At 64.7% G+C, this 56,305-nt stretch carries 52 protein-coding genes and 2 pseudogenes (2 of these 54 cut by a window edge); 11 read left to right on the top strand and 43 right to left on the bottom strand.

Features of this window, described 5'->3' with window-relative positions; genetic code table 11:
• The 5 genes from IB229_RS11890 to IB229_RS11870 form a co-directional block, all read right to left on the bottom strand.
• Positions 1 to 741 carry the 5' portion of an energy transducer TonB gene (locus tag IB229_RS11890; RefSeq protein WP_192329388.1) on the bottom strand. 33 nt of this gene lie to the left of the window's left edge, so only the first 741 of its 774 coding nucleotides appear in the window; its start codon is at positions 739 to 741; its stop codon lies beyond the left edge, outside the window.
• Between the two features lie 11 nt (positions 742 to 752).
• Positions 753 to 1,196, bottom strand: coding sequence for a protein TolR (gene tolR, locus IB229_RS11885; protein ID WP_192328864.1), 444 nt, complete (start codon positions 1,194 to 1,196; stop codon positions 753 to 755).
• 10 nt (positions 1,197 to 1,206) lie between these two features.
• Complete coding sequence (gene tolQ / locus IB229_RS11880) at positions 1,207 to 1,914, bottom strand: protein TolQ (protein WP_192328861.1); 708 nt, start codon at positions 1,912 to 1,914, stop codon at positions 1,207 to 1,209.
• A 166-nt stretch (positions 1,915 to 2,080) separates the two neighbouring features.
• On the bottom strand, positions 2,081 to 4,021 hold the full coding sequence (locus tag IB229_RS11875) for a phytase (protein ID WP_192328858.1): 1,941 nt from the start codon (positions 4,019 to 4,021) through the stop codon (positions 2,081 to 2,083).
• A 228-nt stretch (positions 4,022 to 4,249) separates the two neighbouring features.
• The gene (locus tag IB229_RS11870; RefSeq protein ID WP_192328855.1) at positions 4,250 to 6,766 is read right to left on the bottom strand and encodes a TonB-dependent receptor; all 2,517 of its coding nucleotides are present in this window, start codon (positions 6,764 to 6,766) and stop codon (positions 4,250 to 4,252) included.
• Between the two features lie 402 nt (positions 6,767 to 7,168).
• On the opposite strand from IB229_RS11870, the gene IB229_RS11865 reads away from it, so the two are divergent.
• Positions 7,169 to 8,086, top strand: a complete 918-nt coding sequence (locus IB229_RS11865; RefSeq protein ID WP_192328852.1) for a GGDEF domain-containing protein — start codon at positions 7,169 to 7,171, stop codon at positions 8,084 to 8,086.
• A 10-nt stretch (positions 8,087 to 8,096) separates the two neighbouring features.
• Positions 8,097 to 9,134, top strand: coding sequence for an AraC family transcriptional regulator (locus IB229_RS11860; protein WP_192328849.1), 1,038 nt, complete (start codon positions 8,097 to 8,099; stop codon positions 9,132 to 9,134).
• Positions 9,135 to 9,206: 72 nt separating this feature from the next.
• On the opposite strand, the gene IB229_RS11855 is transcribed toward IB229_RS11860, so the two are convergent.
• The 4 genes from IB229_RS11855 to IB229_RS11840 are packed head-to-tail and all read right to left on the bottom strand — an operon-like array spanning position 9,207 to position 12,036.
• Positions 9,207 to 9,914 (bottom strand): type 1 glutamine amidotransferase, encoded by a 708-nt coding sequence (locus IB229_RS11855; protein ID WP_192328846.1) that lies wholly within the window; start codon positions 9,912 to 9,914, stop codon positions 9,207 to 9,209.
• Positions 9,914 to 11,110, bottom strand: a complete 1,197-nt coding sequence (locus tag IB229_RS11850; protein ID WP_192328843.1) for an aspartate aminotransferase family protein — start codon at positions 11,108 to 11,110, stop codon at positions 9,914 to 9,916. Before IB229_RS11850 ends, IB229_RS11855 begins: the two co-directional genes overlap by 1 nt.
• The gene (locus IB229_RS11845; RefSeq protein WP_192328840.1) at positions 11,111 to 11,341 is read right to left on the bottom strand and encodes a hypothetical protein; all 231 of its coding nucleotides are present in this window, start codon (positions 11,339 to 11,341) and stop codon (positions 11,111 to 11,113) included. It lies immediately after the preceding gene.
• Positions 11,338 to 12,036 carry an MOSC domain-containing protein gene (locus IB229_RS11840; RefSeq protein WP_192328838.1) on the bottom strand — a complete coding sequence of 233 codons (699 nt, stop codon included), beginning with the start codon at positions 12,034 to 12,036 and terminating at the stop codon, positions 11,338 to 11,340. Before IB229_RS11840 ends, IB229_RS11845 begins: the two co-directional genes overlap by 4 nt.
• Positions 12,037 to 12,169: 133 nt before the next feature.
• Between IB229_RS11840 and IB229_RS11835 the strand changes: the two genes are divergently transcribed.
• The gene (locus IB229_RS11835; RefSeq protein ID WP_192328836.1) at positions 12,170 to 13,060 is read left to right on the top strand and encodes a LysR family transcriptional regulator; all 891 of its coding nucleotides are present in this window, start codon (positions 12,170 to 12,172) and stop codon (positions 13,058 to 13,060) included.
• Between the two features lie 327 nt (positions 13,061 to 13,387).
• A complete protein-coding gene (locus IB229_RS11830; RefSeq protein ID WP_192328834.1) occupies positions 13,388 to 13,792 on the top strand; it encodes a YkgJ family cysteine cluster protein in 405 nt (134 codons plus the stop codon).
• A gap of 141 nt (positions 13,793 to 13,933) precedes the next feature.
• Here IB229_RS11830 and IB229_RS11825 read toward each other — a convergent pair whose 3' ends face one another.
• The 14 genes and pseudogenes from IB229_RS11825 to thiI form a co-directional block, all read right to left on the bottom strand.
• Positions 13,934 to 15,829, bottom strand: coding sequence for an autotransporter domain-containing SGNH/GDSL hydrolase family protein (locus IB229_RS11825; RefSeq protein ID WP_192328832.1), 1,896 nt, complete (start codon positions 15,827 to 15,829; stop codon positions 13,934 to 13,936).
• A 164-nt stretch (positions 15,830 to 15,993) separates the two neighbouring features.
• The gene (cptA, locus tag IB229_RS11820) at positions 15,994 to 17,757 is read right to left on the bottom strand and encodes a phosphoethanolamine transferase CptA (protein WP_192328830.1); all 1,764 of its coding nucleotides are present in this window, start codon (positions 17,755 to 17,757) and stop codon (positions 15,994 to 15,996) included.
• A gap of 135 nt (positions 17,758 to 17,892) precedes the next feature.
• Positions 17,893 to 18,600, bottom strand: coding sequence for a methyl-accepting chemotaxis protein (locus IB229_RS22280; protein WP_412547795.1), 708 nt, complete (start codon positions 18,598 to 18,600; stop codon positions 17,893 to 17,895).
• 153 nt (positions 18,601 to 18,753) lie between these two features.
• Positions 18,754 to 19,056, bottom strand: a pseudogene (locus IB229_RS22275) (HAMP domain-containing protein); the annotation flags it as partial.
• Positions 19,057 to 20,242: 1,186 nt separating this feature from the next.
• A complete protein-coding gene (locus IB229_RS11810; RefSeq protein WP_192328826.1) occupies positions 20,243 to 20,737 on the bottom strand; it encodes a hypothetical protein in 495 nt (164 codons plus the stop codon).
• A gap of 163 nt (positions 20,738 to 20,900) precedes the next feature.
• A complete protein-coding gene (locus IB229_RS11805) occupies positions 20,901 to 21,068 on the bottom strand; it encodes a hypothetical protein (RefSeq protein ID WP_192328824.1) in 168 nt (55 codons plus the stop codon).
• A 10-nt stretch (positions 21,069 to 21,078) separates the two neighbouring features.
• Positions 21,079 to 21,264, bottom strand: coding sequence for a hypothetical protein (locus IB229_RS11800; protein WP_192328821.1), 186 nt, complete (start codon positions 21,262 to 21,264; stop codon positions 21,079 to 21,081).
• Positions 21,261 to 22,412: a PepSY-associated TM helix domain-containing protein gene (locus IB229_RS11795; RefSeq protein WP_192328819.1), complete on the bottom strand. Its 1,152-nt coding sequence runs from the start codon at positions 22,410 to 22,412 to the stop codon at positions 21,261 to 21,263. Before IB229_RS11795 ends, IB229_RS11800 begins: the two co-directional genes overlap by 4 nt.
• A 111-nt stretch (positions 22,413 to 22,523) precedes the next feature.
• Positions 22,524 to 24,944, bottom strand: coding sequence for a TonB-dependent receptor (locus IB229_RS11790; RefSeq protein ID WP_192328815.1), 2,421 nt, complete (start codon positions 24,942 to 24,944; stop codon positions 22,524 to 22,526).
• A gap of 148 nt (positions 24,945 to 25,092) precedes the next feature.
• The gene (locus tag IB229_RS11785) at positions 25,093 to 26,046 is read right to left on the bottom strand and encodes a FecR domain-containing protein (RefSeq protein ID WP_192328812.1); all 954 of its coding nucleotides are present in this window, start codon (positions 26,044 to 26,046) and stop codon (positions 25,093 to 25,095) included.
• Complete coding sequence (locus tag IB229_RS11780; protein ID WP_192328809.1) at positions 26,043 to 26,549, bottom strand: sigma-70 family RNA polymerase sigma factor; 507 nt, start codon at positions 26,547 to 26,549, stop codon at positions 26,043 to 26,045. Before IB229_RS11780 ends, IB229_RS11785 begins: the two co-directional genes overlap by 4 nt.
• Before the next feature lie 166 nt (positions 26,550 to 26,715).
• Positions 26,716 to 26,871: pseudogene (locus IB229_RS22270) on the bottom strand (hypothetical protein); the annotation flags it as partial.
• A gap of 206 nt (positions 26,872 to 27,077) precedes the next feature.
• The gene (gene typA, locus IB229_RS11775) at positions 27,078 to 28,898 is read right to left on the bottom strand and encodes a translational GTPase TypA (protein WP_192328806.1); all 1,821 of its coding nucleotides are present in this window, start codon (positions 28,896 to 28,898) and stop codon (positions 27,078 to 27,080) included.
• Positions 28,899 to 29,029: 131 nt separating this feature from the next.
• On the bottom strand, positions 29,030 to 30,484 hold the full coding sequence (gene thiI, locus IB229_RS11770) for a tRNA uracil 4-sulfurtransferase ThiI (protein WP_192328803.1): 1,455 nt from the start codon (positions 30,482 to 30,484) through the stop codon (positions 29,030 to 29,032).
• Between the two features lie 328 nt (positions 30,485 to 30,812).
• Here thiI and glnA point away from each other — a divergent pair, with 328 nt between their 5' ends.
• The 5 genes from glnA to ntrC all read left to right on the top strand — a co-directional run bounded on the left by glnA (position 30,813) and on the right by ntrC (position 36,277).
• Positions 30,813 to 32,219: a glutamate--ammonia ligase gene (glnA, locus tag IB229_RS11765; RefSeq protein WP_192328800.1), complete on the top strand. Its 1,407-nt coding sequence runs from the start codon at positions 30,813 to 30,815 to the stop codon at positions 32,217 to 32,219.
• A 147-nt stretch (positions 32,220 to 32,366) separates the two neighbouring features.
• Positions 32,367 to 32,918 carry a DUF4124 domain-containing protein gene (locus tag IB229_RS11760; protein WP_192328797.1) on the top strand — a complete coding sequence of 184 codons (552 nt, stop codon included), beginning with the start codon at positions 32,367 to 32,369 and terminating at the stop codon, positions 32,916 to 32,918.
• A gap of 23 nt (positions 32,919 to 32,941) precedes the next feature.
• Positions 32,942 to 33,565, top strand: a complete 624-nt coding sequence (locus tag IB229_RS11755) for a DUF4124 domain-containing protein (protein WP_192328795.1) — start codon at positions 32,942 to 32,944, stop codon at positions 33,563 to 33,565.
• Between the two features lie 193 nt (positions 33,566 to 33,758).
• Positions 33,759 to 34,844 carry a nitrogen regulation protein NR(II) gene (gene glnL, locus IB229_RS11750; protein WP_192328792.1) on the top strand — a complete coding sequence of 362 codons (1,086 nt, stop codon included), beginning with the start codon at positions 33,759 to 33,761 and terminating at the stop codon, positions 34,842 to 34,844.
• Positions 34,841 to 36,277, top strand: coding sequence for a nitrogen regulation protein NR(I) (gene ntrC, locus IB229_RS11745; protein WP_192328789.1), 1,437 nt, complete (start codon positions 34,841 to 34,843; stop codon positions 36,275 to 36,277). The genes glnL and ntrC overlap by 4 nt, the downstream gene beginning before the upstream one ends.
• Before the next feature lie 347 nt (positions 36,278 to 36,624).
• Here ntrC and IB229_RS11740 read toward each other — a convergent pair whose 3' ends face one another.
• From IB229_RS11740 to IB229_RS11660, 17 genes are all read right to left on the bottom strand, one after another.
• Complete coding sequence (locus IB229_RS11740) at positions 36,625 to 40,869, bottom strand: DUF6701 domain-containing protein (RefSeq protein WP_192328786.1); 4,245 nt, start codon at positions 40,867 to 40,869, stop codon at positions 36,625 to 36,627.
• Complete coding sequence (locus IB229_RS11735; RefSeq protein WP_225578955.1) at positions 40,866 to 41,228, bottom strand: pilus assembly protein MshP; 363 nt, start codon at positions 41,226 to 41,228, stop codon at positions 40,866 to 40,868. The genes IB229_RS11740 and IB229_RS11735 overlap by 4 nt, the downstream gene beginning before the upstream one ends.
• Before the next feature lie 34 nt (positions 41,229 to 41,262).
• Positions 41,263 to 42,144: a type II secretion system protein gene (locus tag IB229_RS11730; protein ID WP_192328779.1), complete on the bottom strand. Its 882-nt coding sequence runs from the start codon at positions 42,142 to 42,144 to the stop codon at positions 41,263 to 41,265.
• Entirely contained in the window at positions 42,144 to 42,563 is a 420-nt protein-coding gene (locus IB229_RS11725) for a prepilin-type N-terminal cleavage/methylation domain-containing protein (protein WP_225578953.1), read from the bottom strand. The genes IB229_RS11730 and IB229_RS11725 overlap by 1 nt, the downstream gene beginning before the upstream one ends.
• On the bottom strand, positions 42,560 to 43,006 hold the full coding sequence (locus tag IB229_RS11720; protein ID WP_192328776.1) for a Tfp pilus assembly protein FimT/FimU: 447 nt from the start codon (positions 43,004 to 43,006) through the stop codon (positions 42,560 to 42,562). The genes IB229_RS11725 and IB229_RS11720 overlap by 4 nt, the downstream gene beginning before the upstream one ends.
• A 6-nt stretch (positions 43,007 to 43,012) precedes the next feature.
• Entirely contained in the window at positions 43,013 to 43,462 is a 450-nt protein-coding gene (locus tag IB229_RS22105; RefSeq protein ID WP_192328773.1) for a prepilin-type N-terminal cleavage/methylation domain-containing protein, read from the bottom strand.
• A 22-nt stretch (positions 43,463 to 43,484) separates the two neighbouring features.
• Positions 43,485 to 43,970, bottom strand: coding sequence for a prepilin-type N-terminal cleavage/methylation domain-containing protein (locus IB229_RS22100; protein WP_192328770.1), 486 nt, complete (start codon positions 43,968 to 43,970; stop codon positions 43,485 to 43,487).
• A 9-nt stretch (positions 43,971 to 43,979) separates the two neighbouring features.
• Complete coding sequence (locus IB229_RS11705; RefSeq protein WP_192328767.1) at positions 43,980 to 44,507, bottom strand: hypothetical protein; 528 nt, start codon at positions 44,505 to 44,507, stop codon at positions 43,980 to 43,982.
• A complete protein-coding gene (locus tag IB229_RS11700; RefSeq protein ID WP_192328763.1) occupies positions 44,504 to 45,739 on the bottom strand; it encodes a type II secretion system F family protein in 1,236 nt (411 codons plus the stop codon). Before IB229_RS11700 ends, IB229_RS11705 begins: the two co-directional genes overlap by 4 nt.
• 67 nt (positions 45,740 to 45,806) lie before the next feature.
• The gene (locus tag IB229_RS11695) at positions 45,807 to 47,531 is read right to left on the bottom strand and encodes a GspE/PulE family protein (RefSeq protein WP_192328760.1); all 1,725 of its coding nucleotides are present in this window, start codon (positions 47,529 to 47,531) and stop codon (positions 45,807 to 45,809) included.
• Positions 47,531 to 48,889, bottom strand: coding sequence for a tetratricopeptide repeat protein (locus tag IB229_RS11690; protein WP_192328757.1), 1,359 nt, complete (start codon positions 48,887 to 48,889; stop codon positions 47,531 to 47,533). Before IB229_RS11690 ends, IB229_RS11695 begins: the two co-directional genes overlap by 1 nt.
• A complete protein-coding gene (locus IB229_RS11685; RefSeq protein WP_192328754.1) occupies positions 48,886 to 49,818 on the bottom strand; it encodes an ExeA family protein in 933 nt (310 codons plus the stop codon). The genes IB229_RS11690 and IB229_RS11685 overlap by 4 nt, the downstream gene beginning before the upstream one ends.
• 4 nt (positions 49,819 to 49,822) lie before the next feature.
• Positions 49,823 to 51,445 carry a pilus (MSHA type) biogenesis protein MshL gene (locus IB229_RS11680; protein ID WP_225578952.1) on the bottom strand — a complete coding sequence of 541 codons (1,623 nt, stop codon included), beginning with the start codon at positions 51,443 to 51,445 and terminating at the stop codon, positions 49,823 to 49,825.
• A gap of 5 nt (positions 51,446 to 51,450) precedes the next feature.
• Positions 51,451 to 51,768, bottom strand: a complete 318-nt coding sequence (locus tag IB229_RS11675) for a Type II secretory pathway component (RefSeq protein ID WP_318652098.1) — start codon at positions 51,766 to 51,768, stop codon at positions 51,451 to 51,453.
• Positions 51,761 to 52,462 (bottom strand): type II secretion system protein GspM, encoded by a 702-nt coding sequence (gspM, locus tag IB229_RS11670; protein WP_192328748.1) that lies wholly within the window; start codon positions 52,460 to 52,462, stop codon positions 51,761 to 51,763. Before gspM ends, IB229_RS11675 begins: the two co-directional genes overlap by 8 nt.
• Positions 52,459 to 53,064 carry a PilN domain-containing protein gene (locus tag IB229_RS11665; protein ID WP_192328745.1) on the bottom strand — a complete coding sequence of 202 codons (606 nt, stop codon included), beginning with the start codon at positions 53,062 to 53,064 and terminating at the stop codon, positions 52,459 to 52,461. Before IB229_RS11665 ends, gspM begins: the two co-directional genes overlap by 4 nt.
• The gene (locus IB229_RS11660) at positions 53,064 to 53,939 is read right to left on the bottom strand and encodes an MSHA biogenesis protein MshI (protein ID WP_225578951.1); all 876 of its coding nucleotides are present in this window, start codon (positions 53,937 to 53,939) and stop codon (positions 53,064 to 53,066) included. The genes IB229_RS11665 and IB229_RS11660 overlap by 1 nt, the downstream gene beginning before the upstream one ends.
• A gap of 146 nt (positions 53,940 to 54,085) precedes the next feature.
• Between IB229_RS11660 and trmL the strand changes: the two genes are divergently transcribed.
• Entirely contained in the window at positions 54,086 to 54,547 is a 462-nt protein-coding gene (gene trmL, locus IB229_RS11655; protein ID WP_192328739.1) for a tRNA (uridine(34)/cytosine(34)/5-carboxymethylaminomethyluridine(34)-2'-O)-methyltransferase TrmL, read from the top strand.
• Positions 54,548 to 54,606: 59 nt separating this feature from the next.
• On the opposite strand, the gene secB is transcribed toward trmL, so the two are convergent.
• From secB to IB229_RS11640, 3 genes are read right to left on the bottom strand one after another with little or no spacing between them, the layout of a single operon-like run.
• On the bottom strand, positions 54,607 to 55,083 hold the full coding sequence (gene secB / locus IB229_RS11650; RefSeq protein WP_192328736.1) for a protein-export chaperone SecB: 477 nt from the start codon (positions 55,081 to 55,083) through the stop codon (positions 54,607 to 54,609).
• Between the two features lie 36 nt (positions 55,084 to 55,119).
• Positions 55,120 to 55,374 carry a glutaredoxin 3 gene (grxC, locus tag IB229_RS11645; protein ID WP_192328733.1) on the bottom strand — a complete coding sequence of 85 codons (255 nt, stop codon included), beginning with the start codon at positions 55,372 to 55,374 and terminating at the stop codon, positions 55,120 to 55,122.
• Position 55,375: 1 nt separating this feature from the next.
• Positions 55,376 to 55,789, bottom strand: a complete 414-nt coding sequence (locus IB229_RS11640; protein ID WP_192328730.1) for a rhodanese-like domain-containing protein — start codon at positions 55,787 to 55,789, stop codon at positions 55,376 to 55,378.
• A gap of 140 nt (positions 55,790 to 55,929) precedes the next feature.
• Here IB229_RS11640 and gpmI point away from each other — a divergent pair, with 140 nt between their 5' ends.
• Positions 55,930 to 56,305, top strand: partial view of a 2,3-bisphosphoglycerate-independent phosphoglycerate mutase gene (gene gpmI / locus IB229_RS11635; RefSeq protein WP_192328727.1) — the 5' end (the start) only. Its footprint extends 1,160 nt past the window's final position; the window shows 376 of its 1,536 coding nt (coding positions 1-376); it begins with the start codon at positions 55,930 to 55,932; its stop codon lies beyond the right edge, outside the window.

Raw genomic sequence — 56,305 nt, 5'->3', positions numbered from 1 at the left:
GTCGGGCACGGCTACGGCCTGACCGTCGACCAGGCGCGGCTGGTAGCGGAAGGTGCGCGCCGCAGCGAGGGATGGGCGGACGAACAGCGGATGGCAGTCGCCGACCACCTGCGGGTCTTCCACGCGACCTTGCGGGCTGACCCGGTAGCGCACCGTGCAATCACCCTCGATGCCCTTGTCCAGGGCGCGATCCGGGTAGTCCGGGGCTTCCTTGGCGATGGGCTGGTAGGGGCGACTCGCGGCGGCGAGTTCGGCCTGGCGCGCACGCTCGGCAGCGGCTTCGGCCTGCTGGCGTTGCTGGGCCAGTTGCTGCGCCTGCACGCGCTGACGAGCCTGCTCCTCGGCCTGGCGGCGCTGCACTTGTTCGAGGTCACGCTGGCGCTGCTGCTCGATCTCGCGCTGCTCCACGCGTTTGCGTGCCAGGGCGGCCTGCTCCAGCTGACGCTGCTCGATGCGCGGATCGGGCGTCGGCGCGACCACGGGCGGCAGCGGCTCAACCGGGACCGGTGGCGGCGCGCTCACCTCGGGCTGCGGCGGTGCGGGAGGCGCTGGCGGGGCCAGGGCAATCAGCTGCGTGGTCAGCGTGCGCACCTGCGGCGCTGGCGGCGCATGCACCGACCACTGCGCCAGCAACAGACCGAGGACGATGGCGTGCAGCGCCAGTGCCACGCCCGCCGCACCGGCGTTGCGCAGCCAGGCGGCGGACGGCAATTGCAGGTCGAAGGGCGCGCTCTGCGGCATCACGGCGCTGCTCACTGCGGCGCCTCGGTGATCAGCCCCAGGTTGCTCACCCCGCCGCGCTGCAAGGCGGCCATGCCGGCGATCACCGTGGCGTAGTCGGCGGCGCCATCGGCGCGGATGTACACCTGGGTATCGCCGCGCGCGGCGATCAGCGCGCCGACCTTGGCGCTCATCTCCTCCAGGTTCACCGCGCTGTCGGTGCGGCCCTGGGTGTCCAGCTCGCTGCCGAGGTTCCAGTAGTAGCCGCCATCGGCCTGCACCGAGAGGGTCAGCACCTGTTGCTGGCTGTCGCTGGGCAACGCCTCGGCGGCCACCTTGGGCAGCTCGATCTTCACGCCCTGGGTGAGCATCGGCGCGGTGACCATGAAGATCACCAGCAGCACCAGCATCACGTCGATGTAGGGCACCACATTCATTTCGGCCTTGGGCGCGTGGGTCTTGTGCGGCTTGCGCATGCGCGTGTCCTCAGGCGGCCTGGGCCAGGTTCGGGGTCATCTGCAGGCGCCGTTGCAGGCGACCCTGCAGCTCGTTGCCGAAGGCGTAGAAGCGCGTGCTGAGGGTGGCCACGCGGGCGGCAAAGCGGTTGTAGGCGATCACCGCGGGGATCGCCGCGAACAGGCCGATGGCGGTGGCGATCAGCGCCTCGGCGATGCCCGGCGCCACGGTGGAGAGCGTCGCCTGCTGCACCTGGGACAGGCCGATGAAGGAGTTCATGATCCCCCACACGGTGCCGAACAGGCCGATGTAGGGGCTCACCGAACCGACCGTGGCGAGAAACGGCAGGCCCTTTTCCAGGCGCTCTTCCTGCTCGGAGATGGCCACCAGCAGGCTGCGCTCGACGCCGTCGATCACCGCTTCAGGCGAAGCGCCCGGCTGGCGCTGCAGCTGCGCGTACTCGTCGAAGCCGGCACGGAAGATACGCTCCAGCGCGGCGTCACCATCGGCCTCGGCACGGCCCTCGCGGTACAGCTGGGTGAGGTCGCCCCCCTGGCGGAAGCGGCGCAGGAAATCCTTGGCCAGACGCTCGCTGCGGCCGAGCAGCAGGCTGCGCTGGATGATCAGGTACCAGCTGGCGAGCGAGGCGCCGAGCAGGATCAACATGACCAGTTTGACCAGCAGGCTGGCGTCGTTGACCAGGCTCCAAACAGTCATCTGTTCGAGGGTGGCGTGCATGGTGGGGCTCCTTGGCATGGCAGGGTGAGCCGCGCGGTGCGCTTCCCTCACCCCAGCCCTCTCCCGCAGGAGAAGGGGTTAAGTGCTATTCGATTACGTCGCGGTTACCGGCTGATGACAGCGCCCCCGGCACGGACCGCCGAGTGCGCAATACCGGCAGGGCGCCTCACTCCAGCTTCAGCGCCTGGGCCACATCGCTCCAGGGCACGAACTTGAAGTTCTGCGTCTGCTCGGGCATGCGCTTGCGGCCGTCCTGCACCACCAGCATGCCGTCGCTCCAGGCGCCACCGAGGTTGGCCGAGGTCACTTCCAGTCCGTCGGTTTCCGAGGCGCCGTCGATGCCCAGCGCGCCGTTGAGGCCGACGCGCAAGGCGCCCTTGAGCGCATAGGGCGGCTCGGCGTCGAGCACCACATAGCTGTCGTTGCCCTGGCTGGAGATCACCAGGTAGTCCTGGTGGGCGGACTGGTACAGGCCCAGGCCCTCGACATCGGCCTTGAGCACATCGCCGACCTTCATCACCGCGTGCAGCTCGGTCGGGCCATCGGCGCGGGCATCCACGGCCCACACGCCGGCGTCCTCCTCGCCGAGGAACAGGCGCTGGCGCTGGTCGTCGGCCACACAGCCCTCGGGTTGGCTCTGCACCTCGAAGCGGCGCACCAGCTCACCCTGCACCTTGCCGTCCGGCGCGCTCAGGCGGTACTGCAGGAAGCTGCCGTCCTTGCCATTGGCGAAGGCGTACAGCTCGCCGCTGGCCGGCTGGAACAGGCAGATGCCGTAGATCTCCTTGAGCGGCGTGCGGATCTCGCCGGCCTCGCGCAGCTCGCCGCTGGCGCGGTCGATGGCGAACAGGCTGATGCTGTTGTGATCGCGGTTGCTGGCCACGGCCAGGTCGACGAGCTGCTCGCCCATGCGAAAGTTGGGGCGCACGTCGACGTTGTTCAGGCGGCCGACAGGCAATTCCTGCAGCAGCGTGCCGTCGAGGTCGTAAGCCAGCAGGCCCTGTTTCTTGTTGGTGCCGAGCACGCGGGACAACTGCGGCTGCGCGGGGTGAATCCAGATCGCCGGGTCATCGGCGGCATCGCCGTGGCGACCGACCGGCTCGCTCTGGCGCAATGCAGCGACGCTAGGCAGCACGGGCGGCAGCGCCACCGGCTGCGGTGCCCAGTTCAGTTCGCCTTGGTAGACACGCCCGCTGGCATCGTCCTGCACCAGCACGTCCAGGCCTTTTGCAGTAACGCGTACGTCGAGACGCTCCGGTTCTTCCAGGCCCGGCAGCGGCAGGCTGGCCACCGCGCGCCAGGTATCTTCCTGTTGCTGGTAGAGGTGCAGTTCGGCGCTGCCGGGGTCCAGTGCCAGCAGGCCGCCGGGCAGCGCGGCCATGGCGCCGGCGCTGGCCTTGAGGCTGCCGAACGGCTGCTGCATGTCTACCGGACGGCGGGCCACATCGGCTTCCGGGTGCGCGGCAAACGCCCACAGGCCGACGCTTTCCTCGTTGACGAAGAGCAGGCTGGCGGCATCGTCGACCTGGCAGTACTCGGCCTCGGGCGGCAGCGGCAGGCCGCGCACGCGACGCGCCTCGGTATTCAGCTGCTCGCCGGCACCCACCAGCCACTGCTCGCCGTGGCCGTCTTCACCGATGACGAACAGGTAGAGGTTCCGAGCGTCGTCGCGGTACAGGCACAGCCCGGCCAGAGCGAAGTCGCGCGCCGGTAACTGTTGCGGCTGGCCCCACTGGCGCGATGCCGGGTCGAGGGTGACCAGGGTGGCTTGCTGGGTGGCGTTGTCCAGGCTGGCGACCAACAGTTGTTGACCGACAAGGCGGCTGTCGAGGCCGCTGTAGCTGCCCGGCAGTTGCGCCAGCTGCTTGCCGTCGGCATCCAGCAGCAACAGGCCATTGCGCTCGCTGGCCGCCAGGCGCAGCTCGTTCGGGGCGCCAGCCGGCAGGAAGCGCAGGTCTTCGGCCTTGGCCTTCGCCGAACCGCCCCAGGGACTCAGCGTCAGGCTCGGCTTGGCCGCGGCGGCAGCCGGGCTGGCCAGCTCCTCGCAACCGCTCAGGGCCAGGAGCAGCGCGGTGAACAGCAGGCTGCGGGGAAAGAATGAATTCATTGCGTGGGTAATCCTTGTGAACACAGTGGTAAGCCACGGCCTGCCGGCCCTATCGCGTGGGTGCGCCTACAAAAGCTTTCGAGCACTTCCAGGCAGCACAAATGCGCGGGCACTGCGAGCTAGAGCCAGGCAAGGCGAGATAGGCCGAGGGAGCGGAATTTACGAGCTGTAAATGAGCATCCCGAGGCCTGTCTCAACGCCGCCTGGCCGACGCGCAGCAGGCCGCATCTAGAAATGCGTGAAGGTCAGGCCGAGCTTGTAGGTCGGGCCGTACTCTTCGTACTGGGCGTTGTAGGCGCGGCTGCCGGTGTAGACGTAGTAGCTCTCGTCGGTGAGGTTCTGCGCCTCGAACCTGAGCTGCAGGTTCTTGGTCAGGAAGTAGCCGGCGGCGAAGTCGACGAACACCTGGTCGTCGACGTGCAGGTCGTGCGCCTTGTCGTCGAGGCCGGCGACCTCGTAGAGGTAGTCGGACTTGTAGTTGGCCGACAGGCGCAGGCTGAGTTTGTCGTTCTCCCAGCCGAGCATCAGGTTGCCGACGCTGTCGGACTGGAACGGCAGGTCGATATCGCGTTCCAGGTTGCGCCCGCTGTCGACGTCGAAACCGGAGATGCTCGCGTCGGAGCGGCTGAAGGTGGCGTTGGCGCCCAGCAGCAGGCCGTTCCACGGCGCCGGCAGCCAGTCGAATTTCTGCGAGTAGGCCAGCTCCAGGCCGTAGAGCTTGGCGCTGTCGCCGTTGGCGAAGGTGTTGGCCTCGGCGAAGGTGGCCCATTCGCCGGTACCGGCAAGGTCGGCGTTGTAGATGAAGTGCTCGATGTCCTTGTAGAACACGAAGGCGGAGACCACGCCGGCGCGGCCCAGGTAGTGCTCGATGCCGAGGTCGAAGTTGCTCGATTCCAGCGGGTCGAGGGTCGGGTTGCCGAAGCTGGCTTCGTCGCCGTCGATGACGAAGCCCGGCGCCAGCTGGCCGAAGGTTGGGCGCACCACCGCGTTGGTCCAGGCGAAACGCAGCTGGGTGTCCTTGTTCAGGCTGTAGCGCACGTGCAGGCCGGGCAGCCAGTGGTGGTAGTCGCTGTCGGCTTCGATGGCTTCGTAGTCGCCATCGCGCAGGCCGGTGCCCTTGGCTTCGAACTCGGTGCCCTCGTAACGCACGCCGGCGATGATGCGCCAGTCGTCGATGTCCAGGGTGTTCATCAGGTAGGCGGCGTTGATGTCTTCGCTCATGTCGAAGTCGTTCACCCGCGACTCTTCCTCGTTGTAGTAGTCGCTGCGGTCGAGGCCGCCGATGAGGTTCTCCACCGCCCCGGCCGACAGGCCCGGACCGAAGTTGCCGAGGGCGTAGTCGACGCGCCCCTTGGTGAACCGGTCCATACCCAGCTGGGCATCGCTGAAGACCGTATCGAGGTCCTCGTAGGTCCAGATGTCGGTGTCGTTGTCCTTCTCGCGGCGGCTGAGCTTGCCGCCGAACTTCGCCTGGGCTGCGTAACCGCTCAGCTCGTAGTCACGGGCCAGGTCGAGCTTGATGTTCTTCTCGGTGTCGTTGGTGTTCTCCTCGGCCCACTCGACTTCGGTGAGGCTGAAGTTGGCCGGGTCGTAGAAGTCGCTGCCGGCGATCAGGCGCGGCTTGCGGCTGTTGCCGAAACCAATGCCGCTGAAATCGTCGTTGCCCTCGAATACCGCGCCGCCGATGTGCCCCGGCGTGTCCTGGCTGGACTTGCTGTAGCCGACCTGGCCATTGAGCGTCCACTGGCCGAACAGGCGTTCGCCGCCGAGCACGTAGGACTGGATCTCCTGGGTTTCCTCGCGGTCCTTCAGCTCGCGGAAGCCTTCGGCATCGCCGGTCTCGCCCGGCAGCTGCGCGTCGGCGAATTCGACGCCGGCGGCATTGCGTGTCTCGGTGTCCTTGAAGCGGCTGTAGAGGGTGCGCAGGTAGTAGCTGGAGAGGTCATCCGGCTGGTAGTCGAAGTTGAGGCCGAAACCGCTGCGCTCACGGGTGATGGCGTAGTCGCGCTGCTCCAGCGACTGCAGGCGGGCGCCGTCCTCGAAATCCCAGTCACCGCCGGTCTCGACGTTGTCCGAGCCGAAGTCGCGTTCCTGCCAGCTCAGCGCGGCGGCCACGCCGAAGTTGTCGGTGCCGTCGCCGAGGCTGAAGCGGTCGCTGATCGCGCCGGAGAATTTCGGGCTGGTCTGCTCGGTGTTCTCGTCGTAGCTGCCTTCGACCGAGCCGGTGTAGAACAGGCCCTTGTGGTCGAAGGCCGACAGGCTTTCCACCTCGATGGTGCCACCGAGGGAGTTGGCGTCCATGTCCGGGGTCAGGGTCTTGACCACGGTCAGCGACTGCACCAGTTCGGCCGGCAGCACGTCGAGGGCGACGGCACGGCGGTCGCTTTCCGGCGAGGGCACCAGCGTGCCGTTGATGGTCACGGCGTTGAGGTCCGGGCCCAGGCCACGCACGCTGACGAAGCGGCCTTCACCCTGGTCGCGCTCGACGCTGACACCCGGCAGGCGCTGCACCGCTTCGGCGGCATTCTGGTCGGGCAGCTGGGCCACGCCGTCGGCATGCACCACGCTTTCCACGCTGTCGGAACGGCGCTGCTCCTTGAGCGCTTCGTCGATGCTCGCGGCCTGGCCGACCACGTTGACGTGCTCGGTGGCTTCCTGCGCCCACAGCGGTGTGGCGACGATGGCCAGCGTCAGGGCGCTGATGGTGAAGCCCGCACGGCGGGCGGTAAGACGACGAGTGTGCATGCTGATCTCCCCAGACAAGCGTTCCGGCCGGGCCAGTACCCGGCGACTTGGAGCGCAAGCTAGGAGTGAGCGATGACGGTTCTGTGACAGGCCACCGGCACGGGCCCCGATTTACGGGCTTTTGCCGGGTTTCAGGGGCACGTTTGAGCTGAATCGACCCGCGTAGGGTGCGCCATGCGCACCGGAAGACTCATACCGGCGCCCCGGTGCGCACGGCGCACCCTACGGCAGAGCGACGCTCGACGCAGCGTCATTGAGCCAACCCGGCTCCGGCCGTCATAGCTGAACGCAAAATAATCGCGCAACCGACGTGAGCCGATTCGACCTCCCCCACTGCAACCATTCCGTCACACGGCTCTGCTCTGCTGGCGCCCACACCCCGTTCGTGGAGCCCGCGCGGCCATGCCATCCCTGCTCAGACTGCACCGCCTGAAACTCACCGCGCTGTTCCTCGCCGCCAACCTCGGCCTGCTTCTGCACCTGGCCGTGGGCGACCTGAAGAGCACCCAGGAATGGGTCTGGCTGGACGTGTTCGGCGAGGGCGGTTCGGCCGTGCTGTGCCTGGTCTGGCTCGGCCTGGTGCTGAAGAGCCGACCGGCCGGGCGGGTGACCAACCTGCTGGCCCTGGGCCTGTCGCTGGTGTTCTTCTCCTGGTGGATCGACTGCCTCGACGAATTCATCCGCATGCCCGAGCACATCACCTGGGACCACTGGCTGGAGTCGGGGCCGATGCCGGTCGGCCTGATTCTGCTGACCCTCGGCCTCTATCACTGGCACCACGAGCAGCTGGCGATCAGCGCGCAGATGGAAAAGCGCGAGCGGGTGTTCCGCGAGCACCGCCTGTTCGACAAACTGACCCCGCTGGGCGCCGCCGACTACCTGCGCCTGCAGCTGGAACAGAGTCTGGCGCGGGCGCGCAGCGAACAGCAGGCGCTGTCGCTGGTGATCATCGACCTCGACGATTTCAGCAGCATCAACCGCGTCTACGGCAACGCCGAGGGCGACCGCGTGCTGCAGGCGCTGACCCAGTTGCTGCTGCTCAACCTGCGCCGCCAGGATCTGCTCTGCCGCCTGGCCGGCGACCGCTTCGTGGTGCTCCTGCCGAACACCGGCGAGCGCTTGGCGCGCCAGCTCGCCGATGAGCTGCAGCAGGCCGTGGCGCACTTCGCGCACAAGACCGGCGAGCACGGCGAACGCCTGCAACTGCGCGCCAGCGTGGCCTCGGTGATGGCCCTGCAGGACGATGCGCAGAGTCTGCTGCAACGCCTCAACCTGGCGCTTGCCAAGGCCAAGCAGCCGCTCCACATCCGCAGCGCCTGAGGCCGCCGGCATGACGCTCAAGGCCGATTGGTACGAATGCGATCAGCGCTTTATCCCCGGTCACTACCAGCCGGCGGTGCTGCTCGACCTAGCCCTTTCGCGCGGGATCGACAGCCATCGCCTGCTGCGCGGCAGCGGCCTGTTCCACGAGGACATCCTCAGCGGCCAGGCGCTGCTCAGCCCGCAGCAGTTCCTCTGCCTGATCGACAACGCCCAGCGCCTGCTCGGCGCCGACGACAGCAGTTTCCTCTTCGGCCAGCGCCTGCTGCCCGGCCACTACGGCGCCGCCAGCCACGCCCTGCAGCAGGCCGCCGACCTGCACCAGGCGCTGGACATCCTGCGCCGACAGAGCGCTCTGCTCAGCCCGCTGCTCGGCCCGCGCCTGGTGCTCGACGAGCAGCACGCCCACGTCTACTGGCTGGACAGCTGCGGCGCCGGTGCGCAGCGGCGCTTCCTCCTCGAAGCGGGCATGACCACCCTGGTCGGCATGAGCCAGTGGCTGGCCGGCGAACGCCTGCCCTGGCAGTGCAGCTTCAGCCACGCACAACCGCGCTACATCGAACAGTACTGGGTACACCTGGGCGAGACGGTGCGCTTCGACGCGCCGCTGGATGTGCTGAGCATTCCGCGCGAGTACCTGCACCGGCCCTGGCCAGGGGCCTCGCTGACTGCCGGGCGCGTGGCGCAGCAAGACAGCCAGCGCCAGCTGGAGGCCCTCGGCGTGCGCCGCAGCCTGCTGGAAAGCCTGCACGGCCACCTGCTCGCACACATCCGCGAACCGTTGCAGCTGGAGGGCGTGGCCCAGGCCTTCGGCATGAGCCCGTCGACCCTCAAGCGCAAGCTGCAGAAACACGGCACGCACTTCCAGGAACAGCTCGACCTGGCGCGCAAGCACGTCGCGCTCTACCTCTACCGGGTCAAGGGCTACAGCAACGACGACGTCGCCGCCTACCTGCAGTTTCACGACAGCACCAACTTCCGCCGCTCGTTTAAACGTTGGACCGGCCTGGTGCCGAGCGACCTGCGCCGTTACTGGCAGGCGGGCTGACGGCTCAACGCCGGTGCGAAATGCCCCGTAGGGTGCGTCAGCAGATTGAGCGGGCGCGCCTCTCCGGCAGGATCAGGTCAATTCAGCGTGCGGACCGCTCAGGTAATCGAGCAGGCGATACAGAGTAGGCGCCACCGAGCTGCATTCGTTGAGGCCGTCGCGGATAGCCGCCGCGTCCTGCACCGCACCCGCACGAGCGAGGTCCTCGGGGCAGGCATCAAGCAGCGCGTTGACGCTCTCGGGCGTGCTCTCCAGGTGGCACTGCAGGGCAACCACACGCTCCTGCCAGACGAAGCCCTGGTTGGCGCACACCGCCGAGCGATACAGCGGCAGCGCTTCCTGCGGCAGGTCGAAGGTCTCGCCATGCCAGTGCAGCGCCATCAACTGCTGCGGCAGCATGCGCCCGAGCGGCGACTGGCTGGCCTGCGGCCATTTCTCCATCGGCCACCAGCCGATCTCCGCCTGCTCGCCAACACGCACGCTGGCGCCCAGGCTCTCGGCGAGCAGTTGGCCACCGAGGCACACGCCAAGCAGGCGCTTGCCGGCAGCAATCGCGGCGCCGAGCAGCTGCTTTTCCGCGGCCAGCCAGGGCAGCTCGCCAGCATCGTGCACGCTCATCGGCCCGCCCATGATCACCAGCAGATCGAAGTCGTCCGGCTGCGGCAAGGCATCGCCGGCGTAGGGATGGAACGTCCGCGCCGCGAACTGCCGTTGCCTCAGCCACTCGCCGATCAGGCCGGGGCCCTCGAACGGTACATGCTGGATGATTGCGACGCGCATCAGGCCACCTCCGATTTCTTGCGCCGCGCGCGGGTCATGGCCCGGCCGAGGCGAATGAGCATTTCATCGATATTGCCGTGGCTGACGGTCAGCGCTGGCGACAAGCGCAGGCAGTTGTGCTGCGGCGCGTTGATCAGCAGGCCCTCGGCCAGTGCCTCGCGCACCACAGCTGGCGCCGAGATACCCTGCAATGGCAGGCCGAAAAGCAGGCCGTGACCACGCAACGCACCCTGCTGGTGACGGGCCGAGAGGCGCAGCAGACCGTCGCGCAGGTGCTCGCCGACTTCGCGCACGTGTTCGAGGAAGCCCGGCTCCAGCACGGTGTCGAGCACCGCCAGGCCGGCGACGGTCATCAGCGCGTTGCCGTGGTAGGTGCCGCCCTGCTCGCCCGGCTCGAAGCAGCAGGCATTGCCGCGCGCCAGCAGCGCAGCCAGTGGCACGCCGCCGCCGAGGCCCTTGCCCAGGGTGACGATGTCGGCGCGCACGCCATACAGCTCCTCGGCGAGCAAGCTGCCGCAGCGGCCCATGCCAGTCTGTACTTCATCGAGGATCAGCAGCGCACCGCGCTCACGGCACAGGCGCTCAGCACCCTGCAGGTATTCCAGGGTCGCCGGCAGTACACCGGCCTCGCCCTGCACCGGCTCCAGCATCACCGCCACGCAGAGGCCGTCGAGTGCATCATCGAGGGCCTGCAGGTCATTGAACGGCAGCTTGTGAAAGCCCGGCACCTTGGGCTCGAACAGGTTCTGGAAAGCCGGCTTGCCGGAGGCCGACATGGCACCGAAGGTACGCCCGTGAAAGCTGTTGCTGGCGGTGATGATGCGGAACGCGCCGCTGCGGTAGCGCTGGCCCCATTTGCGCGCCAGCTTGATCGCACCCTCGTTGGCCTCGGCGCCGCTGTTGAGGAAGTACGCCTGATCGCTGCCGGTGGCCTGACACAGGCGCGAGGCCAGCTCCAGCATGCCGCGGTTGTAGTAGGCCGGACCGGGGTTGATCAGCTGCTCGGCCTGGCGCTTGAGCGCCTCGACCAGCACCACCGGGCTGTGGCCCAGGCTGTTGACCGCCCAGCCCTGGGTGAAGTCCAGGTAGGAGCGGCCGTCGCTGTCCCACAGCCAGGAACCCTGGCCACGCACGAACGTCTGCTGCGGGCGTTCGACGGTCTTCATCAGGCGGTCGCTGGCCCATTCCTCACGCATTTACTGGCACTCCTCATACTCGTATTCGATACCCAGCAGGCGCAGGCCCTGCGGCCCCTGCTCGACCACGCGGCGGCGCTCGCGGCGGATCTGGATGTGCAGGCTGAAGCCCTCTGCCGCCGGGAAACGCTGCAGCAACTCCTCGTGCAATTCGATGAACCGCGCGGCAGCCACGGTCATCTCGGCCAGCAGGCGCTCGTCGCGCAGCAACTGGATGCGGTAATCGTTCATGCGCTCAATCTCGTCTGGGCCGGGCCGAACAGGCGGTTTTCCCACTCTTCCAGCTGGTTGCTCTGCAGGCGCCGGGCGACCGTCTGCCGCCAGCGTTCGGACAACGCCTCGCATGCCAGCAGCTGCTGCAGGCCGGCGCGTTCCAGCGGGTAGTTGAAGTAGCTGCGCAGGGCCTGGGCCACGCTCAAACCGGGGTAGCTGCGCTGGACCAGTTCAAGCGGCTGGTCGATTCCGACCAGGCCCGGACGCAGCACGCGGTAGAACCAGCCGCAGCGGCTGTTCTCCTGCATGTCCAGCGGCAGTTGTGGCACGCCCCAGCGCAGGCCCAGACGGTAGCAGGGCGAGCGCGGTTGGCTGATCTGGAGGATCGCGCCGCCCCAGCGGAACAGGTCGCCGATGCACACCTGGCTCTCGCTCAGGCCGCGGGTCGACAGGTTCTCGCCGAACGCCGGCTGCTGCCAGTCGCGCTCGGGGTAGCGCTGTGCCCAGTACGCGTAATGCTCGGCGGGGTAATGGTGCACGGCGCGCTCGCTGCCGCCGTGAAAGCGCAGGTCGCCCTGTTCATCGCCGGCCAGGCCGAGGCTGTCGAGCCACACGGGCTCGGTGTGCAGGCGCTTGTTCAACGCACTGCTCAGTCCTCGCGCCGTTTGTTCGACTTTACCTATGAATAGCCCTTCGATGACTGGCCTGACCATATGCCCTCCGGCTACAGCTGCCTGGCTGATGTGGCGTAGGTTATGGCTCTAAGGCGTTTCAGACCATTTCGATTTACCAGCTTCATTGATAATCTAAACTTATCGATAAGCGATTTTCAGCAGGTAGGACGGTATGGATATTCGACAGCTGCGCTATTTCGTCGCCGTCTACGAGGAAGGCCATGTCGGTCGTGCCGCCGAGCGCCTCAACCTGTCGCAGCCGGCGCTCTCGCAGCAGATCCGCCAGCTCGAGCAGAACCTCGAGGTCGCGCTGTTTCAGCGCACCGGCAAACGCCTGGTGCCGACCCTCGCCGCGCAGACGCTGTACAACCACGCACTGCCGCTGATCGACGGCCTGGAAAAGGCCCGCGATGCCCTGCGCCATTTCCGCGGTCGGGCGCCGCGCAGCTTGGCCATCGGCGTGCTGCAGACGGTCAACGCCAGCCTGGTGCCACTGTTGCTGGAACGCCTGCGCGAGGCGCAACCGCACCTGGTGGTGCAGATCTACGAGCTGTCCGGGCTGGACATCGAGCGGCGTCTGCTCAGCGGCAGCCTGGACGTCGGCATCGGCTTCCTGCCGCCGCGCCAGCCCGGTCTGCACAGCCTGGAGCTGTATGAGGACGAGCTGCAGCTGGTGGTCTCGCCGCAGCACCCGCTGCGCGACTTCCGCAAGGTCTCGCTGGCGCAGGCCGCCGAACAGCCGATGCTGCTGCTCGGCGAGGAGTTCCGCGTGCGGCAGATCTGGCAGGAGCAGTTGGCCCTGCTCGGCCGCCGCCCGCAGGTGCAGGCCGAGCTCAACCACATGAGCGGCATCCTCGACAGCCTGCCGCACACCGCCACGCTGGCCACCGTGCTGCCGGGCCGCGCGCGCCAGCTGCATGCCAATCAGGGGTTGCTGTGGAAGCCGATCAGCGAGCCGCGCGTACCGTTGCAGGTCGGCCTGGTATTTCGCGATGCACAGCGCCAGCAGCCGACGCTGCAGCTGTTGCGCAATCTTCTCGAAGGGGTGCTGGAGCCGCGCTGAAAGGCGCTGCTCGCGGAAAAAGCGAACGGCAGAAAAAGAAAAACCCCGCTAGCGCGGGGTTCTGCAGACTGGTTCCTGACATCCTGGTCGGCGCGCCATCCTGGCGGGCGATTCCTCGATATCCCTGTTCTTTTCGGTGCGCTTCCTGCGCTTCGTCCATGGGGTGGCAGAGTAAACAGCTGCCCGGGGTTGAGCTAGCCGCGAATCGCCAGCACGCCATGTAAGCATTTACTTACATGGCCGCCGAGCAGGAAGGGCTACACAAATCCGCTGCGCCCGTTATCATCGCGCGCCCATTCTGATGCGCCGCCGCGCACGGTCCTGACCATGAAACCCCAACTGATCGCCGCCGCGGAAATCGACCGCATCGAAACCTGGAGCCGGTACAACAAGGACATGTGCAGCAGCTGCCATTCCACCTGTTGCACCATGCCGGTGGAAGTGCGCATCAGCGACCTGATCCGCATTGGCGTGGTCGACGATTTCGAGCGCAGCGAACCGCCGAAGAACATCGCCAAGCGCCTGCAGAAGGAAGGCCTGATCGAGCGCTTCAACGCCAAGTCGGGGATCTTCACCCTCACCCGCTTGAGCAACGACGACTGCATGTACTTGGATCGCAAGACCCGCCTGTGCAGCATCTACGACAAGCGCCCGGACACCTGCCGCAACCACCCGCGCATCGGCCCACGCCCCGGCTACTGCGCCTGGAAACCCAAGGTGCAGAGCCGCTGAGAGCGGCTTAGCCCGTGCTGTAGGGTCTGCCATGCGCAGGCAGATCTGCCAAGGGATGTTGAGTAGGCCGCGAATGCGGTTGCATGGCCCACTCGACGCCCCCGCCACACAACGCCGCCGCTACTCGTGCGGCGCACGCCTCTACCAGTCCATCACCACGCTCACGCCGACGCTGTGCTGGCGATCATCGGCAACGCGCCGGTGGTCGTAGCCCACCTGTAGCGCCACCCCCGGCGCGAGGCGTTGACGCAGGCCCAGGCTGGCGCGTGTCTGGTAGCGTTCAGGCGTGAGGCTCTGCAACTCGAAGTCGACCCCGGACACACTGTTCAGCGCCATGCCCACTTCGACCTGGTCATCCTCGAACTCACGCTCGCGGGCGATCTCGCCGAACAGTTCGGCGTCCTCGGCCAACTGGAAACGGCTCTGCAGACCGAGGCCCAGGCGTTGCGATTCGCGGCGCTGGTCGTCGTAGGAGAGCGCAGTGGAGGTGGCGCCGTCCTCGCCATAACCATCCACCTCGATGCGCGCGTAGCCGGCGCTGACGAAGGGCGCGATGCGCAGGCGCGGATCGCCGACCGTCAGCTCCACGCCCAGGCGCCCGTCGAGCGCCAGCAACCAGCCATCGGTTTCACCGCGCTCAGTGCGGGTGGTCTGCCCCAGGGCAAAACGGCGCTGCAGGTCGTGATAATCGAGGTAGCCCAGGTGGGCGCTCAGGTCGCCCCACAGCAGGCCGTCGTGGTACTGGGCGAACACGCCGCCCAGGTAGCTGCGCAGGTCGTAGTCGGACTCACGGGCGCCGAGTTCCAGGCTCTGCTCCTGCACGTTGAGGGTCGCGCCGATACGCCAGTCGTCCGCCAGGCGGTAGCTGGCGCCGATGCCCAGGCCCTTGCCGCGGCCATCGCCGGATGCGGCGGTCGCGGAGCCGTCGTAGTCCGCCTGGCTGGCACCGCCAGCGACGAAGCCACGCCATTGTCCCTGCGCCTGCCAGGCGCTCCAGTCACCGCGCCACTGCTGGCGTAACCCGTCGCGGGCGGCGCTCAGCGCGGAGTCGGCAGCCTGTGGCAGCAGGCCAATTTCCCAGGGCGCGGCGAGGATCGACAGCCCCTGATCCGCGAGGATGCGTTGCATCGCCGCCGTCGGGTGAACCAGGTCCGCGTATATCAGCTTGCTCGGATCGGGCGTGGCGCTCAGCGCGCCCCAGGTGGCGTTCTGGCAGCCAGTGGCGCCCGTGATCGAGACGGCGTAGAAGCACGTCCCCTGCAGGTTCTGGCTGGCGTCGAAACCGAACGTGCCGGGATTGGCCAGCACCTCGCGATAGAGCAGCGGTACGTTGAGCGGGATCACCTCGGCGTCGACGCTCGCCATCTGGCGAATCAGCTCGGCATTGAAGGCCTGCGCCAACGCGTATTGGGCCGGGTTGAACAGACCGCCAGTGCTTGGGCTGGGTACGTCGACCAGCAGCGGGGTCATGAAGTAACGCCCGCCGGCGGCCTGCAGTGCGCGCAACGAATCACCGAGGCGCACCGCAGCGGCCTGGGCGGTCGGCACGCTGACCACCAGCCCCTGAAGGAAGTCGTTACCGCCACCGTTGACGTAGAACAGCGTGTCGCGGTCGATCACCCGACCGCCGACCAGATAGCCGTTGCGGCTGCGCAGCGGCACGCCACCGGAGCTGACGACCGAGGTCTGGGTGATCGACTGGTAGATCTGCGCGGTGGTGTAACCGCCGACCGCCCAGTTGTCACCGTCAGCCTGTCCCAGTGCCTGGCGCAGCGGGCTGGTCGATGCGGTCTGGCTGCCGAGCCCCAGGCCTTCGCCGATCAGCATCGGTGAGGTGCTACCGAAGGTCTCGGCGGAAAAATAGCTGTAACCCGGCCCCACCTGCGTGGTGAAGCGGATCGGATTGAGTCCGTTGGAGAACTGGCCGGCGTCGCTCAGGCTATCGCCGAACACCACCATGCCGCTGTAGGCCGCATGGGTGGTCAGTGGTCCTGCGAAAAGGCAGGCGAACGCCAACGGCGTCAGTACTCGTTTCATGGTCCATGTCCCTTTTTATTGTTGTGTTGGCCAAGCGGCGGGGACTTTAGGGACTATGCAACAGGAACACACGATCGCTCGCGCAATTTCCCTATTCCGATTGAGGCGCCAGACACCGGGTTAATCCTCCGGTCCTGGCGCTCACTCTTTGGCGGGAGAGCGGCTCAGAGCGCTTGGGCGGCGCCCTTCTTCGGCTCCGTTTCGGCCAGTTTGGCCGCTTCCCGGGCCGGCCTGATCAGGCTGAAATCGATCAGGCTTTTTGGCTGCGCCGGGTTGCCGATCAGCAGGGCGTGCGGTTTGAAGGTCGCGCTGACCAGGCTCTTGCTCGGCTCGAACTCGTCGGCGCGCAGCCCGGCCATGTCCGCCCAGGTGTGGATGAAGTGCGAGCTGCTGTAGGGTCGCTGCAGTGCCTGGCGGACGTCGCGCGGTGAGCCGGCCTGCCACTTCGGCGAATTCCAGACGATGAACGGGATGGTGTACATCGGGCTGGTTGGCGCGCCTTCGTTGCGCCCGAGCACCGTCGGCTTAGGCGCATCGAATACTGCCTCGCCGTGGTCGGAGAAGTAGACCAGGAAGCCGTTGGGGTCGGTGGCGGAGAAGCGCTTGATCAGGCTCGACACCACGAAGTCGTTGTACAGCACGGCGTTGTCGTAGCTGTTGTAGGTCGGCAGCTGGTCGGCGGTGACCGTGGCCGGCGCGCCTTGCGCATCGGTGAAACGCTCGAACTCCTTCGGGTAGCGGTACTGGTAGCTCATGTGGGTGCCGAGCAGGTGGACCACGATGAACTTGCGCGGCGCCGGATCGGCCAGCACCTTGGCGAACGGCGCCAACACGTCGCCGTCGTACTGGCGGGCGTTCTGCTCACGGTTGTTGTTCAGGTAGAACTGCTCGTCGGCCTGCCTGGAGAAGGTGGTGAGCATGGTGTTGCGCTTGGTGATGGTCTGCTGGTTGGTGATCCAGTAGGTCTTGTAACCGGCCTGCTCCATCACGCTGACCAGTGACGGCGTGGTCAGGTAGCGCTCGGGGTGTTCCTGGTCGGCGAAGGTCAGCACCTGCTGCAGCGCCTCGATGGTGTAGGGCCGCGGCGTGACCACGTTGTCGAACACCTGCAGCTGGCTGCGCAACTTGTCCAGCTCCGGGGTGGTCTGCCGCGGGTAGCCGTAGAGGCTCATGCGCTGGCGGTTGGTCGATTCGCCGATGACCAGCACCAGCGTCGACGGCTGCCCGGCGTGGGCGTCGCTGAGGTTGCGCAGCGGCGCGATGCTCGAACTCTCCGACAGCAGCGCCTGCATGTTGCCGAGCTGCTGGCGGTACTGCCCGTAGCCGACCACCAGTTGCCAGGGTGTCGCCGGCTCGATGCGCTCGGCGAAGTTCTCCAGGGCGGCCTGCGGGTCCTCGTGCTTGAGGTACTGGCGCAGCGCCGGGTAGCCGAGGGTGGCGGCGAATAACAGCACGCTGGCGCAGATCGCCCCCGGGCGCGACAGGTACACCGGGCGCACCTTGCGCCACAGCAGCCAGGCCCCCAGACCGTAGGCGAAGAAGGCCGGCACCATCCACCAGGCGAAATACTGCGCCATGTACTCGCTGCCTTCCGACACGTTCGACTCGAACATGATGAAGATGACGCTTTGCGAGAACTCCTGCCCGTAGATCAGGAAGTAGCCGAAGCTGGCCAGCGAGCACAGCCACAGTGGAATGCCGATCAGCGCCGCCAGGCGCCGCGCCTGTGCGGGGAACAGCAGCAGCGGGATCAGCCACAACGCGCTGAGGAGGAAGGCCTGGCGGAAACCGGCGAAACCGGCGGTGCCGGTGAGCTGGATCAGCAGCTGGGTGACGCCGGAGAAATACCAGAAGAACAGGAACATCCAGCCCAACCCGGCCCAGTCGATACCCCTGCCCGCCCCTGCCCCACGCGCCGCTACTGCCATGACAGCCCCACACCTGATGTTCAATGGGGCGGGACTATCGAGCGATACGGGTGAAAACTTCGTCAAACGGTCAGGAACACCCTGCGAAAAGGCAACACTGCGGTACGGCCTGCCGGGCCGTGCCGCGCGCCGCCGTCACACCAGCTGAAAGCGCGCGGTGTTCTGCGCCAGGCTGCGGCTGCCCTGGCTCAGGCTGTCGGCGGCGCCATGCACCGCCTGGGCGCCGTCGAGCAACTGCGCGGCGGCCTGGTCGACCTGCTGGATGTTGCCGCTGACCTCGTCGGCCGTGGCGGCCTGTTGCTCAACCGCGGTGGCGATCTGCGCGATCATGTCGCTGACCCGCTGCACCGAGCCGGCGATATCACCAAGGTGCACGCCGAGTTCGGTGACCGCGCCGGCGTCCACCTCGGCCTGGCCGCAGGCAGCCTGCATCAGGTCGACCGATTGCTGTGCCACGCGCTGCAGGCCTTCGACCGTGGCGCTGATCTCGCGGGTCGAGTCCTGGGTACGTTGCGACAGGCTGCGCACCTCGTCGGCGACCACGGCGAAGCCACGGCCCTGCTCGCCGGCACGCGCCGCTTCGATGGCCGCGTTGAGCGCCAGCAGGTTGGTCTGCTCGGCGATGCCCTTGATCACGTCCACCACCCGGTTGATCTGCTGCGCCTGCTCGCGCAGCTGGCCGAGCGCATTCGCCGCCTCGCCCAGCTGCTGGGTCAACTGGCGCATGCTGGCGGTGGTCTGCACGCTGCGCTGGTTGCTGGCTTCGGCGACGTGGCGGGTCTGCGTGGCGTCCTGTGCGGCCATCTCGCAGTTCTCCGCCACGCTCTGCGCGGTGGCGGCCATCTGCGTGGCGGCCGCAGCGATCTGGCTGACCTGCTGCTGTTGCTGCTCGACGGCGTGCAGGGCCTGCTCGGCCTGCGCGCTGAGGGTGAGTACGGTGGCGCCGAGGTCGTCGGTCTCCTGGTTGACGCCCTGCAGGGAGCCGCGCAGCTGGGCCACGGCGGCATTCAGTGCAGTGCCGATCAGCGCCAGCTCGTCGCGCCCGTGCACCGTGACATGGCTGCGCAGGTCGCCATCGCGCAGCGACTGTGCCAGCGAGGTGATACGCGCGGCACTGGCGCGGATCGACACCTGCAGGCAGACCAGCACATACAGCGCCAGCAGTGCCAGCACGGCGAAGAAGCTGAAGGTCAGGACCAGCGCGCGTAGGGCCTTGTCGCGGTACTCGCCGAGGCGCTGGTCGAGGCCGCCGAGGGTGGCCTGCTGCAGCGCGCGGATCTGCTCGCGGGTCGCGTCCATGCCCTGCTCGAAGGCCGCCACATCCAGGCTGATACCGCCTTCGCCGTACATCTTCTGGTCGAGCTGGGCGAGCCAGGCGTCGAGCTGCGTCAGGCTCTGCGCGTAGGTCTCGTTCCACGCAGCCAGCGAGGCCGGCAGCTTGCCGTCGAGGTTCTTGCCGATCTTGCCCAGCTGCTGGCGCGACTCGCCGGTGGCGTTGCGGATCTCGCGCAATTGCAGGCGGCTCTGCAGGCTGAACTGCCCCGCCGCCACCGCGCCCTGGCCGACGCTGGCGAGCACGCCGAGCTGCTGTTGCAGGCGCGGCGTGCCCTGGGTGGCCACCTGCATGAGCAGGTAGGTTTCCAGCTTGGAGTCGAGGATCAACCCGCTTTCGATGGCGATCTGCTCGCGCAGGGCCACCAGCTGCTGCAGCGCCTGGGTGAAGCGCTCGTAGGCATCCGGCCACCAGCCGACGCTGCCCAGGGCCTGGCTACTGAGGCCGGCGCGCTGCGCACTCAGCGCCTGTAGTGCGTCCTGCGCACCGGCGCTCGCACCCTCCTCGCTCAGCACCTGCTGCAGCTGCGCCAGGGCCTCGTCGAGGCTCGCCTCGCTCTGCTGCAGGCGGGCCACGGCGGCCTGGGTTTCGGCACTCGCCTCGCGGTTGCGTTCGGTGGACTTCCAGCGCGCGGTGAGGTTGCGCTGGCTGACCAGCACCTGCTCGACCTGATCCAGCGCCTGCAACTGGCGCACGCCGGAGCGCTCGCTGTCGACGATCGCCAGGCGCTGCATGTAGGTGGTGCCGATCGACCAGGCGCCATAGCCCAGCGGCAACACGAACATCAGCGCCAGCAGCTGGAATTTCTGGGCAAAACGGAAACGCTCGAGCGCACGTACGCCGGGCATCAGCAACGCGTTCATGCCGTACTCCTCAATCAGATGAACTGCTTGAACTAGCAAATGGCACGCCACGCCACGCGGATTTCGGCACTCAGCCGATGGGCGACCTGCCCAAGACGGCACCGGAAAAAGGCAATACAGGCATTGCGCCATTAGCCTACAGAAAAGCGTCATCGCCCCCGCCCGTCCAGGCGCGGAGACAAGCGTCTTCCTCAACGCACGAACGACGATGGCGCAGGCGGTGCTCCTTTTTGGAACAGCGCTGCCGCCACCGGCAACAGCGGCTGCTACCGGCTGGGTACGGCGGCCTTCATCGCCTCGATGCGCTGCCGCGGCTGTGTGCGCTCGGCCGCGGGTTTGCCCAGCCACCACTGGCGTACCGCGCTGTTGTCGTAGGGCGCCAGCCACTGCCCGTGGCGGGCGTACTGAGCCTGCGGAAAACCATTGGCGCGTCCGCGCAGGTAGTGATCGAAGAAGGCCAGCACCAGCTCGTTCGGCACACCTGCGTCGGCGCGGTGCCGAACAATCCATCGCGCAGGGGGCGACGCATGAACAGCGGCGTGTCGGTAAGCCCGGAGTGCAGCGAGTCGCGCAGCACCATGCGGTGGATGTCGGCGCGCTGGCCGGCGTGTTCGAGGCGCTCGTAGGAGAAGTCGTTGAAGCTGCGCAGCGGGCCGCTGGGGTCCGCACCGAGCATGCGGTAGAAGCCGCGCAGGTCGGCGTGCAGCATCAACAAGGGCACCGGCAGGTCGGCGTCGAAGGAGATGCCCATCTCGCCGGTGCGACCAAGGTCGCTGGCAGCCACCAGACCAGAACAAACAGCCCCAGGGCGGCGAGCAGCAGGAGGTCGCTGGCGTCGACAGGGCGCAGCGGCCACAGCACGCAGAGCCCCAGCAGGATGGCAACCAGCACGCAGGGCGCGCCGGGGTGCAGCTCGTAAACCAGGGTGCCCGCCAGCGGCCCGACGATCATGCCCACGCATCGGCGGCGCCGAGGGCACCCGCCTGCCGCGCGCGGGCAATGGGCTGAACCAGCACGCCGAAGGACATCATCGCCAGTGCGCCGGCGAAGGTCTCGAACACCCGCGGGAGCATGTTCAGACCTGGCGCCTTGCCGGTAGCCGCTGCCTCGTCCACGTCGCGTATCTCAACGCCCCTGGGGTCGGCGCAGGCGCCAGCAGATCCAGCCGACCAGCATCAGCGGCACGCCCAGGGTGAGCCAGGAGAACAGGTCGAAGAGGTCGTCGCCGATCAGTGCCGAGACCAGGCCCAGGCTGCTGAGCACGGCCAGCAGCAGGGGCCAGCGGAAGATCATCCACAGACCGCGCTTCATGCTCCGCCCTCCGTGGTCAGGCCGCCGGCATCCAGCTCGGCCAGGCGTTTCTCCAGTGGCGCCTTGCGTCGCCCCAGCCACAGGTACAGGCCGCTGCCGAGGATGACGATGGAGATCAGATCGAGCACGGTCCAGATGATCTTCAGCGGCAGGCCACCGTAGTCACCGAAGTGCAGCGGCTGCGAGAGGAACAACGTCTTCACGTACCAGGGCATCTCGCGCATGTCGGTCAGTTCGCCGGTCTGCGCATCCACCAGCGCCGGCTTGAGCAGGCGCTCGGTCACCGGCGTGGCGCCGCGCATGAACACCGCGTAATGGTGCTGGCTGCTGAAATCGGTGCCGGGGAAGGCGACAAACGCCGGCTCCATTTCCGGCGCTGCCGCACGGGCGGTTTCCAGCGCCTTGTGCAGAGAACCTGGCGAGGTCAGTGGCGGCGCGTCCTTGTATGGCGCAGTCATCTCGGCCAGTTGGCCGTTTTGCCACAGGCCGAGGATCGGCAGGGCCAGGGTATTGATCACCCCGGTGACGCCGACCACCAGCACCCAGGCAAGGGTGACGATGCCGAGCACGTTGTGCAGGTCCAGCCACTTCAGCCGCGAACTGCGCGTGGTGCGCACGGTGGCGAAATCCAGCTTGCGCATGAACGGCGTGTAGACCACCACGCCGGAGACCAGGGAGGCCACCAGCAGCAGGCCCATGAAGCCGAGAAACAGATAGCCGGGCAGGCCGAGGAACATGTCGGTATGCAGGCGCAGCATCAGGTTCATGAAGCCATCGTCCGGCGGCTCCGGCGGAAACAGCTTGCCGGTGCGCGTATCGAACGGCTGGGCATGGGCGTCCAGCGGCGGAGGCACCAGGGTCGGCGCGGTAAACACGGCACCAAGCGGGTCTTCCGTATCGAAGCCGACGAAGCGCACCACCTCGCCGGGCCGTGCTGCCAGCGCTCCGGCGATGACCTGGTCGTAGTCGATGCGTGGCGCATCGGCAGGTAATGGACCCAGTTCCGGGTGCGGCTCGAAGTAATGCTCGATCTCCTCATGGAAGATCAGCGGCAAGCCGGTCAGGCACAGCATCAGCAGAAAGACCGTGGAGATCAGACTGGTCCACTTGTGCACCAGATACCAGTTGCGCAGGGCTCGGGTGGTCATGTTGTTCTTCTCATCAGGCTTGGTTCTCATGACCGGCCCACGCGCTTGCGCCCGTCAGCCTTGAACGCAGGCCTGGGGCAGAAGAGCGTGGAGCCGGCTCTTGCGGGTAAATCAGAAATCCACGCTGGCCGACAACTGCAGGGTACGGCCGGCGCCGAGGTACAGGTAGCCGGCGGTCGACGTGCCCCAGTAGTCCTCGTCGAACAGGTTATCCAGGTTGGCGCGCACCACCACCGGCTTGCCCAGCGACTCGAAGCTGTAGCGGGCACCGACATCCACACGCACCCAGTCCGGCAGGGTCAGGTTGTTGGCCTGATCGGCGTACTGCTCGCCTGTGTAGATGGTCCGCGCGGTCAGGCTCAGGCCAGGCAACGCGCCGAGATCCCACTCGCCGCCGAGGTTGAACTGCTGGCGCGGCACACCGATGGCATCGCTGCCGTCGTTGGCGCCGTTCTGTGTCTTGGTCAGTTTGGCCTGGGTGTAGGTGCCGCCGCCGAGCACACGCACGCCCTCGGTAACTTCACCGAACAGGCTCAGCTCCAGCCCGCGGTTGCGCTGTTCGCCACCATCGGTGAACTGGCCGTTCTCGACCACGCTGCTGGGGCGCTCGATCTGGAACGCAGCCAGGGTGGCGCCGAAGCCGCTCCATTCGCCCTTGATGCCCACTTCCCTCTGCTTGGAGACATAGGGTGCGAGCATCTCGCCGGGGTTGCTGACGCCGGTGAGCGGTGCGGTTTCGCCCTGGCTCAGGCCTTCGATGTAGTTGGCGTATAGGGAGATGTTTTCCCACGGCTTGAACACCACGCCGACCAACGGGGTTAGCTCGCTCTCGTCATACCCCCCATCGACCGGGGTGCCGACGTTCATGTTGTAGTTCTGCGCCTCGACCTGCTGCTGGCGAACGCCGAGCGTCACCTCGAAGCGACCGTCGTCGAACGACAGGGTATCGGCCAGGGCATAGCTGGTGAGGGTGGCCGCCGTGTACTTCTCGGCGTGCTTGTCGATGCCGTCAGTGCTCGGCGTGCTGCTGTCGACCGGGTTGTACAGGTTGGAAAAGCGCAGCCCGCCAAACGAGGAAAAGTCGAAGAAGATGTCCGCGTGTTGCACCACGCGCGTCGCCCCGAAGCTCAGGCTGTGCTGCACGGCCCCCGTGCTGAATGCGCTGCGCAGGCCGGCTTCGGCGGAGTGCGAGGACACGTCGAAGACCTGCCAGGCCGGGCTCGAGGCGAAGTCGCCGGCGTTGTTCAGCAGCGTGACGTTACCGGCCAGTGCGTCCATCTCGCTGCGGCGGTCGCCGTAGCCGGCGTAGGCGGTCAGCCAGTCGTTGAGGTCGTATTCGCCGCGGACGATGAGGATGCGGTCCTGCATTTCCGACTGGCCATACCCGGGGTAGTTGAGGTCGTTGTCCGGAGCCTCGGGAATATTGGTGACGGCTGCCGCCAGGCCGAACTGGCGAACCACGTTGTCGATGTCCTCGCGCTGGTAGATGTAGTCGGCGGACAGGCGCAGGCGCTCGCCGGCGTAGTCCAGGCCGAGGGAAGCGAGACGACCTTCCTGCGACTGATCGTCGACCGCGGTGTCGCCATCACGGTAGGCGCCGTTGAAGCGCACGCCGAATTCATTGCTTTCACCGAAACGCCGGCCGAGGTCGACTTCGCTGCCCAGCACCGAGTCGGACAGGTAGCTGACCCCGACACGTGCCAGCGGCTCGACGTCGGCGCGCTTGGTCACCAGGTTGACCGCCCCGCCGATGGCGCCGCTCGGTGCCATGCCGTTAAGCATCGCGCTCGGCCCCTTGACCACCTCGATGCGCTCGGCCATTTCCACCGGCACGCGGAAGTGCGGCGCCAGGCCGTACATGCCATTGATCGCCACGTCGGCGCTGGCCACCGGGAAGCCGCGCAGGGAGAAGTCCTCGTTGAGGTTGGTGCGCGCGCTGCCGATCTGCGCCGACGGCTCGTTGGCCAGCACATCGGCGATGCTGCGTGCCTGCTGGTCGCGGATGGTCTGGGCGGTGTAGCTGGTGATGCTGAACGGTGCATCCATGATGTCGGTGTTGCCAAGCAGACCGAGGCGGCCACCGCGCGCCACCTGGCCACCGGCGAATTCTTGCGGCAGATCGCCGACCGCGGCACTGCTGCTCACCAGCGACGATGGCACCTCCAGCGCGCCAGCCCCATCGGCCAGCGGCACCAGGGTGTAGCTGCCGTCCCCGCGCAACTGCAATTGCAGGCGGTTGCCACCGAGCAGGCGGTTGAGCCCGTCGACCGACGAGTAGCGCCCCTGCAAACCGGGGCTCTGCAGGCCATCGGTGAGCGCCGGGTCGAACGACAGCGACACGCCGGCCTCGCTGGCGAAAGTGGCCAGGCTGCGCCCCAGCGGGCCGGGAGCGATGCTGTAGTTGCGCTGCTCGCTGCTGGCCCCGGTTTCGGCAGCGAACAACGGCTGGGCGGCACCACCCAGCGCCAGCGAGAAGATGGCGGCACGCACGGCCAGCGACAGGGTACGGCGGGAAGCGAGCGGACGAGACATCGAAGCAGGGATCATTGCGGCGGGTTCCTTGCGGCTCTGTGGCCAGGTGATTGGCAGATTCACCTTGATTGCCAGCCGAAACGGAAAAAGGTCTCACCTCGCCCGAGGTTTTTTTGCGGCCCGCCGCTGCAACGCACGTGGCACACGCTCAGGCGGCCGCGCTGAGGGTGATCCAGTAGCCGGTCAGGGCACTCACGCGTACCGGGTAGGTCGCCTGCAGCATGGCCAGGGTGCGCTCGCGATTCAGCAGCGGGTAGGCACCGGAAATCAGCAGCCCGGCCACCTGCGGATCGCAGCGCACGATGCCCCGACGATAACGCGCCAGCTCGGCGGCGAACTCGGCCAGCGGCATGCGATCGGCCATCAGCATGCCGCGCGTCCAGGCCACCGCGCCGGCATCGGCCAGCGTGCGCGTGGCCCGCCCGGCGGCGTCGAAGACACTGCCCTGGCCGGCCTGTACCAGTAGCGGTGCGCCCTGCAGCGGCTGCACCTGCACCGCCCCGTCGAGTACCGCGAGTCGCGTGCGTCCGTCATCCTGGCGCACGCTGAAACGCGCGGAGCGGGTGCTGAGCAGGCCCTGCTCGGTGCTCACCTGCAACAGCGGCGAAGCGGCAGTGGGCGCCTCGACGAGGATCTCGCCCTGCAGCAGCGCCACCAGGCGCTGCTCGACGCCGAAGCGGAGGTCGACCGCGCTGGCGGTATTCAGCGTCAGCCGGCTGCCGTCCGGCAGGTCCAGTACGTGCTGCTCGCCGACAGCGGTACGGCGATCGGCCAGCCACTCGCGCGACGCGCCCTGCCAGCCGGCCCAGACCACTGGCGTGGCCGCCAGCAGCAGGCCGAGTTGCTTGAGCGCACGCCGCCGGCTGGCGTCGGGCGCACGCCCCAACGCCGGGCCGGCCAGCTCGGGCGGCAGGCCACCGAGGCGCGCCAGCAGGCGCTCGGCGCGCTCCCAGGCGCGCGCATGCTCGGGGCTGCGCTGACGCCACTGGGCACAGGCGATGCGGTCGGCCTCGCTGCTTTCCCCGGAGTGCAGCTGCATCAGCCAGGCGGCGGCTTCGTCAAGAATCGCACTGCCCACGGGCACGTCGTGAACGCGGTTCATGCCATAAGCTCCAGGCACTGGCGGAACGCCTGCTGCATGTAGCGCTTCACCGAGCCCAGGGATACCCCGAGCACTTCGGCGATGGCCGGGTAGGTCAGGCCATCGATCTGCGACAACAGGAAGGCACGCCGCACCGGCTCGGGCAGATTCGCCAGCAGGGAATCGATCTCGTGCAGGGTTTCCAGAATGATCAGGCGCTGCTCCAGCGACGGCGCCAGCTCTTCCGGCAGGTCGGCCAGGGCGTCGAGGTAGGCTCGCTCGAGGGATTGCCGGCGGTACCAGTTGATCAGCAGGCCCTTGGCCACGGTGGTCAGGTAGGCGCGCGGCTCGCGGGCTTCCAGCACCCGCCGCGAGGCGAGGATACGGGCGAAGGTGTCCTGCGCCAGGTCCGCGGCGTTGTCGGCACAGCCGAGGCGCTTGCGCAGCCAGCCGTACAGCCAGGCGTGGTTGCTCTGGTAAAGCTGGTGCACGGCATCGTGCAGGGACGTATCGGCTGATGACATGGGCGTCTGCCTACGGAGGTGGCGCCCGGCGCCAAGAAACAATTGAGAATCGATCTCATTGTATCTGCTTCCGCCAACAGGCCACAAGCACCCCACGCACCAAGGAAAACGCCCCGGCCCTTGCGGGCCGGGGCGCTGGGTGCAGCTCAGCGTGGCAGGCTAGCGCTTACTTCGTCCTGCCGCGCTGGCGGTCGACTTCGCTGAGGAACTTCCTGCGCAGACGGATCGACTTCGGCGTGACTTCGACCAGCTCGTCGTCATCGATGAATTCCAGAGCCTGCTCAAGGGTGAACGTGATCGGCGGGACCAGCAGGCTTGCCTCTGAGTATGGGCGCCCCCGGGCGGGCCGATATAGCACAGGTGGCGCGTGGGCAGGGCTGGAACTCAGGATACGCTCGCCCCAGATTGCGGCCTACCAGCACGGCACCAGCAGGATCGCCCGCAAACAGTTTCCTGCAAGAAACGAAAAGCCCCGCCAGATCACTCTGGCGGGGCTTTCATTTACAGCCTGAAACTAGCGGCGGGTCATCAGACCTTGGCTTTCTTGGCTGCGCGGGTGCGTTCGCCTTCGTCGAGGATCTTCTTGCGCAGACGGATCGACTTCGGCGTCACTTCGCAGAGCTCGTCGTCCTGGATGAACTCCAGAGCCTGTTCCAGGGTGAAGCGAACCGGCGGAACCAGGGCGATGGTTTCGTCTTTACCCGAAGCGCGCATGTTGTCGAGCTTCTTGCCTTTGGTCGGGTTGACGCCCAGGTCGTTGTCGCGGCTGTTCAGACCGACGATCTGACCGTTGTAGATTTCCTGGCCGTGCTCGACGAACAGCTTGCCGCGCGCCTGCAGAGTTTCCAGGGAGTAGGTCAGCGCCTTGCCGGTGTCGATCGATACCAGTACGCCATTCTGACGGCCCGACATGGTGCCGGCCTTCACAGTGTCGTAACGGTCGAAGATCGAGGTCAGGATGCCAGCGCCGTTGGTCAGGGTCAGGAACTGGTTACGGAAACCGATCAGACCACGCGCCGGGATGTTGTATTCCAGACGCACGCGGCCTTTACCGTCCGGCGACATGTTGGTCAGGTCGCCCTTGCGCAGGCCCATCTCTTCCATGACCTTGCCCTGGGATTCTTCAGGAATGTCGATGGTGACGTTCTCGAACGGCTCCTGCTTGACGCCGTCAACTTCACGGATGATCACTTCCGGACGGCCAACACCCATTTCGAAGCCTTCGCGACGCATGGTTTCGATCAGTACCGAGAGGTGCAGCTCACCACGGCCGGAGACCTTGAACTTGTCGGCGCTTTCGCCTTCTTCAACGCGCAGGGCCACGTTGTACAGCAGCTCCTTGTCCAGACGCTCCTTGATGTTGCGGCTGGTGACGAACTTGCCTTCTTTACCGCAGAACGGCGAATCGTTGACCTGGAAGGTCATCGATACGGTCGGCTCGTCGACGGTCAGCGGCTTCATGGCTTCGACGTTGTTGATGTCGCACAGGGTGTCGGAGATGAACAGCTGATCCATACCGCTGACGCAGACGATGTCACCCGCGGTGGCTTCTTCAACGTCGACGCGGTGCAGGCCGTGGTGGCCCATCAGCTTGAGGATACGGCCGTTACGCTTCTTGCCATCGACGTCGATGGCCACCACCGGGGTGTTCGGCTTGATCTTGCCGCGGGCGATACGGCCCACGCCGATGATGCCGAGGAAGCTGTTGTAGTCCAGTGCGGAAATCTGCATCTGGAACGGGCCGTCGAGATCGACGTTCGGCGCCGGTACGTGGTCGACGATGGCCTGGTACAGCGGGGTCAGGTCTTCAGCCATGTTCTCGTGATCAAGGCCGGCGATGCCGTTCAGGGCGCTGGCGTAGACGACCTGGAAGTCGAGCTGCTCATCGGTAGCACCGAGGTTGTCGAACAGGTCGAAGATCTGGTCCATGACCCAGTCCGGGCGCGCGCCCGGACGGTCGATCTTGTTGATCACCACGATCGGACGCAGGCCGGCTTCGAAGGCCTTCTTGGTCACGAAACGGGTTTGCGGCATCGGGCCGTCCTGGGCGTCGACCACCAGCAGTACGGAGTCGACCATCGACATCACGCGCTCAACTTCGCCACCGAAGTCGGCGTGGCCGGGGGTGTCGACGATGTTGATGCGGTAGTCGCTCCACTTGATAGCGGTGTTCTTCGCCAGAATGGTGATGCCGCGCTCTTTTTCCTGGTCGTTGGAGTCCATCACGCGCTCGTCGTTGAGCTCGTTACGTTCCAGGGTGCCGGACTGACGCAGCAAGGCGTCGACGAGGGTGGTTTTGCCATGGTCAACGTGGGCGATGATGGCGATGTTACGGAGATTTTCGATCACGGATGTCGTCTCGATTGATGATTCTGAAACCTGTGGCTGCGCAGTCTACGCAACCTGGATGAATAGCCTGTTAACGCGAGATGCGGTCTGGAGGTCGCTTGCGGCGCACCTCGGCCAGCAGCCGCGTGGACCTAGCCCGGACGGTAGACGCGCACATTGGCATGCCCCTCGCTGAGCAGATGGTGAGCATGTAGGCGACTCATCACGCCTCGGTCGCAATACAGCAGGTACTGGCGGTTGGCATCCAGCTCCTTGAAGCGACTGTTGATCGCGTAGAACGGCAGAGTCTGGACCTCGATGCCCGCCAGTGCCAGCGGCGCGTCTTCGCTGTCGTCGGGGTGACGAATATCGATGACGATCTGCCCCGGCATCGCTTCGGCAACGATCTCGACCGGAAGGTCCTCACCGAGTTCGTCGATCACTCGATCAACGGTCATCCGCGTGGCGCGCTCCAGGGCGCGGTCGAGGATGGCCATGTCGAAGCGGGTCTCTTCATGCTCGATGCGCGGTTTCTTGGCCTTCGTGGTCGGGTTCACCGAAATCACGCCGCAGTATTCGGGCATGTGCTTGGCGAACTCGGCGGTGCCGATTTCGTAGGCGGTGTCGATGATGTCCTGCTTGTGGCTGGCGATCAGCGGACGCAGCACCAGCATGTCGGTGGCCGAATCGATCACCGAGAGGTTCGGCAGGGTCTGGCTGGACACCTGGGAGATCGCCTCGCCGGTGACCAGGGCATCGATGCGCAGGTCCTCGGCGATGCGGGTCGCGGCACGCAGCATCATGCGCTTGAGCACCACGCCCATCTGGCTGTTGTCGACCTTGCCGAGGATTTCGCCGACCACTTCCTCGAACGGCACGCTGATGAACAGCACGCGGTGCGAGCTGCCGTATTTCTTCCACAGGTAGTGGGCGACTTCCATCACGCCCAGCTCATGCGCTCGCCCGCCCAGGTTGAAGAAGCAGAAGTGGGTGAGCAGGCCGCGGCGCATCATCTGATAGGCAGCGACGGTGGAGTCGAAACCGCCGGACATCAGCACCAGGGTCTGCTCCAGCGAGCCCAGCGGATAGCCGCCGATGGCGTCGTGCTGGTGGTGAATGACGAACAGGCGCTGATCGCGAATCTCGATGCGCACTTCCACATCGGGGTTCTTCAGGGCGATGCCGGCGGCGCCACACTGCTGGCGCAGCTGGCTGCCGACGTAGCGTTCGACGTCCATCGAACTGAAGCTGTGCTTGCCGGCGCGCTTGCAGCGTACGGAGAAGATCTTGCCCGGCAGCTGGTCGGCGTAGTGACGCTTGCACTTCTCCAGCACGTCGTCGAAATCACCCAGCGGGTATTCGTTGATTTCCAGGAAGTGCGCGATGCCGGGCGTGCAGGTCAGCCGCGCGATCATCTCCTGCAGCACTCTGGGTTCGCTGAGCGCGGTCTCCACCTCGAGGTTGTCCCACACACCGTCCACCCGCAGGTCGGGATCCAGATCACGCAGCACGGTGCGGATGTTCTTCCCCAGCTGGCGGATGAAATGCTTGCGCACCGGCCGGCTCTTGATGGTGATTTCAGGGAAGACTTTGACGATGAGTTTCATGGAGACAGCAGTGCACGAGGCGGCCGAAAAAAGAAGGGCGCGGATTATAGCGGAAATTGCTCAAGCTTTAACCAAAAACTATACAAAGCACAGGCGACGCACCGAATAAGTGCGAGCGCGCATTTATCCGCACCATTAGTGCGCAGTAAAAGCACGCGAGATTTGCCGCAGCCCCCGCAGCCCCTGACTTTCAGGGCTTACACCCATTCCGGGGCACTGGCATGCAATTTGCTCCCTTGTGAGGCAGGTCGCCCTGGCAGACTATGCCGCCGGGCTTCACCGAACTTTTGAGGGCTCACCTTCGAGCCTTATCCATCTGGAGGACAACATGTCTAAAGCTGTTCAACTGATCAAAGAACACGACGTGAAGTGGGTAGACCTGCGCTTCACCGACACCAAGGGCAAGCAGCACCACGTGACCATGCCGGCACGTGACGCCCTGGACGACGAATTCTTCGAAGTCGGCAAGATGTTCGACGGCTCCTCCATCCACGGCTGGAAAGGCATCGAAGCCTCCGACATGATCCTGCTGCCGGTCGACGACACCGCCGTGCTGGACCCGTTCACCGAAGAGCCGACCCTGATCCTGGTCTGCGACATCATCGAGCCGAGCACCATGCAAGGCTACGACCGCGACCCGCGCTCCATCGCCAAGCGCGCTGAGGAATACCTGAAGACCACCGGTATCGGTGACACCGTATTCGTAGGCCCGGAGCCTGAGTTCTTCATCTTCGACGAAGTAAAGTTCAAGTCCGACATCTCCGGTTCCATGTTCAAGATCTACTCCGAACAAGGCTCCTGGAACACCGACGCCGACATCGAAGGCGGCAACAAGGGCCACCGCCCAGCCGTCAAAGGTGGCTACTTCCCGGTTCCGCCGTGCGACCACGACCACGAAATCCGTACTGCCATGTGTAATGCCATGGAAGAAATGGGCCTGGTCATCGAAGTTCACCACCACGAAGTGGCGACTGCCGGGCAGAACGAAATTGGCGTGAAGTTCAACACCCTGGTCAACAAGGCTGACGAAGTTCAGACCCTGAAGTACTGCGTGCACAACGTGGCTGACGCCTACGGCAAAACCGCTACCTTTATGCCGAAGCCGCTGTACGGCGACAACGGTTCGGGTATGCACGTGCACCTGTCGATCGGTAAAGACGGCAAGAACACCTTCGCAGGTGAAGGCTATGCCGGCCTGTCCGACACCGCCCTGTACTTCATCGGCGGCATCATCAAGCACGGTAAGGCCCTGAACGGCTTCACCAACCCGTCGACCAACTCCTACAAGCGTCTGGTCCCGGGCTTCGAAGCGCCGGTCATGCTGGCCTACTCGGCTCGTAACCGTTCCGCTTCCATCCGTATTCCTTACGTGTCGAGCCCGAAAGCCCGCCGTATCGAAGCGCGCTTCCCGGATCCGGCTGCCAACCCGTACCTGGCCTTCGCCGCCCTGCTGATGGCCGGTCTGGACGGTATCCAGAACAAGATCCACCCTGGCGACGCAGCGGACAAGAACCTGTACGACCTGCCGCCGGAAGAAGGCAAGCTGATCCCGCAAGTGTGCGGCAGCCTGAAAGAAGCCCTGGAAGAACTGGACAAGGGTCGCGCGTTCCTGACCAAGGGCGGCGTGTTCTCCGACGACTTCATCGATGCCTACATCGAGCTGAAATCCGAAGAAGAAATCAAAGTACGTACCTTCGTACACCCGCTGGAATACGACCTGTACTACAGCGTCTAAGCCAGTAGCGCCTGCTCCGGCAGCGCATTGAAAAAGGCCTCCTTCGGGAGGCCTTTTTTTGCGCCGTCACACGGCGTGAAAGTCGCGCGCTTGCCAGCGACGCCAACAGATGCAAGGCTTAGCCCGATATCTTCTGGGAGTACGCCAATGCGTCTGCTCACCGCCTGCCTGCTCTGCGCCCTGGCCCTGCCAGCTGCTGCGCAGATCTACAAATATACCGACGCCAACGGCAACACGGTGTTTACCAATCAGCCACCGGAAGGCCAGGACGTTGAAAGCGTCGAGCTGCCACCGACCAATACCGTGGCCCCACAGACACCAGTCTCCACCCAAGCCACACCGACAGCCAGCCAGAACACCACGACCTATGGCGTACTGGAACTGACCAATCTGCCCAGCGATGAAGCCCTGCGCGCCAACAACGGCACCTTTACCGTCGGCGTGAAAATAACGCCACGCCTGCTCCCCGGCCATCGCCTGCGCCTGCTGCTCGATGGCCAGCCTTACGGCCAGCCGGTCAACGTCACCAGCCTGCAGGTAGTTGCTGCCGACCGCGGCGAACACAGCCTGGCCGTCGAGGTGCTCAATGGCACCCAGGTCATCCAGCAAAGCGCCACCGTCACCTTCACCGTGCAGCGCGTGAACACCAGCAGCCCCGCACTACGACCGCCACCACCCAAACCCAAGCCCGCCCCGTAATCCTCACGAGTAGTCCGAAGCACATGCGCCACCTGCTGTTCTGCCTGCTGCTGTCCAGCCTCAGCCTGCCTGTACTGGCCGGCGTCTATACCTATATCGACGCAGATGGGAATCGCGTTTTCACCGATCAACCGCAATCGGAAAACGCCCAGCGCGTGGAACTGGCGCCCAGCAATGAAATGCGCGGACAGAACGTCATTCCGCGCCCACCCGTATCGCTGACCATGGAGCCCAAGGCGCCTGCCTATAGCCTGCTGCGCATCCTGATTCCCGAACCAGACGCGACCATCCGCGATGCTGCCGGCAACGTCATCGTCACCGCGACCCTGGAGCCGGCCCTGCAGGACGGTCATCTGTTCCGCCTGGTGATGGATGGCAAGGTGATGAAAGAGGCGAGCCGCAGCCCGGTGTTCTCGCTGGAAAACGTCGACCGCGGCACTCACCAGATCGCTGTCGAAATCATCGACGCCACAGGCCGAACCCTGGAACGCACACCGAGCCAGCCCTTCCACATGAAACGCATCTCCCTGGCGCAGAAACGCCAGGCCAACCCTTGCAAGAAAGACGATTACGGCGTCCGCCCGGAGTGCCCGCTCAAGGACAAGCCGAAAGAGCCCCGCGACATCCCCTTCGTCCCCTTCATCTGAATCGGCAGATCGCGCACCAACATGGCGCACCGATCTGCACCGATTTCTATACTCTCCCTGTTTTGGTTCACTCGCCTTCTCGCTGCTTGCGCTGAAACACGGCCAATCACGGAGCGGCAAAAGATAACGCGCGTCTTTTCGGGGCTTTGGTTTGCTTTTTGCATTTTCCTAGCCCATTGCCGGATGCCTGCCCATGACCATAAACGACGCTCTGCATCGCCTGCTGCTGGACAACCTGACCACCGCCACGATTCTGCTCAACGACGACCTGCGTCTGGAGTACATGAATCCCGCTGCGGAGATGCTTCTGGCCGTCAGTGGCCAGCGCAGCCACGGCCAGTTCATCAGCGAGCTGTTCACCGAGTCACCGGAAGCGCTCAGCTCGCTGCGCCAGGCTGTCGAGCACGCACACCCCTTCACCAAGCGCGAGGCCATGCTCACCTCGCTGTCCGGGCAGACCATTACCGTCGACTACGCCGTCACGCCGATCCTCAATCGCGGCCAGACCCTGCTGCTGCTCGAAGTGCACCCGCGTGACCGCCTGCTGCGCATCACCAAGGAAGAGGCGCAGCTGTCCAAGCAGGAAACCACCAAGCTGCTGGTGCGCGGCCTGGCCCACGAGATCAAGAACCCGCTCGGCGGCATTCGTGGAGCCGCCCAGTTGCTGGCCCGCGAGCTGCCGGAAGAAAGCCTCAAGGATTACACCAACGTGATCATCGAGGAGGCCGACCGCCTGCGTAATCTTGTCGACCGCATGCTCGGCTCGAACAAGCTGCCCTCGCTGTCGATGACCAACATCCATGAAGTGCTCGAGCGTGTTGGCAGCCTGATCGAGGCGGAAAGCCAGGGCAGCATCACTCTGGTGCGCGACTACGACCCAAGCATTCCCGACCTGCTGATCGACCGCGAGCAGATGATCCAGGCCGTGCTCAATATCGTGCGCAACGCCCTGCAGGCGCTCTCTGGCCAGAGCGACATGCGCCTGGGCCGCATCAGCCTGCGCACCCGCACGCTGCGCCAGTTCACCATCGGCCACGTGCGCCATCGCCTGGTGGCCAAGATGGAGATCATCGACAACGGCCCGGGCATTCCGCCGGAGCTGCAGGAAACCATCTTCTACCCCATGGTCAGCGGGCGCCCTGACGGCACCGGGCTGGGCCTGGCCATCACCCAGAACATCATCAGCCAGCATCAGGGACTGATCGAGTGCGAAAGCCACCCCGGCCACACCGTGTTCTCGATTTTCCTTCCGCTGGAACAAGGAGTCTTTCAATCATGAGCCGCAGTGAAACCGTCTGGATTGTCGACGACGACCGTTCCATCCGCTGGGTCCTGGAAAAGGCCCTGCAACAGGAAGGCATGACCACCCAGAGTTTCGACAGTGCCGACGGCGTGCTCAGCCGCCTGACGCGCCAGCAGCCGGATGTGATCATCTCCGACATCCGCATGCCCGGCGCCAGCGGCCTCGACCTGCTGGCCCGCATTCGCGAGCTCTACCCGCGACTGCCGGTGATCATCATGACCGCGCACTCCGACCTGGAAAGCGCCGTGGCGTCCTACCAGGGCGGTGCCTTCGAGTACCTGCCCAAGCCGTTCGATGTCGACGAAGCCGTGTCCTTGGTCAAGCGCGCCTTCCAGCACGCCCAGGAACAGCAAGGCCTGCAGGTGCCGGTCGAACAGACCCGCACCCCGGAAATCATCGGCGAAGCGCCAGCGATGCAGGAGGTATTCCGCGCCATCGGCCGCCTGTCACACTCCAACATCACCGTGCTGATCAACGGCGAGTCCGGCACCGGCAAGGAGCTGGTCGCCCACGCCCTGCACCGCCACAGCCCGCGCGCGTCCTCACCGTTCATTGCGTTGAACATGGCGGCGATCCCCAAGGATCTGATGGAATCCGAACTGTTCGGCCACGAGAAAGGTGCCTTCACCGGTGCGGCCAACCAGCGTCGCGGCCGCTTCGAGCAGGCTGACGGCGGCACCTTGTTCCTCGACGAAATCGGCGACATGCCGGCCGACACCCAGACCCGCCTGCTGCGCGTACTGGCCGACGGCGAGTTCTACCGCGTCGGTGGCCACACGCCGGTCAAGGTCGACGTGCGCATCATCGCCGCCACGCACCAGAACCTGGAAACCCTGGTGCAGGCCGGCAAGTTCCGTGAAGACCTGTTCCACCGCCTCAACGTAATCCGCATCCACATCCCGCGCCTGTCCGACCGCCGCGAGGACATCCCCACCCTCGCCCGCCACTTCCTCGCGCGTGCGGCTCAGGAACTGGCCGTGGAGCCGAAGCTACTCAAGAGCGAGACCGAGGACTACCTCAAGCACCTGCCCTGGCCCGGCAACGTTCGCCAGCTGGAAAACACCTGCCGTTGGATCACCGTCATGGCGTCCGGGCGCGAAGTGCATGTCGACGACCTGCCGCCAGAGCTGCTCACCCAGCCTCAGGAAAGCCAGCCAGCCGCCAACTGGGAACAGGCACTGCGCCAGTGGGCCGACCAGTCCCTGGCGCGCGGCCAGTCCAGCCTGCTCGACAGCGCCGTACCGGCCTTCGAACGGATCATGATCGAGACCGCACTCAAGCACACCGCCGGCCGCCGCCGCGATGCCGCCGTGCTGCTCGGCTGGGGGCGCAACACCCTGACGCGCAAGATCAAGGAACTCGGCATGAAGGTGGACGGCGGCGATGACGACGACGGCGACGACGCCTGATCAAGACGTTCAGCTGCACAAGAAAGTGGGCCTCTGGCCCGCTTTTTAATTTCCGGGCGAGCACACTGCCATGCCCGATTGGTGCGCAAAAACCGTGCGGGTGCACTTAGCCGGTTCAAACAGCCGTCGCGCGCCGCGCACGACATAAGACACCAAACTCGGCTGAAACCCAGTATTCACAAGGCCTGCACCCATCGTAATAAAACTGGCACACACCCTGCATAGACTCAAGTACACCCAGTTTCGGGGACCTTGGTACAGGCAGGCCGGGGATTCCCCTCTTTTACACCGCCAAACAAAAAGGCCACCTTCGCAGGTGGCCTTTTTGTTTTTCGTGTCCGTTCAGCCTAACGATAAACCTCGCGGCGGAAGATCAGCGGCGGAGATCCTTGATACAACCCGAAAGTCGCCTGCTCTTTCGCCAGCGCGCCATCTGCTGATGTATACGAACAAACGCCACCAAGCCCAACCTCGGACGCAGCTGTTCGTGAACTGCAAAGCCAGACGGCAGGAACACCTGGGGCATTGATCAGATTGATCCCATGGCGAACCACTACAGAGCCATTCAGCTTGCCACCATTCCCCGCCACCGGAGAAACGGTTACCCGCTGGGTCGTGAGAGACGACTCAGACACACTATCAAGCAAAGCAGCCTGGGTCAGGTTTCCACTGTAGCTCTCCAGTGTCGAAGTGACCTGAGTGCAACCATCCACCGCCTTGACGAAAACCGCGCCAGACCATTGCTCCAGAACAACGGGCAAAACCACTCGCGGCGCGTTGCCTGATGAGTCACTGAGATCACTGGCAGCACCATTCTCCGTACGCAGTCTGCCCAGGCGCACCTTGCTACCCTCTAGCGCAGTGGCCGAGTAGTAATCCGCAGCCGTAGCGCCCTTGTCCAGGCTGTAGAAAGCACCATCCGCGCCACTGGCTTCCGTCAGTTGCGTCTTGGCAATAGACAGCTTCAACTTGGCCTCAAACTCTGCATCGCTGCTTTGCGGAGTATCCACGCGCAAATAGGCCGGCGTGTCCTTAAACACATAGCCTCTCTTCCCATCCCACGGACTGGCGTCACTGGCTTCTGCCTCGAAATCGCGAACGCCAGCTACACGGGCGGGCATGCACAGACTGGGCGCATCCGTAGCGGTGCAGCTAACCATCGGCGTTGCCTTGAGCACGCTGCGATCAAGCGCTGACTGGCCCGTTGCGGACAGGAAAGTGTGAGCCAGTGGCTGGGAGAAACGCCACAGCACGCTGGAGTCGTAATTGCGAGTAGTGCCGCCCTGGCGATTTTTCCCCACAACATACAGACGCGAGGCAGCGGTAAAGCCCATGGGCTGGTCTTGATAGGTGAACGCGGTCTGCCCGGACGGCGCGGGTGTGCAGGTAGGCGCCAGGCTGGCGTTGACCTCTACATCCAGATAAGCCGGTGCGAAGCGCCCCACTCGACCACTGTCACTGACCGCACTGATAGCATCGATACCGCTGCCGGAGCCATCCATCTTCAAGCCCTGGTAGCTGGGTGGCGTAGCAGTAATTTTGAAGACACCCACCTCGCTCATGCTCTGCGTAATGCTGACCTGGCTATTGTCATGCACATAACGGGGCGCCTTCAGATCACCATTCAATGCGCCACTACCCAACCCCTGGACGGTCGATGACAACGCAATGCCCGTTGTCTGGATGGTTGCGCTGTCGCCCTGCCGGTAGTTCGGCGTGGTGATATTGGTGCACAGGTTTTCCGCCGTTCGCGACTGTGTGTCACTGCCACCCCAGGCGACTGCTCTCACCTGTAGATCAAAATCATCGCCGGCCCGTACGCTGCCAGGAGATGCCGGCGTAAGCGCCCCGGCCGGGAACAGCGGGCACGCGGCGCCATCCGCTGTACACGCAGCGCTCGTATTCGTTTCCAGACACAGACCAAACGGGCGGCTAATGAACGTGCCGGCACCTAGTATTGAAAGGCCGGCATCACCACTGTTCGCACTGCCATCCACATAGCGGGCATTGAGCGCCATCGAACCCGCGTCGTCATAACGCACGGTGATTGGTGCCCGACCGTTCGCGTCGAAGTCCAGCGTGACATCGGTGGTCGCGGTGGTTTGCCCGCTGGTGGTTGTCGTGACCACTGACGTCGCTGCGGCATTACCCGTTACCACGACGGCCTTGGTTCCGGTATTCGGGTTGCCGTAGGCGGCATTGAAACCGACCGTACGCGTTACGTTGGCGAACCCCGGCACGCAAATGGCGGAACTGTCAGATTTGCGCACGGCCTGGATGGTGCCGTTGACCGGTTTGGCGGCGATCATGTTGGGTACATTCACGAGAAACCCGCTGTCTGCGTAGGTAATCCTGCATCCCGTCGTAGAGCACACAGGTTGACTCAACGGCTTGGTCGCGGGCGCGGACGCGGGTGCTCCGATGGTGACGACTCCAGCTCCGCTGCGTAACTGAGCGACACCAGTCCCTCCACTGAAGTTGATTACATTGCCACCACTGAGGGTTGCCGGAGGCGTTGCAGTCCATCCACTGCTCGGAGCAAGCGTCACACTGACAGGGTCGGTGAAAAGACTGCTGCAGCTGGCATTAAGGCAGGCCTTGATCGTGACTGGCTGCGGGTTGCACGTTAGCGCGTTGGCACCATAGGTGAACTCGAAATGGTCGATCTGCTGGCCGATCGGGTTCAGTTTGGTCGCACAAACCTGGAAGTCGTCCAGCTCGTGGACGTTGTTGGAGCCACCGGTGGAGCCAGTCAATGTCATGAAGAAATTGCTCGGCAACACGTCCTGCCCGCTGGCCGCCTGTGCATCGAATGACGAAATGAGGGTCGTGAATCCGGAGCCGGTATTGCGCTCCACCGACACCATCGTCTTGCCGTTGGTGGTGCTGTCCAAGGTGATTCGGTAGGTATGCCCAGGACCAGCAGTAGCGCCAGAGACATCCAGGCTGGGACTGAGGTTGGCAGATGTACCCGCCAGATAACGGTAACCGGTGGTACCTACGCCTGAGCCCCTTATCGACACGGAGTCCGCTCGCGCACCTGGGCCGCCGACGCGCGTCTCCGTCGGGTTTGAGAAGTTGCCGAACTCGTCGAGTGCAACACCCAGCCAGCCGCCGGAAAAGCCGCTGGTGCCATTCAATTGCGCATACCCAAGGGAGCCGCCATAGCCACCCGGCTGGGGAGTGACAGCGGCATCGGAGAAGATCACCGCCACGCCATCAGCCCCGTTGCCGTTGTAGGCGTAGTACTTGAACTGCACCTGCACGTAGTTCGAGGTGGCCGGAAGCAGGCGCTGGATAGTGGCGCCAGTGGCAACGTTGCCCGAGTTGTCCGTCAGGCGCAGGCGATTATTGATGATCTTCGGCACGCCAAAGCTGCCATTTCGGCTGGTTACCGCCCAGTCGGTGCTACCGAGATCGGTTCGATTGAAGTTATCGGTCAGGCAGGTCGGCACCACTACCGCCTGACACAGGTCAACTGGCGAGGTCAGGCTAGGCGTACAGGTGCCCACCACCTTGCTGCTTCCTGTGCCGGTAATGGTGACCCCCCACGTTGCCGCACTTACGTTGCCGGTTACGCTGGTACTGGCGAGGCTGATGGTATTGGTTGAGGTCAGGTTGCCGGTAATGGTGCTGGTGCTGACGACAAGGTTGTTGTTAGTGGCGGAGGCATTACCATTCAGCGTCAAACCGCTCAGCGTGATCTGGCAGCAACCGCCGCTGATGTTGCCGTTGATGGTGCCGCCAGTGAGATTGATGGTGCCGCTGGTTGCTGCAACATCGCCGGTGATGTTGGTGTTATTGGATGTCACTCCGTTGGTGCCGGTGACCTTGCCTCCAACACTGCCACCACCAAGGCTGACCGTGCCGTTAGTGCTGGTAACCGCACCACTAATGGCCGTGCCATTGGTGGTGGTGATGGGGGCACTGGATGAGAGCGTCCCTGTCACACTGCCCGCACTCAGGGACGCAGAGCCACTGGTGGTGACGTTACTGCCGAATGTCGAAGAAGTCGCGACCAGCGTGCTGGTGATCTGCGTTATGCCGCCGACGGAGGCGTTGGTCAGGTTGTTTGCGCCGCTACTGGTCAGCGTGCCATTCACCGTCGTGCCGTTGAGCGTGATGGCGCCGCTGGCAGATTCCAGCGAGCCGGTAATGGTGCCGGTCGTCAGAGAGATACTGCTGCTCCCGCCCTTCACCGAACCGTTGATGTTGTTGGTGCCGGTTGCGGTAATGGTGTTGTAGTCGGTTTCCAGAGAAATGTTCTTGCCCGAAGTGCCAATGCTATTGCCCGCCAGCGTGAAGCCGCCATTGGCAACGATGGTAACGTCGCCGAGTGACTCAAAAAACCAGGTGGAGACCACCACCGTATCGCCAGCAGCCAGCACAACACGGCCGGTACACGTAAAGACACTCCCGTTTCTGCTCCACGCCGCGCCCTGACCTTGGCAGGGCGGAGGGTTATTTGCGACTGGATTTAGAAAACCGCCTGAGCTGAAGGTATAGGCCACGGCTAGCGCGTTGCTGGACAGCAGCAGCCCCATTGCTGCAACGCCCCATTTGAGCAAGCGGAGAAAAACAGCCTGAGTCATGGCGATGGCCTCTCCACTACGGATGTCAGCTGCCGGTACGCATAGTCCGGCTGGCCGGGAGCACCAAATTGGGCAGTGGCAGTGATCGTGAAAAATTGAGCGGCCGTTTTATCTTCTTCAGGGATAGCCAGTGATACAGAAGGGCAGGTGACCTGGACTTGAAATCCATCAAGGGCAAATGTGGCGCACGGCAACGCTGTGGGGCTTGAAAGGGCGCGAACAATTCCATACTCAATGCCGGCTCGGGCGGCTTGGTACGCTCGGGCCTGCTGAATCGCCATGCTGTTGGTGGCGTTCTGCGTCGTCGCCAGACGTGACATGGCTGCAATGACCAACGCGACGATGATGATCAGGAACATCGCCGCCACCAGGCCAAAGCCGTGCTCGCTTCCCTTAAGGCGCATTATCGACATGGACCTGCTGCAGAAGAGTGATGGTTTCACCGCTGTCGGTCAGGGTCAGGCGCAGTGTGACCAAGCCGCTACGGGTGTTGGTTCCCGCCGCATAGGTGAGGCTACTGGTGCCACAGTTAACGCGATCTACCACCACCGCGGCATTATCGTAGTTGTAGGTGTTTTCCAGAGTGCTGAACTCGCCCCGCCGAATCTGCCCGTTCATGCAGCGATACCCGACAACGCTGTCTGCCAGATAAAAACGATGTTGCGGGGACGCATAGCGAAAGCGAAAGCCTGCAACGGCTGCTCCACTGAGCTGCAGCGTACTGCCGGCAAGACTGACGGAAACCCTGGGGCTAATCACCGATGAAACCGCATCCGAGGGCGGCCATACATTGTTGCCAGGGCCGCCCCCCCCTACGTTGTAGATCACCATCCACAAGCTGGCGGGCAGAATCAGCTCATTGAGCGGCAACGGGCCGGCAAAGGGGATGATGCAAGGACTCGCCGTACACCTTGGCGGGTCCTGCGGCACACCGTTTAGCAGGTTGGCGCGATAGCGGCCGCCAACAGGAGCGCGCAGCAGCTCCAGTTCGCCATTGCCGCCGATACGGACGGAGTTGGGCACCGCCAAACGGATATCACGAGCCATGCGATTGAGGGCAGTCGATGCCAGGTCCACCAGCGTGGCGCGCCGGCTCTGATCGACGAAGCCTTGCATGGGCCGCGACATCACGGTGGAAATCATCACCGCAACCAACCCTGCCAGAGCGATGACCATCACCAGTTCAACCAAGGTAAACCCTTGTATCCGGCAGGCACGCCTTTTAGCCACTCCGCTCTGGTGCCAACGCGGGCACGGGCCCAATACGCACGCCATCAGTAGTTCGTCCTGTAGCCATCGAGCAGCAGTTGCTGCCCGGTGGGGTCCACGACGGTGACACGGATGCTGGTCGCGGCCACCCCGCCTACCGAAGCGCCAGTATTAACCGCTACGGAGACTTGGTAACCAGGAAGAATGGGCGTGCCGTTGATATCCTGCGCAGCCTGCAGGTTTTGTGCTGCGGCCGGCAGGTCGATATAGGCACGGGTAGTGATTGCTTCCAGATAAGCCTCAGCCAACGCCAGACTCTGCTGGCGCAGCATCGGGTCGGCCGAGCGGCCGGTGATCGCGGCCATGGCCGAGAACATCGCCGCTGCGGCGATGCCAACAATTACGATGGTAATCACCAGCTCAACCAGGGTCATGCCTTGTTGCCGCGCTGGCGAACCATGACTGACAACGAAGGGCCGGCTCATGGTGTGGTCCCGATATAGCCGGTGGCCAGGTTGACGTTGATCGAAAAGGCTCCGCTGGCAAAGCTGGCAGTGTTGCCAGCGCCAGAGGCAGCGCCGAGAGAGTTGAAGGTCACGTCCAAAGCGGGCGCAACAGTGACGCCCTGTGAGTTGGTCGTAGCGTAGTTGCCACCCCCAATGGGATTAGCAACCGCACCGCCTGCAGCAATGGCGCCACAAGCGCTCGCATAGGTGAGGGTATAGCCCGCACTGTTGACCTGGGCCCGAATCGGACAGCCACTGGCTACGGCGAGCTTCTGTCCGTAACGCACTGCAGACAGTGCCTCTTCGTAATACAGACGCTGGTCAAACACAGACCTATCAAAGAAACGCGGCCCCACCACCACGGCGAGAATGCCGATGATCACGATGACCATGATCAACTCGACCAAGGTGAAGCCGCGCATTGGCTACTAACAACCCCCTGTAGTGGGAACTACAGTGGGAATCGTACTAGCGGTTGCTGCGGTGTACACAACTTGGCAGGAAGCAGCTGTAGCAGCACCTTTCGCTTGTACGGTCGTTGTGGTTGCTGTGTGCGTAATATCGAATTCAGTGGCCGACAACTGCGCCGCGTCACCAATACCGGCGGCCGAGGACGCTGGGTAGCCGTTGCTAACAGCGATGCTTGCACCCTCTACAGCAACTGTAGTTGTCGACGAGGTGCCGCCGCGAGCCAGGAATGCCGAATGCACAATCGCGGAAGCTGACTTCATGGAGCCTTCTACGCCCTGAATGGTCGAGCGCCGCGCATCAGCACCGAGGTTGGCAAACCGCGGCAGTGCAAACGCCGCCAAAATCCCGAGAATCACGATAACCATGATCAGCTCGATCAGGGTGAAACCGCCTTGTTGTTTTTTCATTTTGAAGCCCTCTGGACTGGAGTTATTCAGTGAAAACGGTGTTCACGACACCGGTTGTAGGCTCATAGGTAATGGTGTCGTTGGCACCATCAGCCTGATAGGTGTAAACGCAATTGCTGGCGGGGCTGGTGGCAAGATAGTCAACGCCGGTGCCGGATGCAGCCACGGTAGGCGCGGAGCCTTGCAGAAGCGCACCCCAGAGCCCGACGCAATCAAGCGTACCGCCAGTGCCGAGCGGCCAGCCGCTGTCGTTGACATCCACATCGTTGTTGCCGAAACCAGCCACGTTGGCATTAGGGGTAGCCACGCCCTTGCTGCGGTTGATTTCCCACTGCGAACGCACCAGCACCACGGCAGAAGCCAGCGCACCGCCCGCACCTTCGACAGCAGCACGATGGGCGTCCTGCGTGGCGTTCATGAAGCGCGGCAGCGCCACGGCGGCCAGAATGCCGAGGATGACGATCACCACCACCAGTTCGATCAGGGTAAAACCTTTGCTGTTCTTCATTGCTCTTCCTCAGTGACTAATCCAGCCCGCCGCGGTTATCTCCGCGCGGGGTACTTCCTCTAGCTCCATGGCAAAAGCCGCACCCATGAATTGTGAGCCAATCGACATTTCCCTGGGAACCGCTCTTACTCGATAGACCTGCAATTCACCCGCGTCTTTTGCCCATTCGTCACCAAAGCGCGTGCGGTACAGCACCCAGCCTTGCTGTGGCAGCCAGTACCAGCAACCGCGACGCGGCTTCTCGGCCATCGCCAGCTCGCCGCAGTAGTTACTCTGCTGCCACCGCAAGAGCACGAAGGGATTGCGCTTCGTCCATCCCTCGTCCAGCGCTTGATCCTTGGCGACCCGCTCCGCGGAAAAGCTGCTCAAACTGGCCGCCAGGTGCTCACGGGTAGCGTTCATCGCCCGCTGCTCACTGACTTCCGCAATCTTCCAGCCAAGCGCCAGCACCAGGCCCAAGCCAATTACACCAATTACGCTCCAGCCAACGATGCGCGCGCGGCGCACCGTGTAGTCCGTCTCGTAATCCGCTCTCAAGCACCACCTTTGGCGGCAGACGCGAGTTCCCACATCGGCAGAAACACACCCAGCGCCAGAACCAGCACCATGATGCCCATCGCCACGATCAGGATCGGCTCGATAGCGTCAGCCAGTTGCTTGAGGTCGTAGTCCACTTCTTGTTCATAGAAGTCAGCGACCTCGATGAACAGGTCATCCAGCGCGCCGGTTTCCTCGCCAACCGCCATCATCTGCAACACCAGCGGTGTGAACAGGCCACTGGTAGACGCCGTACTGGTCAACGCCTCACCGCGCTCGACGCCTTCACGCATGCTCAGAATAGCCCGGCCGATATACAGGTTGCCGACGCTGGCGCTGTTGATCGACAGCGTCTGCAACAGCGGCACGCCGGCCTTGTACATCATCGCGAAGGTGCGGGTGAAACGCGCCAGGGCGATGCGCTCGAACACACCACCGACGATAGGAAAGCGCAGCTTTATCTGGTCCCACTTCAGCGCGCCGGCGTCGGTTTGCTTCCAGCGGATAAAGGCGTAAATAGCGCCCGCAACAACCAGCCCCATCAGCCACCAGTACTCCTGGAAGAACTGCGAGGTGCCGATGAGGATGCGGGTCGGCAGCGGCAGCTGCGCATGGAACTGCTCGAAGACCTTGGCAAACGCCGGGATGACGAACAGGTTGATCACCACCAGCGCGACCACCATGGCCAGCATGACGAACATCGGGTAGCGCGTAGCCTGCTTGATGCGCTTGCGCGTTTCGCGCTCCATCTCCAGATAGCCGGAGAGCTGACGGAAGGCCTGGTCGAGCTGGCCGGTGTTTTCGCCGACGCTGATCATGCTGATGAACAGTGTGCCGAATACCTTCGGGTGTGCGTGCAGCGCCACGGCCATGCTCATGCCGCCCTCGAGGTCGCTGCGTACCTCCTGCAATACTTCACGAAAATACAGGTTGCGATGGGACTCGCCGAGGCCGCCGATGGCGCGGATGATCGGCACACCGGCCTTGCTCAGGCTGTACATCTGCCGGCAGAAGATGATCAGTTCTTCGAGGTCGACGCTCTTGCGGCGCAGGCGCTCTTTGAGCGCGGCAAACACGTCGTCATCGGCCTGCTGCGCCTGCTCCTCAATGGTCAACGGGGTGATGCGCTGAGCGAGCAGTTCACTGGCCACGGCGTCACTATTGGCACCCTGCAGAGTGCCACTGATCTTGCCACCCTGGGCGTCGCGCCCGGTGTAACGGAACTGGCTCATGGCGCTGCTTTCCGCCGCTCAGGGGCCGGTCGCGAAGCGACTGCCGGGCAACGGGAATTCCCCCTCATCACGCAACTACCTCATCAGTCAGGGTAGCGCATACCTTGAGGACTTCCTCGACGCTGGTCACCCCGGCCAGGGCGTAGTCCAGCGCACAGGCGGCCAGCGGTCGGTAGTTGGCGCTGGCCTGAGCCGCCTCGGCGAAGCCTTGCGGGTCATTGCGGCGCAGCGCCGCGACCATGCCCTCGTCCATTTCCAGCAGCTCGTAGACGCCGACACGCCCGGCGTAACCGGTGTTGTGGCACTGGTGGCAACCGGCGCCGCGCTTGAACGTGCGTCCCACCAGCGGCGCACGGTAGAGATTCTCCAGCCAGACCAGCTGCCGCGGCTCGGGCGCGTGGTCTTCCATGCAGTTCTCGCACACGCGGCGTACCAGGCGCTGCGCCAGCACCGCATTGAGCGAGGTCGCGACGAGGAACGGTTCGGCGCCCATGTCGATCAGGCGCATGGCCGATGTCAACGCATCGTTGGTGTGCAGGGTGGACAACACCAGGTGACCGGTGAGGGCGGCGCGCAGGCCGATCTCGGCGGTTTCCTGGTCACGCATTTCACCGATCAGGACGATGTCCGGGTCCTGACGCAGGGCAGCGCGCAGCACGCGGGCGAAGCTCAGGTCGATCTTGGCGTTGACCTGCACCTGGTTGATCCGCGGCAGGCGGTACTCGACCGGGTCCTCCACGGTGATGATCTTCTTCTCCGGGCTGTTCAGCTCGGCAAGGCCGGCGTACAGCGTGGTGGTTTTGCCCGAGCCGGTCGGCCCGGTGACCAGCACCAGGCCGAACGGGCGCTGCAGCAGGCGACGGAAGCGCACCAGCATGTCCGGCGGCATGCCGCTGGCATCCAGGGTCGAGACCCCACCGGTCTGGTCGAGCAGACGCATCACCACCGATTCGCCGAACTGCACCGGCATGGTTGACACCCGCACGTCGATCGCGCGGTTCTTCACCCGGATGTTGAAGCGCCCATCCTGCGGCAGACGCTTTTCGGAGATATCCAGGCCGGACATGATCTTCAGGCGCATGACCAGGGCCGAGGCGACGCGCGCCTCCTTCATCACCTGTTCATTGAGCACGCCGTCGATGCGCTGGCGAATGCGCACCACGCCTTCGTCGGGCTCGATGTGGATGTCCGAGGCCTTCATCTGCACGGCGTCTTCGAACAACGTCTGCAGTAGGCGCACCACCGGCGCTTCGGTGTTGTTGTCGGAGCCGAGCTTGGACAGATCGAAGTCACTGTCCTTCAGTTCGCCTTCCAGCTCGCCGGCAATCGAGGCGATCTCGCTGGTGCGCCGGTAGACCGTGTCGAGGGTCGCCAGCAACTCGGCCTCGCGCACCACAGCCGGCTGTACACGGACCTTGAGGATGCGCTCCATCTCGTCGAGGGCGAACAGGTCGAGCGGGTCGGACATGCCCACCAGCAAGCCACCGCCTTCGCGGGACAGGACGATGGCGCGAAAACGCCGGGCGAACGCCTCGGGCAGGGTCTGCACCAGGGCGTTGTCGAACTTGAAGTGCTTGAGCTCGATGAACGGAATTTTCAGCTGCTCGGACAGCGCCGTGAGCAGCTTCACCTCGGCGACGAAACCGAGGTCGACCACCGTGCGGCCGAGTTTTGAGCCGGTGCGTTTCTGATCCTGCAGCGCCAGCTGCAACTGGGCGTCACTGATCAGCCCGGCCTGGATCAACAGATCGCCCAGGCGCACCTTGCGCTGGCGTACATCTTCCTGACTCATCAACGACCTCCCAACGCCGCGGCGCGTTCGCTGGCGAACCGCCGCGCGCTGTCATCCAATCCTTGGCCCTTGAGGGCCAGGCGATAGTGCCCGCCGGCTTCGGCGGACTGATCAAGCTGTTCCAGCGCAATGGCCAGGCCGAGCTGCCAGGTGCCCTGATTCGGGCGCAGCTCGATCATCTGCCGATACAGCGCGGCGCTCTCGCGCCACTGCCCGGTCTGCTGATAGACGGCTGCGAGCAGGGCGAAGTAGGTCGGCTCCTGCAGCAACGATGGCGGGTTCTGCTCCAGCGTCGCCACGGCGGCGCGGGTCTGCCCGGCCTGCAGCTGCGCGCGCGCTAGCAGCAGGCGCAGCTCGCTGTCCTTCGGCAGCCCCTGCAACTGTCCCGGCAGCCAGGCCAGCAGGCGCTCCTGCTCGCCACCGGCGAGGTAGGCGCGGGCCAGCCAACGAGTGACCTCGGGGTTGCTCGGCTGCGCGCGATGCAGCGTCTCAAGTTCGCGGATCGAGCGCGGGTAGTCGCCGTCTTCCAGGGCCTGACGCGCCTGGCTGAGGGCGTCCGGGCGATACGGTTTCACGCTGACTTCGGCCGGCCCCGTAGGCAACGGCTCGACGCGCGCCGGCGGCGCCGGTTCGGCCGCGACAGCGGGCACATGGGCGGCGGGCACTGGCGCGCTGGCCCAGGCCGGCACCAGCGGCTCGGCTACGGGTTCGGCAGCTACGGCGGGCGGCAGGTCGTCCAGCTCGACGGCGGCCTCGGGCGGCGCTTCGGATGCATTCAGCGGCACCTCGATCCACAGCAGCCAGCGCTCGCCAGCGGGCTCCAGACGATCACGCACGTCCAGACCATCACCGAGACCGACCAGCAGCACCTGGACGTCCGCGCCCTGGTTTTCCACACGCCAGGACAGGCTGCGACCATTGCGCTGCACGCGGCCATGCTGGGCCTCGCCCTGCAGCTGTATGCCCGGCAGACGCAGGCTGATCGCGCCGCTTTCTTCGATGCGCTGGTAGGGCACCGAGCGCTCCAGCAGCAGTTGCAGCACCAGACCACGGGCATCGTGCTGCGGCAGAACGTCGAGGACCTGCGGCACGCTCACCGCTGCCGGCACGGCAGGTGCGGCAGGGGCCGTTGGCAGCGGATCGATCTGTTTGACCACGCGCCCGATCATCAGGCCAACCAGCAGCCCACCGAGAAGCACCGCACAGAACCAGATCGACCCGCGGCGAATGCGCTCGAAACGCTCGCGCCGCGCCGCGCCGGCTTCATCCACGGCGTGCAGGCCATCCAGCTGCAGGCGCTCGCCGGGCGCGGCACGACGCTCTTCGAGATCACGCAGCATGTCGTTGACCAGGCTCATGGCAGCAACTCCCGCCATTGCGTCAGCCAGGGCCAGGCCCCCGCCACCAGCAGTACCGACAGCACACCGGCGGCCAGGCCCCAGCCCAGCCAGCGCGGGCTCTGCCGCAGAAACGGTTGCGCACCTTCGGTATCCAGCTGCGCACGACGCACGTGCCCAGCCGAAACCTGGCGTCGGCCTTCGCCAAACGCTGCCATCAGCGCCTTGTGCGCGAGGATATTGAGCAGCCGCGGAATCCCCCCGCTGCCCCGCACCAGACGGCGTACGGCCGAGGGGCTGAACAGCGGCTCGCCGCGGTAGCCGGCCACGGCCAGGCGCTCATTGAGGTAGCGCTGGGTGTCCTTCACGTCCAGCGCCCGCAGGCGGTAGGAAAAGGTGATGCGCTGGCGCAACTGGCGGAACTCGTTGCGCTCCAGGGTGGCATCCAGCTCGGGCTGGCCGAACAGCACCACCTGCAACAGCTTGGCCTGCTCGGTTTCCAGGTTGGTCAGCAGACGCAGGGCTTCCAGGGTCGCGGTCGGCAGGGCCTGTGCTTCGTCGATCAGCACCACCGTGCTCTTGCCCGTCGCTGCCAGCTCGATCAGGCGCACGTGCAGCGCTTCGAGCACGCCCTGGGCGTCCATGTCCTCGATGTTCTCGATACCCAACTCGCGGGCCAGTGCCTGGCGCAGGCCCACCGGGCTCATCCCCGGATTGGGCAGGTACGCCAGCTGATAGCGCTCGTCTTCGAGCTGATTGAGCAGGGCGCGGCACAGCAGGGTCTTGCCGGTGCCGACTTCGCCGGTGATCTTGATGAAGCCCTCGCCTTCACCGAGGGCCACGCGCAGCAGGTTGAGGCAGGCCTGATAGGGCGCCAGCTGCACCAGGAATTCGGTGTTCGGAGTCAGCGCGAAGGGTTTCTCGCGCAGGCCGAAAAAGGCTTCGTACATCGCCTTATCTCAGTTCCTTGAAGGTTTCCGCGCTCTTGCGCAGTTCCTGCAACCAGACTTCATCGTTGACCACCTGCGGGCGCATGAGAATCACCAGCTCACTCTGCTGCAGCGCCTTGCGCTGCTGCTTGAACAGGTTGCCAACCACCGGCAGGGTACTGGCCCACGGCACGTTGGCGTCGGTGTTCTCGTTATTGTTCTGCAGCAGACCGCCGATCACCACCACCTGGCCACTGCGGGCACGCACGATGGAGTCGGATTGGCGTGTGGTGGACAGCGCCAGCGGCAGGTTGAAGACATTGTCTTCGCCGAGCTGGATGATCTTGTTCTGGTCACGCACGCGGCTGACGGTCGGACGCACATGCAGGGTCACGGAGTCGCTCTGGTCGATCTGCGGGGTGACGTCCAGCGAGATGCCGGAGAAGAACGGGGTCAGGGTGACATCCTGGGTCGGCTGGGTAACGCCGGCCACTGTGGTGGTACTGCTGTTGGACGAGACCTCGGTGACGAAGAACTCGTCGGTACCGACCTTGATCACCGCCTTCTGGTTGTTCAGCGTGGAAATCCGCGGGCTGGACAGCACGCGCACCTCGCCCTGGGTTTCCAGCAGTTGGATCAGCCCGGTGAAGTCACCGAAACGCAGCACACTGCTGAACACGCCACCGATGCCGTTCGGCCCGTCCAACAGATCGCCATCGACACCGCCGCCGACGTTGCCGTTGTCACTGATGCGCTCCCAGTTGATGCCGGCCTGGAAGCCGTCGTTGAGCTGCACTTCGAGAATCTTGGTTTCCAGGATCACCTGGCGCTGCAGGTTGCGCTGTGCCTGCTCGAGGAAGCGAGCAACGTTCTCCTGATCGGCGCTGTTGGCGCGCACCACCAGCATGCTGGCCTGCGGATTGACCACCACGCTGTTGCCCTGCTCGCCGCCGACGATCATCGCAACCACGTCGCGCACTTCCTTCCAGAAGTCGACGTTGCTGGTGGTCAGCACCTGGCTGGCGTTGAGGGTGGTCACCGAGCGGTCGCCGCTGGAGCTGCCGCCATTGTTGTTATTGCTGCTGTTGTTATTGCTGCCGTTGCCGTTTTCGGTGCTTTCCACCTGGCCGGAGCTGACACGGGTATCGGACTGGCCGATACGTTGCAGGTTGAGGTAGTTGAGGTCATAGCTGCGGGTGATCGCCCGGTTCGGCAGGATCTGGTAGCCGTAGTCGGTGCGGCGGAAGTCGTAGCCGTAACTGTCGCGCACGGCGGCAAGCACTTCTTCGAGAGTCACGCGGCGCAGGCTGAAGGTGATGGTGCCGGTGACGTCCGGGTGCACCACCAGGTTCTGTCCAGCGCCTTCCATCAGGCTGAGGAAGAACTCGCGCGCCGGCATGTCCTTGGCCGCAACATCGAAGCGCGGACCGCTGGTGTAGCTGCCGACACCGCTGCTCAGTGGCGGGATCAGCGCGGCCTGCACGGCGGGTGGCGGCGCGACCTTGACCTGGGTCTGGCGCAGGCTCTCATCGAGCAGCTTGCTGCTCTGCTCGTACAGTTGCTTGTCGCCATCCTCGAAGGTCTGGCAGGCGCTCAACAGGCAGATCAGGCCAAGCAGGCCGAGGCTCGGCAGGGATTTCAGCATCATGGGCATCATCGGCTCGGTTGCAAAACGGGTTCGGCCAGGCGCAGCAGCTCACGCTGGCCCTGACGTTCGATCAATACGGAGTGCGGATGGATGGCCAGCACACGGGCCCCCGCATGTTCATCACCGACGCGCAGAGCACGCCCGGCGATGACTGCGCGACTGCCCTGGGCGCCACGCAGAATGGCCTGCAGCACGGGTGCCGGCGCGGCCTTGTCATCCTGTGCAGCGGGGCGCAGGTTGGCCGGCGGCTGCGTCGGATCGATGGCCGCGGCAGTGGCCACGGCGCTGCACAGCAGCAGGCTGTAGAAAAACGCTTTAAACACCGACCCACCCCGACTGACGGCTCAAGGTATACAGCTGCAGGCTGATCTGCGCACGGCCCGGGCCTGCTTCACCGACCTGGTAGTCGAGGCTGTCCCAGTTGAGTTTCCAGGGCGTGCCCTGGATCGCCTGCAGGTAGCGCAGCAGGTCGAAGTAACCGCCTTCGAGCTGCAAACGCACGCCGTGCTTGTACAGGGTCACACCGGCATCGGTCTTGGCCGCTGCGGGCGGGGTCGCGGGCGGCGCTGCCTCGACGGCGACAGCGGGAGCAGCGGCGTCTGCAAGTTTCACCGGTTCGCTGAAGCTTTCCAGCCCGACCAGATGCAGCCCCTTGTGCCCCTTGAGCAGGTCTTCGAGCACCGCACGCATCTTGTCCGGGGTGATCAGCTCGCTGGTGTTGTGATCGATCTGACCAAGCAGCTGCTCGCGACTGGCGTCGGCGGCCAGTAGTGCAGTGTTGTAGGGGACATTCGGATCGGCCCGGAGCTTTTCCTGCAGTTCGGCCAACCCGTTCTCGGCCTCCAGGCGCCGTGCCTCGGCCAGCTTGATGTCAGCCTCCTGCTTGCTCAGGCGCACGGCCAGCGGATCGGAGACCAGCAGGACGTAGATCAGCCCGACCATCACCAGCCCGACCAGATAGCCCAGCCATTGCTCGCGTGGCGCCAGGCCCTGCCAGCGCTGCAGCCACTTGTTCATGGCGTCTCCTCCTTGTCGTCCGTGCGCGAGGACAGGTCGAAATGCAGCAACGCATCATCGCCGCGCTGCACATCGAAGCGGGCGAACTGGCGCCCCTGGAACACCGCATTCTGGCTCAGCCGCTGCAGGTATTCCGGCAGCAACTCCTGGGTCTGACTGGTGCCCTTGAGGCGCAGATCGGTGCCGCCTTCGGTAAGGACGATGGTATTCAGCCACAAGCCACTTGGCGGGTGCTGCTCGGCCAGGGCAGCCAGCGGCGCGACGAAGCCGACACGCTGCTGCCGCGCGAGGATTTCCAGGTAGCTGATCAGGCGCTGCAGCTCACGGTTGCGTGCTTCCTGATCGGCCAGGCGCAAGGGCAGATCGGGATTGAGCTGGGGCTCGATGAACTGCGCCTTGGCCTCGATCAGTTGCTGCTCGGCCTGCTGCGCCTGCGCTTCGGCCACGGCGGCGGTAGAAGTGCCCCGGTACACCTGAAACCCCTGCCAGAAACCGTGCAACAAGCACAGGAACAGCAGCGCGACCAGACCGATGAGCATCTGCTGCGGCTGTGGACCGCTGCGCTGGGCACTTTCGACCTGATAAAGGTTGAGGTTCTGCATCACAGCGCCTCCTGACGCAGCGCTGCACCCACAGCCGCGACGCAATAGGCCTGCGCGATCTCGTCGAGCTGCGCGGCATCCTGGCCGGGAAACAGCTCACGCAGGTCCAGCGCCTGCAGCTTCACGGCCAGGCCACTGCCCAGCGCCTGCAGCGCCTGCGCGCCATCGCGCTTCATCGGCAGCAACAGCAGGCGGTTGATATAGCCCTTGCCCAGCTGGCTCTCGAAGTAGTCGAGGGAGCGCTGGATCTCCAGGGTCACCGCGGAGAAATCCTGCCCGGCTTGGTTCAGGCCGTGTTCGATCCGTCGCGCCATATACAGATCGGCGCCGTGCTGCACGCAGATCAGGCCCTCACTGGAGCGCAAACGCATCAGCGCAACGTTCATGCCATCGGCGCCGGCCAGCAGGCCGAGGTTGCGGAATGCCATTTCGGTGACGTCGATGCTGCTCAGCTCCAGGCCGGCCTGCTTCATCATCTCGTCCCAGGCGTGCATGCGGGATTTCGACAGCAGTGCGCAGTAGGCCATGCGCGAACGGCCGCGGTAGGCATCGGTGGGCAGGGCGAAGGCATCGACCACCACCTGATCGAGCGGCTCGCTGGTGAGGTCCTTGACCCGCCAGCGCATCGCCGCGCGCAGGTCTTCGCCCGGCACGTCGGGGCTGTCGAGCAGGTGCATCTGATAATTGGCGGGGTGCAACAACAGGTTGACGCGGGTGCCGGCAACACCGAGTTCGGCAACCAGCGCTTTCAGCACAGCGGGCTGTTCGGCCGGGGCGGCCTTGCGGAACTGGCAATCGAGCAGTTGCGGCGCCTCACCCGGCACTCGCAGCACGCGGGCCAGGGCGATGCCTTCGGGACCGGTTTCGATCCCCAACAGACCGTCCGCTTTTTTTCTTTTTTTTGCGAACCACACCAAAAGCGCGTTCCCCTTGCTGACCCCGCCCCACAATGCCCGAGGGCAACAGTGGATGGCGGCGCACTGTAGAATGTTGTCCCGAGCCCTCTCCCTGAGCCACGTCAATGTTTCATGTCGTCCTGTTCCAGCCCGAGATTCCCCCGAATACCGGCAACATCATTCGCCTTTGTGCCAACACCGGCTGTCAGTTACACCTGATCGAGCCGCTGGGTTTCGAGCTGGATGACAAACGCTTGCGCCGTGCCGGGCTGGACTACCACGAATACGCGACATTAAAACGCCACCATTCATTGGCTGACTGTATCACACAAACTTCCAGTGACAGGATATTGGCATTCACCACAAAAGCCAGCCACAGCTACGCACAGATGCAGTTTCGGCGCGGCGATTTGCTGCTGTTCGGCCCAGAGAGTCGCGGCTTGCCTGCCGAAGTTCTTGAGCAGATTCCCGACGAACAGCGTCTGCGCATGCCGATGCGCCCGGGAAACCGCAGCCTGAACCTGTCCAACGCCGTTGCCGTGACTGTATACGAGGCCTGGCGACAGAATGGTTTCTGCATGGAGTAAGGCCGCTTTGCGGCCATAAAAAAAGCGCCCCGCGGGGCGCTTTTTCATGTCGGGATGGCTCAGGCTTCGGCCTGGGCACCCTGAATGCGCTGCAGCTCCTGGGCGTACAGGGCATCGAAGTTCACCGGAGCCAGCATCAGCGCCGGGAACGAGCCGCGGGTGACGAGGTTGTCCAGCGCCTCACGGGCGTACGGGAACAGCAGGTTCGGGCAGAAAGCGCCAAGGGTGTGGCTCATGGACGCGGCGTCCAGACCCTTGATCAGGAAGATACCGGCCTGCTGCACTTCGGCGATGAAGGCGGTTTCTTCGCCGTTCTTCACGGTGACGGACAGGGTCAGCACGACTTCGTGGAAGTCACCTTCCAGCGGCTTCTGACGGGTGTTGAGATCCAGCGCGACGCTCGGGGTCCACTCCTGACGGAAGATTTCCGGGCTCTTCGGCGCTTCGAAGGACAGATCGCGCACATAGATGCGCTGCAGGGAGAACTGAGGGCCCTGTTCGGCCTGGGCGGCGCCGTTGTTTGCTTGTTCGGTCATGGCAAAGTCTTCTTGTTACTGGGTTACTGAAAGGGTTCAGGCGTTGAGCAGCGCATCCAGCTTGCCGGCGCGCTCAAGGGCGAACAGGTCATCGCAGCCACCGACATGGCGCTCGCCGATCCAGATCTGCGGCACCGAAGTGCGCCCGGCCTTGCGGACCATTTCGGCGCGGACCTGCGGCTGGCCATCGACACTGATCTCCTCGAAGGCCACGCCTTTATTGCTCAGCAGCTGCTTGGCGCGGATGCAGTAAGGGCACCAGGCGCTGGAGTAAACCACAACCGGCTGCATGTCACTTGACTACGGGCAGGTTGTCGCCGCGCCAGGTGGCGATGCCGCCGCCGAGCTTGGCCGCGGTGAAGCCGGCTTTCTTCAGGTCACGCGCGACACCACCAGCGTGCTGCCCCATGGCGTCGACCACGATGATGGTCTTGGCCTTGTGCTTTTCCAGCTCGCTGGTGCGCGCGGCGACCTTGTCGAACGGGATGTTGATCGCGCCGACGATATGGCCGGCAGAGAAATCCTTGGCGTTGCGGATATCCAGCACCACGCCCTGCTCGCTGTTGACCAGCGCAGTGAGCTCGCGGCTGGACAGGCTTTTGCCGCCCTTGCGCAATTCGGTGACGATCAGCAATACCAGCAGAACGGCGAAGCAACCGGTCAATACATAGTGGTTAGTGGCAAATTCAATCAGGTGGGCCAACATCGCGGGGTTCCAGAGCGGTAAAATGCCGGCCAGTATACACAGCCCCGCAGGTCGGCCAAGCCCGCACAGCGGTGACGCCGCAGGCCATTGGCCGTAAAATGCGCGACCTCTTTCGACCCATGCACAGCGAGCCAGCTTTTATGAGCGCCACGCCCAAACCCCTGGTCCTGATCATCCTCGACGGCTTCGGCCACAGCGACACCCCCGAATACAACGCCATCTACGCCGCCCACACCCCGGTCTACGATCACCTGCGCGCGACCCAGCCGCACGGCCTGATCTCCGGCAGCGGCATGGATGTCGGCCTGCCGGACGGGCAGATGGGCAACTCCGAAGTCGGCCACATGAACCTCGGCGCCGGCCGCGTGGTGTACCAGGACTTCACCCGGGTGACCAAGGCGATCCGTGACGGCGAGTTCTTCGAAAATGCCGAGATCACCCGCGCGGTGGACCAGGCCGTCGGCGCCGGCAAGGCCGTGCACATCCTCGGCCTGCTCTCCGACGGCGGCGTTCACA

Origin of the sequence: Pseudomonas sp. PDM14 (assembly GCF_014851905.1) — a bacterium.
Lineage (GTDB): Bacteria > Pseudomonadota > Gammaproteobacteria > Pseudomonadales > Pseudomonadaceae > Aquipseudomonas.
The sequence above is the reverse complement of the archived record's forward strand: the minus strand, read 5'-3'. Positions and strand labels throughout refer to the sequence as shown.

Excerpts from the sequence above, each read along its gene's own strand:
- tolR (WP_192328864.1), bottom strand. The coding sequence starts at position 1,196 with ATGCGCAAGCCGCACAAGACCCACGCGCCCAAGGCCGAAATGAATGTG.
- tolQ (WP_192328861.1), bottom strand. The coding sequence starts at position 1,914 with ATGCACGCCACCCTCGAACAGATGACTGTTTGGAGCCTGGTCAACGAC.
- IB229_RS11875 (WP_192328858.1), bottom strand. The coding sequence starts at position 4,021 with ATGAATTCATTCTTTCCCCGCAGCCTGCTGTTCACCGCGCTGCTCCTG.
- IB229_RS11870 (WP_192328855.1), bottom strand. The coding sequence starts at position 6,766 with ATGCACACTCGTCGTCTTACCGCCCGCCGTGCGGGCTTCACCATCAGC.
- IB229_RS11865 (WP_192328852.1), top strand. The coding sequence starts at position 7,169 with ATGCCATCCCTGCTCAGACTGCACCGCCTGAAACTCACCGCGCTGTTC.
- IB229_RS11860 (WP_192328849.1), top strand. The coding sequence starts at position 8,097 with ATGACGCTCAAGGCCGATTGGTACGAATGCGATCAGCGCTTTATCCCC.
- IB229_RS11855 (WP_192328846.1), bottom strand. The coding sequence starts at position 9,914 with ATGCGCGTCGCAATCATCCAGCATGTACCGTTCGAGGGCCCCGGCCTG.
- IB229_RS11850 (WP_192328843.1), bottom strand. The coding sequence starts at position 11,110 with ATGCGTGAGGAATGGGCCAGCGACCGCCTGATGAAGACCGTCGAACGC.
- IB229_RS11845 (WP_192328840.1), bottom strand. The coding sequence starts at position 11,341 with ATGAACGATTACCGCATCCAGTTGCTGCGCGACGAGCGCCTGCTGGCC.
- IB229_RS11840 (WP_192328838.1), bottom strand. The coding sequence starts at position 12,036 with ATGGTCAGGCCAGTCATCGAAGGGCTATTCATAGGTAAAGTCGAACAA.
- IB229_RS11835 (WP_192328836.1), top strand. The coding sequence starts at position 12,170 with ATGGATATTCGACAGCTGCGCTATTTCGTCGCCGTCTACGAGGAAGGC.
- IB229_RS11830 (WP_192328834.1), top strand. The coding sequence starts at position 13,388 with ATGAAACCCCAACTGATCGCCGCCGCGGAAATCGACCGCATCGAAACC.
- IB229_RS11825 (WP_192328832.1), bottom strand. The coding sequence starts at position 15,829 with ATGAAACGAGTACTGACGCCGTTGGCGTTCGCCTGCCTTTTCGCAGGA.
- cptA (WP_192328830.1), bottom strand. The coding sequence starts at position 17,757 with ATGGCAGTAGCGGCGCGTGGGGCAGGGGCGGGCAGGGGTATCGACTGG.
- IB229_RS22280 (WP_412547795.1), bottom strand. The coding sequence starts at position 18,600 with ATGGCCGCCACCGCGCAGAGCGTGGCGGAGAACTGCGAGATGGCCGCA.
- IB229_RS11800 (WP_192328821.1), bottom strand. The coding sequence starts at position 21,264 with ATGAAGCGCGGTCTGTGGATGATCTTCCGCTGGCCCCTGCTGCTGGCC.
- IB229_RS11795 (WP_192328819.1), bottom strand. The coding sequence starts at position 22,412 with ATGACCACCCGAGCCCTGCGCAACTGGTATCTGGTGCACAAGTGGACC.
- IB229_RS11790 (WP_192328815.1), bottom strand. The coding sequence starts at position 24,944 with ATGTCTCGTCCGCTCGCTTCCCGCCGTACCCTGTCGCTGGCCGTGCGT.
- IB229_RS11785 (WP_192328812.1), bottom strand. The coding sequence starts at position 26,046 with ATGAACCGCGTTCACGACGTGCCCGTGGGCAGTGCGATTCTTGACGAA.
- IB229_RS11780 (WP_192328809.1), bottom strand. The coding sequence starts at position 26,549 with ATGTCATCAGCCGATACGTCCCTGCACGATGCCGTGCACCAGCTTTAC.
- thiI (WP_192328803.1), bottom strand. The coding sequence starts at position 30,484 with ATGAAACTCATCGTCAAAGTCTTCCCTGAAATCACCATCAAGAGCCGG.
- glnA (WP_192328800.1), top strand. The coding sequence starts at position 30,813 with ATGTCTAAAGCTGTTCAACTGATCAAAGAACACGACGTGAAGTGGGTA.
- IB229_RS11760 (WP_192328797.1), top strand. The coding sequence starts at position 32,367 with ATGCGTCTGCTCACCGCCTGCCTGCTCTGCGCCCTGGCCCTGCCAGCT.
- IB229_RS11755 (WP_192328795.1), top strand. The coding sequence starts at position 32,942 with ATGCGCCACCTGCTGTTCTGCCTGCTGCTGTCCAGCCTCAGCCTGCCT.
- glnL (WP_192328792.1), top strand. The coding sequence starts at position 33,759 with ATGACCATAAACGACGCTCTGCATCGCCTGCTGCTGGACAACCTGACC.
- ntrC (WP_192328789.1), top strand. The coding sequence starts at position 34,841 with ATGAGCCGCAGTGAAACCGTCTGGATTGTCGACGACGACCGTTCCATC.
- IB229_RS11740 (WP_192328786.1), bottom strand. The coding sequence starts at position 40,869 with ATGACTCAGGCTGTTTTTCTCCGCTTGCTCAAATGGGGCGTTGCAGCA.
- IB229_RS11735 (WP_225578955.1), bottom strand. The coding sequence starts at position 41,228 with ATGTTCCTGATCATCATCGTCGCGTTGGTCATTGCAGCCATGTCACGT.
- IB229_RS11730 (WP_192328779.1), bottom strand. The coding sequence starts at position 42,144 with ATGGCGTGCGTATTGGGCCCGTGCCCGCGTTGGCACCAGAGCGGAGTG.
- IB229_RS11725 (WP_225578953.1), bottom strand. The coding sequence starts at position 42,563 with ATGAGCCGGCCCTTCGTTGTCAGTCATGGTTCGCCAGCGCGGCAACAA.
- IB229_RS11720 (WP_192328776.1), bottom strand. The coding sequence starts at position 43,006 with ATGCGCGGCTTCACCTTGGTCGAGTTGATCATGGTCATCGTGATCATC.
- IB229_RS22105 (WP_192328773.1), bottom strand. The coding sequence starts at position 43,462 with ATGAAAAAACAACAAGGCGGTTTCACCCTGATCGAGCTGATCATGGTT.
- IB229_RS22100 (WP_192328770.1), bottom strand. The coding sequence starts at position 43,970 with ATGAAGAACAGCAAAGGTTTTACCCTGATCGAACTGGTGGTGGTGATC.
- IB229_RS11700 (WP_192328763.1), bottom strand. The coding sequence starts at position 45,739 with ATGAGCCAGTTCCGTTACACCGGGCGCGACGCCCAGGGTGGCAAGATC.
- IB229_RS11695 (WP_192328760.1), bottom strand. The coding sequence starts at position 47,531 with ATGAGTCAGGAAGATGTACGCCAGCGCAAGGTGCGCCTGGGCGATCTG.
- IB229_RS11690 (WP_192328757.1), bottom strand. The coding sequence starts at position 48,889 with ATGAGCCTGGTCAACGACATGCTGCGTGATCTCGAAGAGCGTCGTGCC.
- IB229_RS11685 (WP_192328754.1), bottom strand. The coding sequence starts at position 49,818 with ATGTACGAAGCCTTTTTCGGCCTGCGCGAGAAACCCTTCGCGCTGACT.
- IB229_RS11680 (WP_225578952.1), bottom strand. The coding sequence starts at position 51,445 with ATGATGCTGAAATCCCTGCCGAGCCTCGGCCTGCTTGGCCTGATCTGC.
- gspM (WP_192328748.1), bottom strand. The coding sequence starts at position 52,462 with ATGAACAAGTGGCTGCAGCGCTGGCAGGGCCTGGCGCCACGCGAGCAA.
- IB229_RS11665 (WP_192328745.1), bottom strand. The coding sequence starts at position 53,064 with ATGCAGAACCTCAACCTTTATCAGGTCGAAAGTGCCCAGCGCAGCGGT.
- trmL (WP_192328739.1), top strand. The coding sequence starts at position 54,086 with ATGTTTCATGTCGTCCTGTTCCAGCCCGAGATTCCCCCGAATACCGGC.
- secB (WP_192328736.1), bottom strand. The coding sequence starts at position 55,083 with ATGACCGAACAAGCAAACAACGGCGCCGCCCAGGCCGAACAGGGCCCT.
- grxC (WP_192328733.1), bottom strand. The coding sequence starts at position 55,374 with ATGCAGCCGGTTGTGGTTTACTCCAGCGCCTGGTGCCCTTACTGCATC.
- IB229_RS11640 (WP_192328730.1), bottom strand. The coding sequence starts at position 55,789 with ATGTTGGCCCACCTGATTGAATTTGCCACTAACCACTATGTATTGACC.